Source organism: Streptomyces sp. NPDC107521 (genome assembly GCF_055598485.1).
In genome coordinates this window covers 240,065-296,428 of record NZ_JBVKAT010000003.1, presented here as the reverse complement: position 1 = coordinate 296,428, position 56,364 = coordinate 240,065, and the positions used below count along the sequence as shown (strand labels likewise).

The window sequence follows — 56,364 nt, the reverse complement described above, 5'->3', positions numbered from 1 at the left end:
GTCCTCTACGAGGCGCTGCCCACGGCCCGTTGGGGCGCCACGCCGGGCAAGCGGCTGCTGGGGCTGCGGGTGCGGGACATCGAGGAGCACGAGCCGCCGGGCTTCGGCGCGGCCCTGCGCCGCTGGCTGGTGTACAGCGTCTCCGGCCTGCTGGCCGTCGGACTGGTCGGCGTCGTGTGGTGCCTGTTCGACCGGCCGTGGCGCCAGTGCTGGCACGACAAGGCGGCCCACACGTTCGTCGCGGGCTGACCGGGGTACTCCGGACGGCGGTTCGCCGGATGCGCCGCGGGGTGGTTCGCGGTCGACTCGGGCCATGAGCCATGAACCGCCCCCCGGCTCCGGCGGGCAGCCGCCGGAAGACGACCCGTTGTGGAAGCGACCCCCGTCCCCCGGGCCGGAACCCGGCGCGGGCGGCACCGGCTCGCCGTACGGCGAGCGGCCCCCGCCCCCCACGGGAGCCGGTGGCCCCCCACCCTCCGGTGGCGACCCCTACGGACCGGGCGGCGCGACCGGGGGCGGCTCGGGCAACCCCTACGGGCCCGGCGGCGGTGGCGCGCCGGGCGGCGGCAACCCCTACGGGCCGGGCGGCGGCGCGTCCGGCGGCGGTGGCGGCCCCCACGGGCCCGGCGGGGGCGACGACCCCTTCGGCGGGCGCGGACGCGATCCCTTCGGGGGCGGCACCCGTCCGCCCGACCCATTGGCCGGGATGCCCCCGCTGGCCGACAGCGGGCGGCGCACCCTCGCCCGGATCCTCGACATGATCCTCGTGGGCATCGTGGTCTGGCTGCTGAGCTGGGCGTTCGACGTCCAGGAGTACCAGGTCAACGGCGACGACATGTCGGTCGGCAAGTCGTTCGGGCAGTCGCTGATCGCCGCCGTGCTCTACATCGGCTACGACACCTACATGATCGCGCGCAACGGCCAGACGCTGGGCAAGAGATGGCTGGGCCTACGGGTGGCCAACCTGGACAACGGCTCCACCCCCGTCACGCAGACCTCGCTGATCCGCGCCCTGGTGCTGTGGATCCCGTTCGCCTTCTGCTGCGCCTGCGTCTGGACGATCATCGCGGGCGGCTGGAGCTTCTTCGACCGGCCGTACAAGCAGGGGCTGCACGACAAGGCGGCCAAGACCGTGGTGGTCAGCACCCGTTGACGGCCGGAGAGGGCGTCAGGCGGCCCGGCCCCGCACGGTGTCGCCCGCGGCGGTGGAGACCCGGGGGGCCGCCGGCTCCTGGCCCGTCCGCCGCGTCGGCAGCGGCTCGCCGGCACCGGCCGGGGCGAGCGGCGCGGCCGGACGGCCCGCGGCACCGCGCCCGGCGGGCAGCGGGACCTTCAGGGCGACCAGCAGGCCCAGGGCGAGCGAGGCGAGGGCGACGAGCGCGATACCCGGTCCCGAACTCGTCCGCGACAGCAGCAGCATGACGAGGGCGGAGACGATCACGGTGCACGAACCGTAGGCGAACTGTGCGGCGGCCGGACGAGGCATGGCAATCGTGTCCTCGGAAGACAGTCTGTGGGGTGGGGCGGGAGGTCGGCCTGACTTTCCGCCGGTTTTCCGGGCGTTCCGCCAACCGACTCTAACGGGCTGTGTGCCCGGGCGGAACGGGGGGTAAGCACCCCCGTGCCCGGGGCGCCGATGCACGGGGGGCGCACGGATTCATGGAGTCCGGGGAGCGGACGGAACCGCGCGCCCGTCCGGCGGCGTCCGCGCGCGGTGCCCCCGGGGTGTCCGGTAAGCGAACCCGCAATCCGCATAGTGCAGTTGTCCTGCTCAAGTCAAGGTCTGTCTTTTTGAGCGAAGCTCTAGTCGAATGTCGTCACTTGACTAACACGCGTTGATCACGTGTGCGCGGACCTTCGCCATGTCCATGGCCCTCCATCCGCGCGCGTGAGCGCGGGGGAGGAACTCAAGTGGCCAGTAGATCTCTGAAGTTCAGAACGGCGGCGATCGCGGTCGCCGTCGCGACGGCGGGCGCCATGCTCTCCGCCGCCGGGGTGGCGCAGGCGGGCCCGTCGGCCCGCCCCGCCCTGGAGGGGAACGATCCCCACCCGGCCACGGGTGTCGAGGGGCACAACCTCGACGGTCCGCTCAGCAAGACGCAGGAGGCGCAGCGCCAGGAGGCCCTGCAGCAGGTCATCTCCGGCCAGTCCTCGGTCCAGAAGCGCAACGGCTCCAACGTCGTCGAGCTCAAGAGCCACGGCAAGGGCAAGGACAAGAGCCGGAAGAGCGACCGCAAGTACGTCGAGCTGGGCCGCGAGAAGACCGACAAGATCTTCACGATCCTCGTCGAGTTCGGCGACCAGGTCGACAGCCGCTACGGTGGCACGCCCGGTCCGCTGCACAACAAGATCGCCAAGCCGGACCGCCGCAAGGACAACTCGACGGCCTGGAAGGCCGATTACAACAAGAAGCACTTCCAGGACCTGTACTTCGGCACCGGCAAGAAGACCGAGTCGGTCAAGAAGTACTACGAGACGCAGTCCTCGGGCCGCTACTCGGTCGACGGCGAGGTCTCCGACTGGGTCAAGGTGCCCTACAACGAGGCGCGCTACGGCTCCAACTACTGCGGCGCCAGCACCTGTTCCAGCGTCTGGAACGTCGTCCGCGACGGTCTGAACGCCTGGGTCGCGGACCAGAAGGCCAAGGGCCGCACCGACGCCCAGATCAAGGCCGACGTCGCCAAGTACGACCAGTGGGACCGCTACGACTTCGACGGCGACGGCGACTTCAACGAGCCCGACGGGTACATCGACCACTTCCAGATCGTGCACGCCGGTGAGGACGAGTCCGCCGGCGGCGGCGCCCAGGGCACCGACGCGATCTGGGCCCACCGCTGGTACGCGTTCGGCTCCGACGCCGGAGCCACCGGCCCGGCCGACAACAAGCTCGGCGGCACCCCGGTCGGCGACACCGGCATCTGGGTCGGCGACTACACCATCCAGCCCGAGAACGGCGGACTGGGCGTCTTCGCCCACGAGTACGCCCACGACCTCGGTCTGCCGGACCTCTACGACACCGCCGGCGGCGACAACTCCACCGGCTTCTGGACGCTGATGTCGTCCGGTTCGTGGCTGGGCACCGGCCGCGAGTCGATCGGCGACCTGCCCGGCGACATGAACGCCTGGGACAAGCTCCAGCTCGGCTGGCTGAACTACGACACCGCCAAGGCCGGGGTCAACTCCTGGCACAAGCTGGGCGTCGCGGAGTACAACACCAAGCACAAGCAGGGCCTGGTCGTCGAGCTCCCGAAGAAGGCCGTCACCACCGAGGTCGTCGTGCCCTCCGAGGGCAGCACCCAGTGGTGGAGCGGCAGCGGCGACAACCTCAAGAACACGCTGACCCGCAGCGTCGACCTGACCGGCAGGTCGTCCGCCTCCCTCTCCCTCGACGCCTGGTACGAGATCGAGGCCGAGTACGACTTCCTCTACGCCGAGGCGTCCACCGACGGCGGCGCCAACTGGACCGCCCTGGACGGCACGTTCGACGGCCAGCCGATCTCCCGTGACGGCAGCGGCAAGCCGGTCGTGTCCGGCACCTCCGGCGCCTACGGCAAGCTCGTCTACGGCCTCGACGCCTACGCCGGCAAGAAGTTCGACCTGCGCTTCCGCTACCAGACGGACGGCGGCGTCGCCCTGAAGGGCTTCGCGGCCGACCGGATCGTCCTGACGGCCGACGGCGCCACGGTGTTCTCCGACAACGCCGAGACCGCGGACCCGGCGTGGACCGCCGCGGGCTTCTCCCGCCTGGGCGCCTCCTTCTCGAAGGACTACGCGCAGTACTACCTCGCGGAGAACCGCCAGTACCTGTCCTACGACAAGACCCTCGAGGTCGGCCCGTACAACTTCGGCTTCGCGTCCCGTCCGGGCTGGGTCGAGCACTACCCCTACCAGACCGGTCTGCTGATCTGGAAGTGGGACACCTCCCAGGCCGACAACAACACCAGCCAGCACCCGGGCACCGGCCTGGTCCTGCCGGTCGACTCGCACCCGACGGCGCTGAAGTGGAAGGACGGCACCCTGCTGCGCAACCGCATGCAGGCGTACGACTCGCCGTTCAGCCTCTACCGCACCGACGGCATCACGCTGCACAAGGCCGACGTCAAGACCAAGTTCAAGTCGTCGCCCGGCGTGTCGGTCTTCAACGACCACACCAGCAGTTACTACGACCCGGCCAACCCGACCGGTGGTGTGAAGGTCACTGACACCAACACCAAGATCAAGATCAACAAGCAGGCCCGCGACGGCTCGTCCATCGAGCTGGAGGTCCAGCGCGCGGTGAGGTAGACCGCATAGCAGCAGGTCAGAGCGTGATCGGCGGTGGCCCCCTGGCGGGTCGCCGCCGATCCGTGTTTAGGTGCGTCCTGTGACTCTCTTATTGACACCGGTACCGGCACCGACGCACAGGGAGGTGTGAGCGCATGGCCGCGGGAGGCTTCTGCAAGCTGCCGAACGGCACGGTCGTGGTGGCACTCAACCTGCCCAGCCCCGCCGCCGCGGGCGGCAGCGTCCGGGTCCTCGTCCACGCCCGCAACCGGGCGCGCGCCCTGACCAGGCTGCGCAATCTGGGGCTCCGGGCGGTCTATCTGCGGGGCAACGCCGCGCCGCCCGACCCGGACGAGATCACGGCGGTCCTGCACCACCCCGACGGGCTCATATGGCGCACCGCGCCGGTGGCCGGGGCGCAGGGCGGGCCGGACCTCGTCCAGGAGCTCTGGCACCCGATCCGTGCGCTGCTGCGGCCCCGGACGGCCCCGACGGGGCCCTGAGCCGGTCCGGGCGCCGGCCGAGTCGGTCCGGGCGCCGGCCGAGTCGGTCCGGGCGCCGGCCGAGTCGGTCCGCGAGCCGGTCCGGCCCGCGCGGGCGGCCCGGGAGACGGCGGGTCCGCCGCGCGGTGACGGCGGCGGGCCGCGCGAGGAGCGCGGGCCCGGCGGGTGGCCGGGCGGCGTCCGGCAGCCGGGCGGTCACGCCGCTCCCGTGCACGGGGGAGGGTGTACGGGCCGGCGGTGCCGACGACGGGCGGGCCACGGCCGTCACACCGCTCCGTCGGGCGGAGCGACGGCGCGCGGACGGACGGTGCGCGGGTCGATGGTGCGCGGGTCGGCGGCCACGCCGCTCCGGCCCGGACCGGCGACGGCGACGGCGCGGGCCCGGCCGGTGACCGGGCGGACTCCGCCGGGCGGTGTCCGGCGGGCCGGGGCGCACCGCTCCGGCGCGGGCACCGCCGTCGGGCGGCCCCCGCGGGAGGCCCGCCCCCGTGACCGCCTCGGGCGGACTACTGCACGACCGGCTTCCCGGTCAGCGCCACGCCCGCCTCCCGCAGCTCCTCCAGCGCCCGCTCCGTCGTCTCCGGGGCCACCCCGGCGGTCAGGTCGAGCAGCACATGGGTGCGGAAGCCCTCCCGCGCCGCGTCCAGGGCGGTGGCCCGGACGCAGTGGTCGGTGGCGATGCCCACGACGTCCACCTCGTCGATCCGGCGCTCGCGCAGCCAGTCCGCGAGCCCGGTGCCGTTCTCGTCGGCGCCCTCGAAGCCGCTGTAGGCCGCCGAGTACGCCCCCTTGTCGAAGACGGCGTCTATCGCGCCGGAGGCGACGGCCGGGGCGAAGTTCGGGTGGAAGCCGACGCCCTCGGTCCCGGCCACGCAGTGCGCGGGCCAGGAGCGGACGTAGTCGGGGTTGTCGGCGAAGTGGCCGCCCGGCGCGATGTGGTGGTCTCGGGTGGCCACGACGTGGCGGTAGCCGGCGGGCGCCTGCCCGATCAGCTCGGTGACGGCGGCGGCCACGTCGGCACCACCGGCCACGGCGAGGCTGCCCCCCTCGCAGAAGTCGTTCTGCACGTCTACGACGATCAAGGCGCGGCGCATGGTCGGTGTCCTTCGGCTGCTCGACTACGGGGTTTCTCGACGGGGACGGTGACGGGGGACGGGATCGCGGGGACGGCGGGACGGGCGGGGCCCGGGGTGCGTCCGGGGCGCGGCGCGCGCCGCGCACCAGTTCTAGCTACCCGGGCCCCCGTGCGCGTACTCCGTCGGAAGGACGGGTTCCCCGCGGGAGAGCTGCGTAGCGGACAGCGGCAGATTGGCGCGGGCCGCCGCGTGCCGGTCCCGGGCCACGTCCAGCGACTCGCGGGCCGTGACCCGTCCGCCCCGGACCAGCTCGACCAGCAGCTCCCGGCCGGCCAGCTCCCCGGGCAGCGGCCCGGTGCCGACCACCTCCGCCTCGGCGACCCCGTCCCGGTCCAGCCGCCGGGCGGCCCACTTGCGCCCGCCGACGGAGGTCTTGCCGCCGGTGGACCGCTTGGCCACCGGCACCAGCGGGGCCCCGGCGTCGCCGCTGGTGGCGCGGGCGACCAGCTTGTAGACCATCGAGGCCGTCGGGTGGCCCGACCCGGTCACCAGCTGGGTCCCGACGCCGTACGCGTCCACCGGCGCCGCCGCCAGCGAGGCGATGGCGTACTCGTCCAGGTCGGAGGTGACCACGATCCTCGTCCGGGTGGCGCCCAACTCGTCGAGCTGCTGCCGCACCCGGTGGGCGACCAGCAGCAGGTCCCCGGAGTCGATGCGCACCGCGCCCAGCTCCGGCCCGGCGACCTCCACGGCCGTGCGCACCGCCTCGGCGACGTCGTAGGTGTCGACCAGCAGGGTGGTGCCCCGGCCCAGCGACTCCACCTGCGCCCGGAAGGCGTCCCGCTCGCTGTCGTGCACGAGGGTGAAGGCGTGGGCGGAGGTGCCGACGGTGGGGATGTTGTAGCGGAACCCGGCGGCCAGGTCGGAGGTGGTGGCGAAGCCGCCGACGTAGGCGGCGCGCGCGGCGGCCACCGCGGCCAGCTCGTGGGTGCGCCGGGCGCCCATCTCGATCAGCGGCCGGTCCCCGGCGGCCGAGGACATCCGGGAGGCCGCCGCGGCGATGGCCGAGTCGTGGTTGAGGATGGAGAGGATCACCGTCTCCAGCAGCACGCACTCCCCGAAGGTCCCCTCCACCCGCATCAGGGGCGACCCGGGGAAGTACACCTCGCCCTCGGGGTAGCCCCAGATGTCGCCGGTGAAGCGGTATCCGGCGAGCCACTCCAGGGTCGGCGCGTCGACGATCTCCCGGTCGCGCAGGAAGCGCAGCACGTCCGGGTCGAAGCGGAAGTTCTCCACCGCGTCCAGCACCCGTCCGGTGCCCGCCACCACGCCGTACCGGCGCCCGTCCGGCAGCCGCCGGGTGAAGACCTCGAACACACTGCGCCGCCCGGCCGTACCCGCCCGCAGGGCGGCCTGGAGCATGGTCAGCTCGTACTGGTCCGTGAAGAGCGCCGTCGAGGGGACGTCCACCGGCAGCCCTAGGTCCGCTACGTTCACCGAACTCTCCCAAGCTGTGACATTCGAGGCGCCCCCGGGCAGGCCGGGGACCCGGGGCGGTCCCCCCGGCGGGTGCGGCACGGCCACGATGCTACCCCCATTTCGTCAGTCTGACGATTTAGGGGTGGGGGGCGGCCCCGCCGGGCCCGTTTGTGCGCGGGCCCCCCAGTGGTGGCAGCATGGGCGGTGTGACGGCAGCCGCACCCATGGAGATCGAGAAGACCGAACCGGCGGAGGAGGTCCTCGCCGTACCCGAGCCCGACGTGCCCTGGGTGACGATCGTCCACAACGATCCGGTCAACCTCATGAGCTACGTGACCTACGTCTTCCAGTCGTACTTCGGCTACCCGAAGGACAAGGCCACCAAGCTGATGCTCGACGTGCACCACAAGGGCCGGGCCGTCGTCTCCAGCGGCTCCCGCGAGGAGATGGAGCGGGACGTCCAGGCCATGCACGGCTACGGTCTGTGGGCCACCCTCCAGCAGGACCGGAAATGACCCGTGCCCGCCCGCAGGACGGAAGTAGCTGAATCGCCTTCATGCCCGGACAATTCGAACCGATCCCCGGCGGCGGCGCGGCCGTCGCCCTCGACGACGTCGAGGTCTCCATCATCCGGTCGCTCGCCGTGCAGCTCCTGGAGCTGATCGGCCCCGGCCCCGCCGAGGACGCGCCCGACGACCCGCTGGCGGAGCTGTTCGCCGAGGGCCCCAGCGAGCCGCCCTCCGACCCGGTGCTGCGCCGCCTCTTCCCGGACGCCTACGGGGACCCCCTGGGCACCCCGCAGGCCGCCGAGGCCGAGGAGCAGCGGGCGCACTCCGCCGAGTTCCGCCGCTACACCGAGAACGAGCTGCGGACCGGCAAGCGCGAGAGCGCCCTCGTGGTGGTCCGCACCCTGGACGCGCTGTCCACCGGCGCGGCGGGGGAGGGCGGGGCGGTGCTGAAGCTGTCGCCGGATGAGTCCCGGCAGTGGCTGCGCGCCCTGAACGACCTGCGCCTCGCGATCGGCGCCCGGCTGGAGATCGCCGACGAGGACGACACGGACCTGCTCTACCGGCTGCCCGACGAGGACCCCCGCAAGCCGATGGTGATGGCGTACCTGTGGCTGGGCGGGCTCCAGGAGTCCCTGGTCGCCACGCTGCTGCCCTGAAGGATCCGGCCCCCTGCGCGGGGCCGCACCCCGGGGTGAGGCTGCCCCCGGGGTGAGGCCGCCCCGGCGTGTGGGCCACCCGGCGTGTGGGCCACGCCTGTGCGAGGGGCGGCCCCGCGTGAGGTGCCCGCGCCGCACCCGGCGTCGGCCTTCGGGGTCGGCCGACGGGCGCCCGGGGCGGGCCGCCGGGTGCCCGTGTGCCCGTCCTCATGGCCGGCCGCCGGTCGAGGTCGGCCTTCCGCCCGAGGTCCGCGCGGATGCCCGGTCCCGCTCCGGGGCCGATGTCCTCGTCCCGGCACCGAAGCCGCTGCCGCCGCGCCGAGCCCCCGCGCCCCCGAGTGACGGAGCCCTGCGGACCCGTGAATCCTCTTCCCGCGCCCCCGACCCGCGCCCCCGAGACTCCCCGGGGGTGTACCGAGGTGTCCCCGGGGGCGTCCCGGGGGCGCGCCCCCGGCGCGTGGTCGTCCGGAGCCCCGGGCGGCTCCCCGAGGTGCCGCCCGGGCTCCGGCGCGGGCCGCGACGGCACGCCCCGAACGGCGCCGCGTCCCCGCATGACGCCGCGCATGCCCCGGAGCGCCGCCCCGTATCCGGAAGGTCATCCGCCCGGCGGATCCCCCTCACCCGGGCGGCGGCCGTGCCGGGCCCCGCCACCCCGCCCGCAGTGCCTCCCGGGCGCGCCTCCCGTGCCGCCCCGCCCGCGGCGCCCCGATCGCGCCCCGCGCCCGCCCGCTCGTGCCGCCCCGCGCCCGCAGCCCCTCCCGGGCCGCCCCGCTCCCGGCGCCGCCCGTACCCCGCCCCCGGCGTGTCCCGGTGACCGCCGCCCCGCGGCCCGGTATGACTGTCCGGCGTCCATCGGGGCACCCGCTGTGACCGAGCGGCGCGCCGACCGTGCCGCGACCGCCCGGCGGGCAGCGATCGGACGCCCGGCCGGGTGCGCCACCGGGCCGGTGACCACCGGCCGGCGAGGGCGGGAGGGGGACCCGCCGCACTCCGTCGACCGGGGGGCCGAGGACCGGTCCGGGGCCGACGGGGCCCGGGCCGGCTGGGAGAGAGGCGCACCGCACATGACCGCTGGGCAGGTCGAGAAGGAGAGGGCCCCGGAGGAGGGGTACGAGCGCGGGCTCGGCAGCCGCCAGGTCCAGATGATCGCGATCGGCGGCGCCATCGGCGTCGGGCTCTTCCTGGGGGCCGGGGCGAACATCGCCAAGGCGGGCCCCGGCATCATCCTCATGTACGCCCTCGCGGGCCTGATCATCTTCTTCGTCATGCGGGCCCTCGGCGAACTGCTGCTCTACCGACCGGTCTCGGGCTCCTTCGCGGAGTACTCGCGCGAGTTCCTCGGCCCGTTCTTCGGCTACTTCACCGGGTGGACCTACTGGCTGATGTGGGTGGTCACCGGCATGGCCGAGCTGACCGCCGCCGCCATCTACATCCACTACTGGTTCCCCGGGGTGCCCCAGTGGCTCTCGGCCCTGGTCTTCCTGCTCGTGCTGTTCGCGGCCAACCTGATATCGGTGCGGCTGTTCGGCGAGATCGAGTTCTGGTTCTCGATGGTCAAGGTCACCGCCATCGTCGGCATGATCGTGACCGGCCTCGGGGTGCTCACCCTCGGCTTCAGCCACGCCGGGGACACCGCCGCCGTCTCCAACCTCTGGGCCTTCGGCGGCTTCTTCCCCAAGGGCGTCGGCTCGTCCCTGATGACCCTCCAGGGCGTCATGTTCGCCTACCTCGCCGTCGAGCTGGTCGGCGTCACCGCGGGGGAGTCCGAGAACCCCGCCGAGACCCTCCCCCGGGCCATCAACACCCTGCCCTGGCGCATCGCCCTGTTCTACGTCGGCGCGCTCACCGTCATCCTCGCGGTGGTCCGGTGGACCGAGTTCGGTGAGGGCGTCAGCCCCTTCGTGCGGGCCTTCGCGGTCATCGGCATCCCGGCCGGCGCCGGCATCGTGAACTTCGTGGTCCTCACCGCCGCCCTGTCCTCCTGCAACTCCGGGATGTACTCCACCGGCCGCATGCTGCGCACCCTCGCGGACAACGGCGAGGCGCCCGCCGTCCTGCGGCGGCTGTCCTCCACCCGGACGCCCGCCGTCGGCATCACCGTCTCCACGGTCTGCATGGCCGTCGGCGTGCTGCTCAACTACGTCGTCCCCGAGCGGGCCTTCCTCTACGTCACCTCCGTCGCCACCGCGGCCGGCATCTGGACCTGGCTGATGATCCTGGTCAGCCACGTCCGCTACCGCCGCCGGGTGGCCGCCGGACGGCTGCCCGCCTCCTCCTTCCCCGCGCCCGGCGGCTCGGCCTTCTCCTGGGTCGCCATCGCCTTCCTGCTCTTCGTCACCGGACTCATCGCCTACGATTCCGAGGCCCGCGTCTGCCTGTACGTGATGGCGGGCTGGGCCGCCGCCCTGGGCGCGGGCTGGGCGGTGCTGCGCGTCCGCGCCGCCGGGCGCCGCGGCGAGCCGGAGTTCGAGAGGATCGGCTGACCGGCGCGTTCGCGCGGGTCCGGGGACGTCCGGCCGCCGGGGAGATCCGTGCCGGCCCCGCGGCCGCCGCCCGGGACGTCCGGCATGTGGGCCGCCCCGTACCACTCCTCGGTACGGGATCGGGCCCGCGCCTATGCTGGCCGACATGCTGACCATCACCCAGGCGCTGCACGACCGGATCGTCGACCACGCGCGCGAGGACCACCCCGACGAGGCGTGCGGCGTGATCGCCGGGCCCGTGGGGGAGGGCCGCCCCGAGCGGTTCATCCCGATGCTGAACGCCGCCCGCTCGCCCACCTTCTACGAGTTCGACTCGCAGGACCTGCTCAAGCTCTACCGCGAGATGGACGACCGCGACGAGGAGCCGGTGGTCATCTACCACTCCCACACGGCGACCGAGGCCTTCCCCTCCCGCACCGACATCACCTACGCCAACGAGCCCGGCGCCCACTACGTCCTGGTCTCCACCGCGGACACCGACGGGGCCGGGGAGTTCCAGTTCCGGTCCTTCCGGATCGTGGACGGCGAGGTGACCGAGGAGGAGGTCCGGATCGTGGGGGCGTACTGAACCGGCCACCACCGAGCCCCCGCGCCGCCCCGCCCACAGCGCCGACCGCGCCCACAGCGCCGGGCCGCCCCGCACCGCCCGCGCACCGCGTCCCGGCCACGGGCTTCCCGCAGTGCGGACGGATTACGTCCGAAGGATGAGATCACACTCCGGAATCCGGACCGGGAATCGATACGATGAGCCCATGGTTCTTCTCGACGTGAGTGAAAAGGCGCGGGGCATCCGGCTCGTGGCGCGACTGCACGTCGACCTGTGCAGGCTGAACAGCGCCATCTGTTGATCCTCCGCTGCCGCCGTACGGCCCGTGAGCCGCGGCGCGCCGCCGCGCCGCCGCGCGCCCTCCGAACCTACGACACCTTCCGACAGGAGCCCTGAGCCATGGCCATCGAGGTCCGCATCCCCACCATCCTCCGCACGTACACCGACGGCCAGAAGGCGGTGGAGGGCAAGGGAGACACCCTCGCCGAGCTGTTCGCCGACCTTGAGACCCGCCACACGGGCATCGAGGCCCGCATCGTCGACGACGGCAAGCTGCGCCGCTTCGTCAACGTGTACCTCAACGACGAGGACGTCCGCTTCCTGGACGGCCTCGGCACCCGGCTGGGCGACGGCGACAGCATCACGATCCTGCCGGCGGTCGCCGGCGGCATGGCCTGATAGCCCCATGCGCTACGACTCCCCGCTGGCCGCGGTGGGCAACACCCCTCTGGTGCGCCTGCCGCGGCTCTCGCCGTCCGACGACGTCCGCATCTGGGCCAAGCTGGAGGACCGCAACCCCACCGGCTCCGTCAAGGACCGGCCCGCGCTGCACATGATCGAGCAGGCGGAGAAGGACGGCCGCCTCACCCCGGGCTGCACGATCCTGGAGCCCACCTCCGGCAACACCGGCATCTCGCTCGCCATGGCGGCCCGGCTCAAGGGCTACCGCATCGTCTGCGTGATGCCCGAGAACACCTCCCGGGAGCGCCGGGACCTGCTCGCCATGTGGGGCGCGGAGATCATCTCCTCCCCGGCCGCCGGCGGCTCCAACACCGCCGTGCGGGTCGCCAAGGAGCTGTCCGCCGAGCACCCGGACTGGGTGATGCTCTACCAGTACGGCAACCCGGACAACGCGGGCGCCCACTACGCGACCACCGGCCCGGAGATCCTGGCCGACCTGCCCTCGATCACCCACTTCGTCGCCGGACTCGGCACCACCGGCACCCTGATGGGCGTCGGCCGCTATCTGCGCGAGAACAAGCCCGACGTGCAGATCGTCGCCGCCGAGCCGCGCTACGACGACCTCGTCTACGGGCTGCGCAACCTCGACGAGGGCTTCGTCCCCGAGCTGTACGACCCCTCCGTGCTCACCACCCGCTTCTCGGTGGGCTCGGCCGACGCGGTCACCCGCACCCGCGAACTCCTCCAGCAGGAGGGCATCTTCGCGGGCATCTCCACCGGCGCGGCCCTGCACGCCGCGATCGGCGTCGGCAGGAAGGCGGTGAAGGCCGGCGAGAGCGCCGACATCGCCTTCGTCGTCGCCGACGGCGGCTGGAAGTACCTCTCGACGGGCGTCTACACGGCGGCCACCACCGAGGAGGCCATCGCCACCGTCCAGGGCCAGCTCTGGGCCTGACCGCGGCCGCCGCCGCTACCGGGCGAGGTGCCTGACCCGGTCCCACAGGGCCGGGTCCACCTCGCCCACCCGGCGCCGGAAGTCCCCCACCGGGACCCGGCGCAGCTCCTCCGTCTCCAGGAAGCCCACCCGGCCGCGCGCGTCCCCGACCGCGCCGGGCGGCAGCGCGATCACCCCGGGCCGGCCCTCCCGGTCCCGGCTGGTGATCTTCGCGACCAGGGCCCGCCGCCCGCGCACCGCGAGCACCAGGCAGGGCCGGTCCTTCGCCCCGGGCCCGTCCTCGAAGGGCACCCGCGCCCACCAGATCTCCGCCGGCCGCGGCCGGGGCGCCCGCTCCCGCGGCCCCCGGGGACCCCGGGGCGGGCGCCGGGTACCGGCCGGCCGTCGCCCCCGGCCCCAGCCGTCGACCACCGAGGCCACGAGGGCCAGCAGCACCACCGCCGCCAGAGCGAGCCACCATGACGTGTCCATAGCCACGACCGTATCGGCGCGCGGAGCCCTCGCACGCCCCCTCCGCGGCCCCGTGCGCCCCGCGTCCAGCCGAACCGGTGACACCACAGGTGAGTTCGCCCACAACCGCCCCTGGCGGAGGAGCGACCCGAGGATTCCCGCCTTACGCTCGACGGACCGTACGCCCCCCGCCACTCCCCCCACCCGCCAGCGGAGGTTTCTGCAGCATGAAGCTCACCGTCGTCGGCTGCTCGGGGTCGTTCCCGTCCGCGGAATCGGCCTGTTCGAGCTACCTCGTCGAGGCCGACGGCTTCCGGCTGCTCCTCGACCTGGGCAACGGCGCCCTCGGCGAGCTGCAGCGCCACTGCGGTCTCTACGACCTCGACGCGATCTTCCTCAGCCATCTGCACGCGGACCACTGCATCGACATGTGCGGCTACTTCGTGGCGCGCTACTACCGGCACGACGGCGGGCGCTGCGCCCCTCTGCCGGTCTACGGTCCCGAGGGCACCGAGCACCGGCTGACCACCGCGTACGCCGACACCCCGTCCGCGTCGTCGATGAGCGAGGTCTTCGACTTCCACACGGTCAAGCCGTCCAGCTTCGAGATCGGCCCCTTCACCGTGCACACCGAGCGCGTCGCCCACCCCGTGGAGGCCTACGCCATCCGCGTCGAGCACGGCGGGCGCTCGCTGACCTACTCCGGGGACACCGGGGTCACCCCGGTGCTGGACGAACTGGCCCGGGACACCGACCTGTTCCTGTGCGAGGCCGCGTTCACGTACGGCAAGGAGGACATCCCGGACCTCCACCTCAACGGCCGCGAGGCGGGGGAGACCGCGGCGCGGGCCGGGGTCCGCCGCCTGGTCCTCACCCACATCCCGCCGTGGACGGACCCCCGGGTCAACCTGGCCGACGCCCGCCGGGCCTACCGCGGACCGGCCTCGGTGGCCGAGGCCGGCGCGGTGTACGAGATCTGACGCCGCCGGGGGCCTTCGTCCCCGGAACCCCCTTTCCGCGCAGCGGCCCGCCGTCCCCTTCTCTCCTCAGAGGGACCCGCCGCCCCCTTCTCTCCGTGCGGCGGCCCGTCGTCCCTCTCCTCCCGAGGCCACCCGGCCCCGCCCGCGGCACCTCGCCCCGGGCAGCGGCCCGCCCCGCCCGCGGCACCTCGCGCCCGGACGCACCGCACCCCCGGGCGGCGGTCGCCCGGGGGTGCGGTGGGGGTGGCGCGGTGGCGCGGGACTCCTCCGGAGTCCTACTTGGCCTCGGCCTTCTGCAGTTCGGCCAGCTCCTCGTCGGACTCGCGGCCCGGCGTCGGCAGGTTGAACCTGCTGATGGCGAAGCGGAAGACGAAGTAGTAGACCACCGCGAAGCAGAGGCCCACCAGTGCCAGGCCCCAGGGGTTGTTGGCGATGCCGAGGTTCAGGAAGAAGTCGACCGCGCCGGCCGAGAAGCCGAAGCCGTCCTTCATGCCCAGCGCCCAGGTCAGCGCCATCGAGACACCGGTGAGCACCGCGTGGATCGCGTACAGCACCGGGGCGATGAACATGAACGTGAACTCGATGGGCTCGGTGACACCGGTCACGAACGAGGTGAGCGCGAGCGAGAACATCATGCCGCCGACGACCTTGCGGCGCTCGGGGCGGGCGCAGTGCACGATCGCGAGACAGGCCGCGGGCAGCGCGAACATCATGATCGGGAAGAAGCCGGTCATGAACTGTCCGGCGGTCGGGTCGCCGGCGAGGAAGCGGGCGATGTCACCGCTCTTGCCCTCGTAGTCGCCCGCCTGGAACCACGGGAAGGAGTTCAGCAGGTGGTGCATGCCGATCGGGATGAGCGCGCGGTTGGCGACGCCGAAGATACCGGCGCCCGCGGCACCCGAACCGACCAGCCACTCACCGAAGTTGTGCAGACCCGTGCCGAGCACCGGCCAGACGTAGCCGAAGACGATGCCGAGCAGCAGGCCCGCGAAGGCGGAGAGGATCGGCACCAGGCGGCGACCGCCGAAGAAGCCCGCCCAGTCGGGCAGCTTGGTCCGGTAGAAGCGCTGGTAGAGCAGCGCCACCACGAGGCCCATCACCACACCGCCGAGGACCTTGGCGTCCACCGGCGCGTCCGTCATGACCACCTTGCCGTCGACGGCCTTGGCGATCTGCGGGAGGTTCTTGTCGGTGAACGTGGCCAGCACGTTCTTGAAGACGAGGTAGCCGACGACCGCAGCGAGCGCGGTCGAGCCGTCCGACTTCTTGGCGAAGCCGATGGCGATGCCCACGGCGAACAGCAGCGCCATGTTGTCCAGGATCGCGTTGCCGCCGGCCGCCATGAACCCGGCTATCTTCGTCAGGAAGGCCGGGAACTCCGGCCGGCCCAGCATGTCGTCGTTGCCGAGACGCACCAGGAGCGCGGCGGCGGGCAGCACGGCCACCGGCAGCATGAGGCTGCGGCCGATGCGCTGCAGAACAGACATCACACCGGCACCCTTCTTCTTGTCGGCCGCGGGCGCGGCGCTGTCCGTGGACACAACTTCCTCCATTGAGACAGGGGTGCCGGCCCGGACGGGGGAGAGGGGGACGGCGGCAGACAGGTCTACACCACTCAGCAGTGGTTTAGACCTGTTGTACACGATGAAGGCCATGTAAGGAACCCGTGATTCCGCGACGGGACCGCTACGCGGAGTGCCGGGCCGGGACACCCCGGCCGGACGCCCGGGAAGGCCGGCGGAGGGCGGCGCGCGGCCGCCCGGGAACCCGCCGTCCGGGGGCCGGATTCCTTGCCCAGGGTGCCATGCGGCCCTTGCGCGGCCAAGACCCCGGAGCCTCCTCGCCCACCGCCGCCCCGGTCCGGGCGCCATGGGGAGCGGCGGCCCCCGGGCCCCCGGTGGACACGTTGCGTGACGATGCGCTCGCCCGGCGGCGGCCCCGCGCCCGCGCCGACACCGGCCCCCGCGCCCCCTCCCCGGGACCCCCGCACCTCCTCCCCGAAGCCCGCACCCCGTTCCCGAAGCCCGCACCCCGTTCCCGGAGGCCGCGCTCCCTCCCCGCTCCGGCCGTACCTCCCCCCGCGCCCCGAGGTGTTCCCGCCGCCCCGGCCCGGAAGGGGCCCCGTCCGCCCCGGCCCGGAAGAGGGCCCGTCCGCGCCCGTCCGGAAGGGCCCCGCACGCACGGGCGCCCGGCCGGATCGTTCCGGCCGGGCGCCCCCGCGGTGCCGCCCGTCCGGCGGCGCGCGGTCTACTTGGTGACGTCCTCCACCTCGTCCTCCGGCTCCCGGCCCGGAGTCCTCAGGTCGAACTTCATGATCGCGAACCGGAAGACCGCGTAGTACACCGCCGCGAAGCCCAGGCCGATCGGGATGATCAGCCACGGCTTGGTCGCCAGGTTCCAGTTGATGATGTAGTCGATCAGGCCCGCCGAGAAGCTGAACCCGTCCTTCACCCCCAGCGCCCAGGTCAGCGCCATCGACACACCGGTGAGCACCGCGTGGATCGCGTACAGCACCGGCGCGATGAAGAGGAACGAGTACTCCAGCGGCTCCGTGATGCCCGTCACGAACGACGTCAGCGCCACCGACAGCATCAGGCCGCCGACCTCCTTGCGGCGGTGCGGCTTCGCGCAGTGCGTCATCGCCAGCGCCGCGGCCGGCAGCGCGAACATCATGATGGGGAAGAAGCCCGTGGTGAACTGACCCGCGGTCGGGTCGCCCGCCAGGAACATGTTGATGTCACCGTGCACCACCGTGCCGTCCGGCTTGGTGTAGCTGCCGAACTGGAACCACATCGGCACGTTGAGGAACTGGTGCAGCCCGATCACCAGCAGCGCCCGGTTGGCCAGGCCGAACACGCCCGCGCCCCAGGCGCCGATCCCGTTCAGCCAGTCGCTGAAGCTCTCCAGCGCGTCACCGATCGGCGGCCAGATCCACAGGCACACCGCGGCGAAGAGGATCGCCACGAACGCCATGATGATCGGCACCAGCCGGCGGCCGTTGAAGAAGCCCAGCCAGTCCACCAGCTTCGTACGGTGGAAGCGCTGCCAGAAGTACGCCGCCATCAGTCCCATCACGATGCCGCCGAACACCCCGGGGTTCTGGAAGACGAACGACGTCACGTCGCCCGAACCGTCGGTCGCCTGGCAGCCGACCTGCGGCACCACCTTCGACCCCCCGGGGCAGTCCTCCGGGAACTGGCGCAGCACGTTGTAGTAGACGAGGAAGCCCGCCACCGCCGCCAGCGCGGTCGAACCGTCCGACTTCTTGGCCATGCCGATCGCCACGCCCACGCAGAACAGCAGCGGGAGCCCCAGTGAACCGTCCAGCAGCGCACCGCCGGCACCGGTCATCACCTTGGAGACGTTGGTCCAGCCCAGTCCGTCGTCGCCGAAGACGTCCGGCTGCCCCAGGCGGTTGAGAATGCCCGCCGCGGGCAGGACCGCGATGGGCAACTGGAGACTCCGGCCCATCTTCTGCAGTCCCTGGAACAGAGTGTTCCAACGGGCACGAGCGGGGCCAACCGCGGCATCGGCACTCATCCGGTCTCCCTCCGGCCGTCCTGAGGCGGTGGTTTGGCGGCCGTTGGTCGGGTGGTGTAGACCAGTTGACGAACGGTTCCGCTGTCGTGACGCCATCATTCGGTACATGCCGGACGACCGCTCGCGAAGATGGGCCAACTGTGGGTTACTGCCACAAAGCGGTTTCGGATCAGGGAGAACGAACATGGCCAGCAAGGCTGAGAAGATCGTCGCCGGCCTCGGCGGCATCGACAACATCGACGAGATCGAGGGGTGCATCACGCGCCTGCGCACCGAGGTCAACGACCCCGCCCTGGTCGACGACGCCGCGCTGAAGGCCGCCGGCGCCCACGGCGTGGTCAAGATGGGGACCGCCATCCAGGTCGTCATCGGCACCGACGCCGACCCGATCGCCGCGGAGATCGAAGACATGATGTGAACCACCGGTTCACCGCCCGAGGGGCCCCTCCGTCACGGAGCGGGCCCCTCCGGCATGCCCCCTCCTTGCGGGGGAGGGACCCCTCCGGACGGGCCCGCTAGGCTCACCCGCATGTCACGCATCGACGGCCGCACCCCCGAACAGCTCCGCCCCGTCACCATCGAACGCGGCTGGAGCAAGCACGCCGAGGGCTCCGTCCTCGTCTCCTTCGGCGACACCAAGGTGCTCTGCACCGCCTCCGTCACCGAGGGCGTCCCCCGCTGGCGCAAGGGCAGCGGCGAGGGCTGGGTCACCGCCGAGTACGCCATGCTGCCCCGCGCCACCAACACCCGCGGCGACCGCGAGTCCGTCAAGGGCCGCATCGGCGGCCGCACCCACGAGATCAGCCGCCTCATCGGACGCTCCCTGCGCGCGGTCGTCGACTACAAGGCCCTCGGCGAGAACACCGTCGTCCTGGACTGCGACGTCCTCCAGGCCGACGGCGGCACCCGCACCGCCGCCATCACCGGCGCCTACGTCGCCCTCGCCGACGCCGTCACCTGGGCCCAGGGCCGCAAGATCGTCAAGGCCGGGCGCAAGCCCCTCGTCGGCACCGTCTCCGCCGTCTCCGTCGGCATCGTCGGCGGCACCCCGCTCCTCGACCTGCGCTACGAGGAGGACGTGCGCGCCGACACCGACATGAACGTCGTCTGCACCGGCGACGGCCGCTTCGTCGAGGTCCAGGGCACCGCCGAGGCCGAACCCTTCGCCCGCGACGAACTGAACGCCCTCCTCGACCTCGCCGCCGCCGGCTGCGCCGAGCTGACCCGCGCCCAGCGCGCGGCCCTCGAAGCGGTCTCCGGCCAGTAGGTCCGGCCCGGCTCCCCCGGAGACACCCGCGGGGCCCCGCGCATCCCCGGAAGCCCCCGGAGGACAGGGGGAGGGGCTCACCGGGGGCGCGGAAGGGCGGCCGGCCGCGCAACTCGGCCGCCCCCGGAGGCGTCCACACCAGTACAGCAGCACGGGCGTACGGCAGCACCGCCGTACGCCCGGCGCCGTACCGAACCCGGGCCGCCCGGCCCGGTCACCAGGGGAGGACCGAAAACCATGGCCGCGACCCGACGCAGCCGCCGTACCGCCACAGCCGCCGCGGTCCTGGCGGCCGTCGCCCTCACCGCCGGACTGACCACCGGCTGCGACGCCGTCGGCAAGGCGCTCGACTGTGTCACGACCGCCGACGCCATCGCGGACAGCGTCACCGACCTCCAGCAGACCGTGGAGAGCGCGCCCGACGACCCCGCCCGGCTCAAGGAGTCCCTCGACGCCATCGAGAAGAACATCGACGACATCAAGGAGGAGACCGACGACGCCGACGTCGGCAGGGCCGTCGAACGGCTGGGCGCGGCCGTCGGCGGCATCCGCACCGCCGTGGACGACGGCGACACCACCCCCGACCTCAGCCCCCTCACCGACGCGGCGGGCGAACTGACCAAGGTCTGCACCCCGTAGGGGCCGTCCCGTGCGCCGCGGTGGATCAGCACGGCCGCCGGGGAGCACGGGACCCCGGCCGGACGGCGGGTGACGGCGGCGCGGGGGCGGCCGGGATACTGGACCCCATGAGCCGCCTGATCCTCGCCACCCGCAACGCCGGAAAGATCATCGAACTGAGGGCCATCCTCGCCGACGCCGGACTGCCGCACGACCTCGTCGGCGCGGACGCCTACCCCGACGTCCCCGACGTCAGGGAGACCGGCGTCACCTTCGCCGAGAACGCCCTCCTCAAGGCCCACGCCCTGGCCCGCGCCACCGGCCTGCCCGCCGTGGCCGACGACTCCGGGCTCTGCGTCGACGTGATGAACGGGGCCCCCGGCATCTTCTCCGCCCGCTGGGCCGGCCGCCACGGCGACGACCGGGCCAACCTCGACCTGCTCCTCGCCCAGCTCGCGGACATCGCCGACGAGCACCGCGGCGCCCACTTCGCCTGTGCCGCCGCCCTCGCCCTGCCCGACGGCACCGAGCGCGTCGTCGAGGGCCGGCTGACCGGCACCCTGCGCCACGAGCCCGCCGGAACGGGCGGCTTCGGCTACGACCCGGTCCTCCAGCCCGAGGGCGGGACCCGCACCTGCGCCGAACTGACGGCCGCCGAGAAGAACGCCGTCAGCCACCGCGGCAAGGCCTTCCGCGCCCTGGTCCCGGTGGTCCGGGAACTGCTGGGCTGAGCGCGCGAAGGCCCCCGCACCGTGAAGGAGCGGGGGCCGGAACACAGTGCGCCCGGTCGGATTCGAACCGACAAACACAACCACCTAAAGATTGCCGCTCGGCCATTGGCGTACGGGCGCCCGACCCGCCCCATGCTACTGGGGAACGCCGGGGCGCCGCTGCCCGCCTCCGCGCCAGGTCCCGGTCGCCGCGTGGCAGTTCGGACACGGCGGCCGGGGATTCGCCCGCCGGCCGTCGCTCCGGTCGCCGTCGATGCGACCGCCCTCCAGCGGTGGCGGCCGGCCGCGCCGGACCGTCCGCACGTCGCGGAGGGCGCACCGCTCCGGAGGCTGACGTGCGGGTGGTGCCCGCCGACGGCGTCCGGTCCCGGACGCGGCGGCACCCGCGCGGTCGCGGTCCCGTACGGAGTGACGGTCCGGATGCCGGACGGTCGCGCGTGGAACGCGGAAGGGCCCGTACCGGGTCCTCGGTGCCGGTACGGGCCCTGCGGGGGATCCCTCAGATGCCCAGGTCCTTGATGATCTTGGCTACGTGGCCGGTCGCGCGGACGTTGTAGAGGGCGCGCTCGACCCTGCCCTCCTCGTCCACGACGATCGTGGAGCGGATGACGCCCAGATAGGTGCGGCCGTAGTTCTTCTTCTCGCCGTAGGCGCCGTAGGCCTCCAGGACCTTCTTGTCGGGGTCGGCGAGGAGGGTGACCTTCAGGGACTCCGCCTCGCGGAACTTCGCCAGCTTCGCGGGCTGGTCGGGGGAGACGCCGATCACGTCGTACCCGGCGCCGGCCAGCAGCTCCAGGTTGTCGGTGAAGTCGCACGCCTGCTTGGTGCAGCCGGGGGTGAGGGCCGCGGGGTAGAAGTAGACGATGACCTTGCGGCCCTTGTGGTCGGACAGGGACACCTCGGTGCCGTCGGCGTCCGGGAGGGTGAAGGCCGGGGCCCCGTCGCCGGGCTGGAGTCGCTCGCTCATCGATCCAGCGTAACCGGGGGTGCCGACCGTGCGGGGCGGCGTGGAGCTGACAGACTGTCCGGGACAGCGTCAGCAGACTTCGGAGGCCCCACGGTGGCGGACACGTCGGACACCAGAACCCCGGCGCAGATCGAGGCGGACATCAGGCGCCGCCGCGAGACCCTGGCCGAGACGCTCGACGAGATCGGGGTGCGGGTGCACCCCAGCACGATCGTCGGCGACGCCCGCGCCCGGGTCGCGTCGAGTGTCGACCACACACTCGGGCGGGCGTACGTCGGGGTGAACCGCGCGCTCAGCGGGGTGCGGGCGCGGTTCGTGGACGAGGAGGGCGCTCCGCGGCCGGAGCGGATCGTGCCCGCGGTGCTCCTCGCCGCCGGTGTGGTGGGGCTGGTCGTCCTGGGCACCCGGCGGCGCGGGGACTGAGGCGGGGCAGGTAGGTTCTGGTCCGTGAGCGCCAACAGAAACGAGCCCGGCAGCCCGGACGACAAGCTGCCCATCCGCATGCTCCACGACCGCGTCCTCGTGCGTCAGGACGCCAGAGAGGGCGAGCGCCGTTCCGGGGGCGGCATCCTCATCCCCGCCACGGCGGCGGTCGGCAAGCGGCTGGCCTGGGCCGCGGTGGTCGCGGTGGGGCAGAACGTGCGCACCGTGGAGCCGGGTGACCGGGTGCTGTACGACCCGGAGGACCGGGCCGAGGTCGAGGTGCGGGGCACCGCGTACGTGCTGATGCGCGAGCGGGACCTGCACGCCGTGGCCGCCGACCGGTTCGAGGGGTCGGAGGACTCCACGGGGCTGTACCTCTGACACCGCGGGGCCGGTGCCGCCGCCGGCGCCGGGCCCCCGCCGGGACATCTCCCGGCCCGTACCCGCCCGTTCGTGCCCGAGGGGCCGGTGACCGAGGTCACCGGCCCCTTCGCGTGCCCTTTGCTACGGTGGGGGCATCCCGACGAGACGCGCCGTACCGGGTCAAAGGAAAAGACGACGCACCCCCGTTCCCCTTTTTCTTCGCGGAGGTGCCGTCATGGCGTGGGTTCTGCTGGTCATCGCCGGTCTGCTGGAGGTCGGCTGGTCGATCGGGATGAAGTACACCGACGGGTTCACCCGGCTGGTGCCCAGTCTGTTCACCGGTGCCGGGATCGTCGTCAGCATGGTGCTGCTCTCCTACGCGGCCCGGACGCTGCCCATCGGCACCGCCTACGGCGTGTGGGTCGGCATCGGCGCGGCCGGCGCGGCGGTGCTCGGCATGCTGGTGCTCGGTGAGCCGGTCACCGCCGCCCGGATCTTCTTCATCTCGCTGCTGCTGGTCGCCGTGGTGGGGCTGAAGGCGACCTCGGGTCACTGACGCCGGGGCGGGGCCGGCGGGCTGCCGCTCGGCTGCCCGGTGCCCGGTGTGGCGCCGCCCCCGCCGGCCCCGGCCGGGTCGCCGGTGCCCTCGGGGGTGCCCTCGCCGTCCCCGGTGCCCTCACCCATCCCCTCGCCGTCCTGGGCGGTGCCGGGTCCGGTGCCGGGGGCGCCCGCGGTGGGGCCGGTGCTGGCTCCGGCGGTGCCGCTGTTGCCGTTGCTGCCGCCGGGCTCGGTGCCGGTGTCCGGGCCGGGGGTGCCGGTGGTGGTCTCCTCGTCGTCGCCCGGGGTCTCGGCGGTGTCGCCGCCGGGGCTCTCGCCGGTGCCGGGGGAGGCGGAGGCGTCGTCCTCGGGGGGCTCGGTGGCGTCCGCGCCCGGCTGGAGCCGGAGCTGGAAGTCGGTGACCGGCTGGCCCTCCAGGGCGTCGCGGGTGTACTGGGCCCAGATCTCGGCGGGCGCCCCGCCGCCGTTGATCCGGTCCAGGCCCATCACGCCGTACAGCGGCATGTGCTTGGCGTTCACCGGGTCCTGGCCCATCACGGCGACGACGGTGACCAGGTCGGGGGTGTAGCCCGCGAACCAGGCGGCCGTGTCCTGCTCGGCGGTGCCGGTCTTGCCCGCGGCGGGGCGCCCCGCGGCCAGGGCGGCGGTGGCGGTGCCCTGCTGGACGACGCCGCGCAGCACGGCGGTGGTGGTGTCGGCGGCCTCGCGGCTCACCGCCTGGCGCTCGCGCCGCTCGGGCAGCTCGACCTCGTGGGTGCCGTCCCGGACGACCTTCTCGACCAGCGTGTACGTGCCGTGCCGGCCGTGGTTGGCGAGCGTGGCGTAGGCCTGGGCCATGTCCAGGGGGCTGGCGGTGGCGGTGCCGAGCGCGAGGGCCGGTCCCTCGGGCATCTCGGGGGTGTCGGGGGACAGACCGAGGTCGATCGCGGTCTGCCGGACCTTGGCACCGCCGACGTCCACGGCCATCTGGGCGTACACGGCGTTCACCGACTTGTCGGTGGCCTCGCGGACGGTGATGTGGCCGTAGTCGTGGTGGTCCTCGTTCTCGGGGGCGTAGCGTCCGCCGGGCCAGCCCTCGACGGGGCGTTCGCTGGTGCCGTCGTAGCGGGTGTTGGGCTTGATCACGCGGCCGTCCTGGGTCTCGGCGTGGTTCTCGACGGCCGAGGCGAAGACGAACGGCTTGAAGGTGGAGCCGACCTGGAAGTCGCGGCGGGTGGCGTTGGGCGTGTACTGCTTCACGTAGTCGATGCCGTTGTACATCGCGACGACCTTGCCGGTCCTCGGGTCGATGGAGGCGCCGCCCGCGCGGACGTAGGTGTCGGCCTTGCGCTCCTTGTCGAGGCGGGCGACCAGCTTCTCGTCGACGGCCCGGACGAACGCGTCCTGCTTGTTCTTGCGCAGGGTGGTGGTGATGCGGTAGCCGCCGCGCTCGAGCTCGGCCTCGTCGACGATCCCGTTCTGGATCAGGTGGTTCTTGACGATGCCGACGACGTAGCCGCGCTGGCCGGACATGCCGGTGGAGGCGGTGGACGCCTTGGGCTCGGGGAAGGTCAGCCCGCCCCGTTCGGTGGCGGTGAGCCACCGCTGCTTGACCATGCCGTCCAGCACGTAGTTCCAGCGGGCCCGGGCGGCCGCGGTGTTCTCCGGGTGGGCCACGACGTCGTACTGGCTGGGGGCGTTCAGCAGGGAGGCCAGGTAGGCGCCCTGGGCGGCGGTGACGTCCTTCGCGTCGATGCCGTAGTAGGCCTGCGCGGCGGCCTGGATGCCGTAGGCGCCCCGGCCGAAGAAGCTGGTGTTGAGGTAGCCCTCCAGGATCTCGTTCTTGCTCTTCTCCCGGTCGAGCTTGACCGAGATGAAGAACTCCTTCACCTTGCGGGTGACGGTCTGCTCCTGGGCCAGGTAGTAGTTCTTGACGTACTGCTGGGTGATGGTGGAGCCGGACTGCTTGCCCTTGCCGGTGGCGGTGTTCCAGCCGGCCCGGATCATCGCCTGGGGGTCGACGGCGGACTCGGTGTAGAAGTCGCGGTCCTCGGCGGCCAGGACGGCGTGCTGGGCGTCCTCGGAGATCCGTTCCAGGGCGACGTTCTCCCGGTTGACCTCGCCGTCGCGGGCGAGGACGGTGCCGTCGGCGTAGAGGTAGACGTTGCTCTGCTTGGTGGCGAGGGCGTTGGCCGAGGGGATCTGCACCAGTGAGTAGCCGAGGAAGAAGCCGCCGACCACCAGCAGGGCGGCGAGGACGAAGGTGCCCAGCACCATGCGCCAGGTGGGGATCAGCCGCCCCCATCCGGTCCGCTTCGGCCGCTTGGACTTCTTCTTCCCGGCGGCTCCCGGACCCCCGGGCTCCGGGGCGCCCGCGGTCTGCGGCTCCCTCGGTTCCCAGCCCTGGTGCGGCTGCTGGGGCTGCGGCTCGTCGCTCATGTCGTGCACGGACTCCTGTTTCGCGTCGTACGGTCCCGTACGGCCTTGTGCGCTTCTGCGCCCTCTTGACGCCTCTGGTGAAGACTCTCGCACCGGGTGTTCCGTTCCCGCCCGACGGCACACGTGCCGGAAAAAACCCGTGGCCGGACCCGCCGCCCTCGCACTAGGCTCCTGCGCTTCGGTGCCGGGCGGAGGAGGGGACGGTGGGTGTGGGTTCGGGACGGTTGTACGCGGCCGTGGCGGCGGGGGGATTCCGACGTTACGCGACATACCGGACGGCCACCGCCGCGGGAGTCTTCACCAACACGGTCTTCGGGCTGGTCCTGGTGTACACCTATCTCGCCCTGTGGGACGAGAAACCGCAGCTCGGCGGCTACGACCAGGCCCAGGCGGTGACCTACGTATGGCTCGGGCAGGCGCTGCTGTCCACGCTGGCGATCGCGGGCGGGGGCGTCGAGGACGAACTGATGGAGCGCATCCGTACGGGTGATGTCGCCGTCGATCTGTACCGGCCGGCCGATCTCCAGCTCTGGTGGCTGGCGGCGGACGTCGGCCGGTCGCTGTTCCAGTTGCTGGGGCGCGGAGTGGTGCCGTTCGTGTTCGGATCGGTCTTCTTCCCGATGGCGCTGCCGGGTGACGTGGCGACCTGGGCGGCGTTCCTGGTGGCGGTGGGGCTGGCGATGGTGGTCGGCTTCGCGCTGCGGTTCCTGGTGGCGCTGTCGGCGTTCTGGCTGATGGACGGCGTGGGGACGACGCAGCTCGCGATGATCGCGGGGATGTTCTGCTCGGGCATGCTGCTGCCGCTGAACGTGTTCCCGGGCACGCTGGGCGAGGTGGTGCGGGTCCTGCCGTGGTCGTCGCTGCTCCAGGCGCCGGCGGACGTGCTGCTGGGGGAGGCCGACCCGTGGGGGACGTTCGCCTTCCAGGGGGCGTGGGCTGTGGTGCTGCTGGGGGCGGGGCGGCTGGTGCAGGCGGCGGCGACACGGCGGGTGGTGGTCCAGGGTGGCTGAGACGGGGACGGCGGGGGCGGCGCGGGCGGCGGGTCCGGGGCCGGGCGCGCTCGGGGACGGGGACGGGGACGGGGACCGCCGGGGCGGGCGGGTCGCGGAGGGGGTGCGGGCCTACGGTCTGATCGCCGCCATGTGGATCAGGTCGGCCCTGGCCTACCGGACCTCGTTCGTGCTGATGGCGGTCGCCAACTTCGTGATGAGCGGGCTGGACTTCGTCGCGATCCTGCTGATGTTCTCCCGGGTCGAGGCGCTCGGCGGCTACGGGCTGCCCGAGGTGGCGTTCCTCTACGGGCTGTCCGCGGTCGCCTTCGGCCTGGCCGACCTGGCGATCGGCCCCGCCAACCGGCTCGGCTCGCGGGTGCGCGACGGGACGCTGGACGTCCTGCTGGTGCGTCCGGCGCCGGTGCTGGCCCAGGTGGCGGCGGACCGGTTCGCGCCGCGCCGGGTGGGCCGGGTGCTCCAGGGCTCGCTGGTGCTGGGGTACGCCCTGACGAGGATCGACGTGGAGTGGACGGCGGACCGGCTGCTGCTGATGCCGGTGATGATCGTCAGTGGGGCGGGGATCTTCTGCGCGGTGATGGTGGCGTCGGGCGCCTTCCAGTTCGCCGCGCAGGACGCCTCGGAGGTGGCGAACGCGTTCACCTACGGCGGGACGACGCTGCTCCAGTACCCGCCGACGGTGTTCGCGCGGGAGATGGTGCGCGGGGTGACCTTCGTGGTGCCGCTGGCCTTCGTCAACTGGCTCCCGGCGAGCCATGTGCTGGGGCGGCCGTTCCCGGTGCGGCTGCCGGAGTGGGTGGCGTTCGCGCCGCCGCTGGTGGCGGTGGCCTGCGCGGCGCTGGCGGGGCTGGCCTGGCGGGCGGGGCTGCGGTCGTACCGGAGCACGGGGAGCTGAGGGATGGGACGCGGAGTGGACGGTACGGGCGGGAGGAGCGGGGACGTGACGGAGGCGGGCGGACCGGGGGCGCGGGGGGATGCGGCGGTGCCGGGGGGCCCGGTCGCGCCGGAGGCCGCGCCGTTGCCGGAGGAGGGGGCGGCTCCGGAGCACGGGGCGGCTCCGGAGGCGACGGCGGCTCCGGAGGGGGCGGTGGGCGCGGCGGCCGGGTCCGACGCGGGCTTCATCACGCTGGACGGCGTCGAGAAGGTCTTCGACGTGCGCCGGCGCACCGGTCCGCTGCGGCGCGAGCGGCGGCGGGTCCGGGCGGTGGACGGGCTGTCGTTCACGGTGGCGCGCGGCGAGGTGGTCGGGTTCATCGGCCCGAACGGCGCGGGGAAGTCCACCACGATCAAGATGCTCACCGGCATCCTGACGCCGAGCGGCGGACGGCTGCGGGTGGCGGGCATCGACCCGTCCCGGGACCGCATCCGGCTCGCGCGCCGGATCGGTGTCGTCTTCGGCCAGCGCACGACCCTCTGGTGGGACCTGCCGCTGATCGACTCCTACCGGCTGATGCGCCGCATGTACCGGGTGCCGGAGGCCCGTTACCGGGAGAACCTGGACCGCTGCGTCGAACTCCTCCAGCTGGAGGACCTGTTGGACGTTCCCGTGCGTCAGCTCTCGCTGGGGCAGCGGATGCGCGGCGACATCGCGGCGGCGCTGCTGCACGACCCGGAGGTGCTGTACCTGGACGAGCCGACGATCGGACTGGACGTCGTCTCCAAGGCCCGGGTGCGGGAGTTCCTGCGCGACCTGAACACGGAGCGCGGCACCACGGTCCTGCTCACCACGCACGACCTCCAGGACATCGAGCAGCTCTGCTCCCGGGTGCTGGTCATCGACCACGGGCGGCTGATGTACGACGGCTCCCTCGCCGGGCTGCACGGGACGGGCCGGAGCGAACGGACCCTGGTGGTGGACCTGGAGCGGGAGCTGCCGCCGATCGAGGTGCCGCCCCCGGCCCGGGTGGTGCGGGTGGAGGGCCCCCGGCAGTGGCTGGCGTTCCCGGCGTCGGAACCGGCGGCGGGGCTGGTCGGCGGGATCGCGGCCCGCTACCCGCTGGTCGACCTGTCGGTGCGGGAACCGGACATCGAGGCCGTGATCGCCCGGATGTACGCGGACCGGACGGGCGGGTAGCGCGGGGCGGGAGGATACGGCGCCTGCGACTTCGTCGTAACCCGGGAGGGCGACGGGCGGTTCCTGGAGGTGAACCCCAGTGGGCAGTACGGATCCATCGAACAGGCGACCGGCCTGCCCATCACGGCCGCGATCTGCGACTACCTGGGGGGGGAACCGACCGGTGTCGAACACACCGGGCCCCTGGTCGGCAGGGCGCGGACGCGACTGAACACGATCGGCTTCGACCCGCGCGTCCGGCACGGCGACGGCGCGCGCGGCCTGCCCGCCGGTGCCGTGTACGACAGGATCACCGCGCCCGCGTCCGTCCGCCGCGTCCCACCCGATCGGGTGACCCACCTGCGGACGGGAGGCATCATGGTCGTCCCGGTCAGGAGCACCCTCGCAGGCGGTTCGGTCGTCCGGCTCACCAAGCTCGCCGACGGGGCCGCCGCCGGCCGCTTCCTGCACACGCCCGCCGCGTCCATGCCCCTCAGGAGCGGCGCGGAGGCAGCGGTGCCCATCCCCGCTCTCCCGGACGGCCCCGGTGCGGAAACCCGGCTCTCGGGGCGCGTGCTGGACGATTGGACGTCCTCGTTCTTCGCCCAGCTCCACCTGCCCCCCGGTCTCGTACGCGCCTACGGGCTGAACGACACCAGGCTGCACGTCACCACCCCGTACGATCCCGCCGACGGCTCCGTGGCCCGCGTCGAGGACACCCCGGACGGTCCGACGGTGGTCACCGTCGGGGGACCGCGAGATCCGTGGGGACCGGTGGAAGCCGCCCACGAGCTGTGGCTGCGGCTCAACCGGCCCCGCCGCGAATGGTTCACCGTCGAGGCCACCGCGAGTGAACGGACCGTGGCCTGCGCCGCCCCCGGCGGGCGCGTCCATCGCTGGAGGTTGCAGAGGTGACGCCCGCCGGCCCGGAACCTCCGGCCGCGGTACCGCTCCGTCCTCCGGAAGGGACGGGCGCGTGGTGGGCGGGTGGGGGCAACTCGTAGGCTGCTGTCATGACCGACGACGCCCCGGAGCTCCGCGCATCCGACGCCGACCGTGAAAGAGTCGCCGACATCCTGAGGGACGCCCTGGCCGAAGGGCGCCTGGACATGGCCGAGTTCGAGGAGCGGCTGGACGCCGCCTACCGGGCCCGCACGTACGGGGAGCTGGCACCGATCACCCGCGACCTGCCGACGGGCGCGGCGCCGGTGGTGTCGATGTCCAAGGAGCCCGCGCCCGGGGACGGCTGGGCGGACCGGGTCACCGGCGGCGAGGGCTCGTCGTCCTGGGCGGTCGCCGTGCTCTCCGGCTTCCAGCGCAAGGGCCGTTGGACGGCGCCGAGGAAGTTCACCTGCTTCACCCTCTTCGGCGGCGGCGAGGTCGACCTGCGCGAGGCCAACTTCGTGGACCGCGAGATCGTCATCAACTGCGTCGCGGTCATGGGCGGGGTGAACGTGATCGTGCCGCACGGCGTCGAGGTGGTGGTGCGCGGCATCGGCATCATGGGCGGCTTCGACCACCGCGAGGAGGGCGTCCCGCCCGATCCGGGCGCCCCGCGCGTGATCGTGACGGGCTTCGCCCTCTGGGGCGGGGTCGGCGTCGAGCGGAAGCTGACCCGGGCCGAGAAGCAGCGGCTCAAGGAGGAGCGCCGCCAGGACAGGCTGGACCGCAAGGCGGCCCGCAGGGACCTGCACGACGCCCTCCGCGACGAGGTGGAGGGCTCCCACCGCCGGATGATCGACGGCCACCGCGAACGGGCCCGGGAGCACCGCGACGAGATCCGCGCGGAGCGCCGGGAGCGGCGGGACCGCCGCCACGACGAGTACTGACGCCCCGTCGGACGCGGCGCGGGCCGGATGACGGGACCGGGACGCCCGGTGCGGTGCCCGGGGCGTGTCCCCGGGACGCGGTGCCGTGCGGCGCGGGTGCGCGGCGGGTGCCGGGCCCCGGGTGACCCCGGGTGACCCCGGTGGTACGGCCCGGGGTCGCCGTCCCTGAGCCGTGGTTCCTGGGTGCCGTGCCGTGCCGTGACGTCCGGTGCGGTGAATCGCCGGTGCGGTGCGGTGCGGTGCGGTGAGGGCGGGGGCCGGGTGCCGGAGGTGTGACGGCCAGGCGCCGCTTCCCTCGTGCCGCTTCCCTCGTGCAGCTTCTCGCGCGCCGCTTCCCTCGTGCCGCTTCCCTCGTGCAGCTTCCCTCGCGCCGCTTCCCGGGCGGTGAGCCCCGGGGCTGTGCTCCCGCGAGGCGCGTCCGGACCCGAGCGACCCGATCGCGCGGCCGGGGGTCGCGGCCCGGCCCGGGTCACAGCTGGGCCCGGGGGGCCTCTTTCAGCAGTGCGCGCGGGTCGAGGGTCTCGGCCATCCGGGCGTATCCCCGGTCGCCCGGGTGCAGATGGTCCCCGGAGTCGTACTCCGCGCGCAGCCGGCTCGGGTCGGCGGGGTCGCGCAGGGCCCGGTCGAAGTCGACGACCGCGTCGAACACCCGGCCCGAGCGGATCTCCGCGTTGATCTCCTGGCGCAGGGCCTCGCGGGCCCCGGTGTAGCCGCTGTAGCCGCCGAACGGCGTCACCGTCGCGCCGACGACCCGCAGCCCCCGGGAGCGGGCCTCGTCGGCCATGGTGCGCAGCCCGGCGAGCAGGCTGTCCCGGTCGGCCAGTTCGGGGCTGTGCAGGATGTCGTTGACGCCGAGCGCGATGACGACGGCCCTCACGTTGGTGCGGCCCAGCACGTCCCGGGAGAACCGGCTGAGCCCGCTGGGGTTGTCCGCCGGGCGGCCCGACTTGCTGGTCAGCACCCGGTTCCCGCTGATGCCCCCGTTGACGACGCTGTAACGGGGCACGTCCCGTTGCCCGTCCTCGTTCTTGTGGCTCGCGGCGGCGCGCAGCCGGGCGCCGAAGACGTCCGGCCAGCGGCGGTTGGCGTCCGGGGTGGAGCCGTAGCCGTCGGTGATCGAGTCGCCGAAGGCCACCACGGTGCCGTCCGCCTCGTGGGTGAGCACGTCCAGCGCGGTCAGGTAGCGCCAGTACGGCGTCCGCTCGGTGTACGCGGCGCCCGCCGTGTCCTCGGTGCGGTCGCCCTCGGCGAGGAAGCTCGTCTGCAGGGCGCGCGGGTGGTAGGTGACCGGCCCCGAGGGGGTGGGGGAGTACGTGGTGACCAGGACGTCGCCGCCGTACGGCACGGGGATCCGGGCGGCGTCGCTCATCACCTGGCCGCCGGGCGGGATCACGACGGCCGCGCTCCCGGCGAAGGTGAGCCGGCGCATGCTGGTGGCGACCGCGGTCGGGGCGCCGCCCCCGGCGGCCAGGGCGACCGAGGCGTGGCTGATGGTCAGCGGGGACTGGCCGTAGAGGTTGGACAGGGTGACCCTGGCCCCCGTGCCGCCGACGCCGGAGTGCACGACGTTGCGCACGGAACGGCCCGCGACGCCGGTCTCCTCCGTACCCGGCTCGGCGGCGGCCGGGGCGGCGGCCCAGGCACCCACCCAGACGCCGGTGGAGGCGGGCGCGACGCCGCCCTCGCCGCGGGGGTGGCCGGCGGCCACGCGGGCGGGGCCCCGGGCCGTGCCGTCGTCGGACGCCGTCGCGGCGTATATGGCGCTGGACAGGGCCAGGATCAGGACGACGATCGCGGCGATCAGGGCACGGTGCTTTGCGGGGGACGCCTGGGCGTTCCCGTCACGACCCCGGGTCATGCTGTGGTGTCTCCTCGGGCGAGGGGAGCCCTCGACGCTGCTCGGGCTCCGGTTCCGCTGAGCCCATGATGGGCCATGGGCCGGGGAAGTGCCGCCGGAACCCCGGGCGTTCCCCCTCGGGTGCAGACGCCGGGAACTCCCGCGTCGTTCCCGGAGTCCCCAGGAAGAGACAATGGCCACGCGACAAGACGGAGAACGGACGAACGGCATGAACGGCGACCAGCCACACCCCTCGCCCGGCCACGGCCCCCGGCCCGGGGACGGGGACCGGCGTCCCGGCCGGGGCACGGCGGAGGACGGGGCTCCCGGCGGGGACGCGGGCACCGGGGCGGGTGCCGCGCGGGGCACGGGGGAGGCCGGGGCCGCCGGGCCCGGCGAGGCCGCCGGAGCCGCCGATCGAGCGGAGGGCCGGGGGACCGGCGGGGACCCGCAAGGCGCCCGGCCCTCACGGGGCGCGGAGGGTCTCGGGGCCGGTGACGGGCAAGGGGACACCGGCGCCGGTGAGGGACCGGGGCCCGGGCCGGGCGGTGCAGCCGGGGACGGTTCGGGTTCCACCGGGCGGGGCTCGGGATCCACCGCGGGCGGGAGCGCCTCGCGGGGCGCCGCGGCCGGGGAAGGTCCTGACTCGGCCGGTGGGCCGGGAGCCGCCGAGGGGTCCGGAGCGGCCGGGCGGTCCGGCGCCGCCGAAGAGGCCGAGGGCACCGGCGCCGCCGAGGGGTCCGGGGGATCCGAGGGGCCCGGGAGGCCGGGAGCCCCGGACGGTGACGGCTCCGCCGAGCGCACCGCCTCCGCCGGGCCCTCCGAGTCCGGCGCCCCCTCCGCCGGGGCCGGTGACTCGGCCACCGCCACCACCGACTCCACCGCCACCTCCCGCACCCCCCGGGGCGACCGCGCGGCGCGGGCCGCCGGGGCCACCCGTACCGCCCCGGGCCCCCACGCCCCCGGCCCCGCCGCCCCCCGCGCAGGGGCGGCCCGGGGCTTCCGTACCACCAGGGCCTCCCGGCCCGCCGCCCCCGGCGTCGGTGTCCGCGCCATGGCCGCCTTCAGCGCCGCCGACGAGGAGAAGCAGCGCGGCGTACGGCGGATGAAGACGATCGCGCTCGGGCTGCTGCTGTTCGTCGCCGTCGTCTACGGCCTGGCCGAGTGGGCCGCCCACCAGGGCGCCGGCGCCTGGGCCGGGTACGTGTCGGCCGCCGCCGAGGCCGGCATGGTCGGCGCGCTCGCCGACTGGTTCGCGGTCACCGCCCTGTTCCGCCGCCCGCTCGGCCTGCCCATCCCGCACACCGCGATCATCCCCACCAAGAAGGACCAGCTCGGCGTCTCCCTGGGCGAGTTCGTCGGGGAGAACTTCCTCTCCGAGGACGTCGTGCGGGGACGGCTGCGCGCCGTCGGCATCGGCGGCCGCCTCGGCGCCTGGCTCGCCGTACCCGACCACGCCGACCGGGTCACCGCCGAACTCGCCGCCGCCCTGCGCGGCGCGCTCACCGTGCTGCGCGACTCCGACGTCCAGGCCGTGGTGGGCGAGGCCATCACCCGGCGGGCCGGGGCCCAGGAGATCGCCCCCGGCATCGGCCGGATGCTGGACCGGGTCGTCGCCGACGGCGGGCACAAGCGCGTCGTCGACCTCGTCGTCACCCGCGCCCACGACTGGCTGGTGCTGCACGGCGACTCCGTGATGGGCGCCGTGCAGGGCGGCGCCCCCGGATGGACGCCCCGCTTCGTCGACCGCAAGGTGGGCGAGCGCGTCTACAAGGAGCTGCTGCGCTTCGTCACCGAGATGCGCGACATGCCCGCCCACCCCGCGCGCGGCGCCCTGGACCGCTTCCTCACCGACTTCGCCGCCGACCTCCAGTCCGACACCGAGACCCGCGCCCGCGTGGAGCGGCTCAAGACCGAGGTGCTCGGCCGGGGCGAGGTCCAGGACCTCATCGCCTCCGCCTGGACGGCCGTGCGGTCCATGATCGTCTCCGCGGCGGAGGACGAGCGCAGCGAACTGCGCCTGCGGGTCCGGGCCTCGCTGCTGTCGCTGGGCGCCCGGACGGCCCGGGACGCCCGCCTCCGGGACAAGGTCGACGGCTGGGTGGAGGGCGCGGCGGTCTACGTCGTCACCACCTACCGCAAGGAGATCACCTCCCTGATCACGGACACCGTGGCGAGCTGGGACGCCGAGCACACCACCCGGAAGATCGAGGCGAACATCGGCCGGGACCTCCAGTTCATCCGGATCAACGGCACGGTCGTCGGCTCCCTCGCCGGACTGCTGATCCACACCGTCTCCCGCATGCTGGGGGCGTAGCGGCGCGACCGCGGTGCGTGAGCCGCCCGGTCGCGGGCACCCGCTCCGGGCCGCCCGGTGTTCCCGGGGGCGCCCGCGGGCCACCGCCGGAGCAGTCCTCACCCCGAGAGGGAGCCATGACAGCGGACGCGTCGTCGCCGGGCTCCGTGCCCGGAGCCACCGGAACCATCACCACCGCGGTCCCGGCCCGGCTGGACCGCCTGCCCTGGTCCCGCTGGCACTGGATGATCGTGATCGGCCTCGGCACCGTCTGGATCCTGGACGGCCTGGAGGTCACGATCGTCGGCAACGTGGCCGGCCGGATCGCCGAGGACGGCAGCGGACTGGACATCACGTCCGCCCAGATCACCGGCCTGGCCGCGGCCCTCTACGTGGCCGGCGCCTGCTCCGGCGCCCTGTTCTTCGGCTGGCTGACCGACCGGCACGGGCGCAAGAAGCTGTTCATGGTCACCCTGGTGGTCTATCTGACGGCGACCGCGCTGACCGCCGTCTCCTTCGAGTCCTGGTGGTTCTTCCTCTTCCGGTTCCTGACCGGCTTCGGCATCGGCGGCGAGTACGCGGCCATCAACTCCGCCATCGACGAGCTGATCCCCTCCCACTACCGGGGCCGGGTCGACCTCATCATCAACGGCAGCTACTGGCTCGGCGCCATCGGCGGCTCCCTGCTGTCCATCGTGATGCTGGACACCGCCGTCTTCCCGAAGGACCTCGGCTGGCGGCTCAGCTTCGGCCTCGGCGTCGTCCTCGGGCTGGTCATCCTCCTGGTGCGGCGGCACGTCCCGGAGAGCCCGCGATGGCAGTTCATCCACGGCCACGGCGACGCGGCCGACCGGCTCGTCACCTCAGTCGAGCGGGAGATCGAGCGGGAGAAGGGGATCCGGCTGCCGGAGCCCGCCGGTGAGATCACCGTCCACCAGCGCAAGAGCATCGGCTTCGGCCTGATCGCCCGGACCGTCTTCCGCCGCTACCCGCGCCGCGCGGTCCTCGGCCTGTCGCTCTTCATCGGCCAGGCGTTCCTGTACAACGCCATCACCTTCGGCTTCGGCACCATCCTGATCACCTTCTTCGACGTGCCGACCGGCCGCACCGGCTACTACTTCGCCGTGATCGCCGCCGGGAACTTCATGGGACCGCTGCTGCTCGGCAGGCTCTTCGACACCGTCGGGCGCCGGATCATGATCTCCGGCACCTATCTGCTCTCCGGCCTGCTGCTGTTCGGCACGGCCTGGCTGTTCGACCGCGGCTCCCTGTCGGCGACGACGATGACGGCCTGCTGGTGCGTGGTGCTGTTCTTCGCCTCGGCGGGCGCCTCCAGCGCCTACCTCACGGTCTCCGAGATCTTCCCGATGGAGACCCGCGCCATGGCCATCGCCTTCTTCTACGCCCTCGGCACCGCCGCCGGAGGCATCAGCGGCCCGCTGCTCTTCGCCGATCTCACGGAGTCCGGGGTGGTCGGCGACACGGCGCTGGCGTTCCGGATCGGCGCCGGGCTGATGTGCGCGGCGGGGCTGGTGGCGGCGTTCCTCGCGGTGAACGCGGAGCGCCGGTCGCTGGAGGACATCGCGGAGCCGCTGTCGGCGGCGGGGGCGGGGGAGGGGCCGGACGCGGGGCCGGGGTCAGGCGCGGGGGCGGGCGCGGGACCGGGGCCCGGACCGGGCGGGAAGGGCTGACCCGGGCGGGTCCTCCCGGCCCGGCCCCGGGCGGACGTACGGTGCGGGGACCGGTACGACGGACCGCCACGAGGGAGCGCGACGACGATGACCATCCGCAGGATCGTCCCCAACATCGAGGTCGGCGACGGGGAGGGGATGCGCGCGAACGGCGACTTCTACGGCCTGCTGGGCTTCGAGGAGGTCATGGACATGGGCTGGGTGCGCACCCTGGCCTCCCCCTCCGAACCCACCGCGCAGATCAGCTTCCTCACCCGGGAGCGCACCGGGCCCGTCGTCCCCGACCTGAGCGTGGAGGTGGAGGACGTGGACGCGGTGTACGCCCGGATGCGGGCCGCCGGCGCCGAGATCGTCCTCGAACCGCAGGACGAGGAGTGGGGCGTGCGCCGCTTCTTCGTCCGCGACCCGAACGGCCGCGTGGTGAACGTCCTCACGCACCGGGGGTGACGCGGGACGGTCCGCCGGGCGGCCGGGCGCGGAGCCGGGGCGCCGGGGGCGGAGCCACGCGTCCCGACCCGGGGCGGTGCCTCGGCGGAAGGGTGCGTCGGCGGCGCGGCGGGGCGTCGCACGGCGGCGGGGCGTCGCGCGGCCGGGAGGCCCGGCCCCGTAGCGGTGCGGCCCCGGGGTGACGGTCACCCGTCGCCGGGCGGTCCCGCGAGCGCGGGGGCGCCGGGGGCGCGGGGGGCGCCGCCGTCGGCCGGCGGCTCAGGCGCGGCGGTCGGCGACGGCCCAGGAGGCCAGGGCGACGGCCCCGGCGACCCCGAACACGGCGGGCCAGGCGCCGACCTTCTTGGCCAGCGGATGCGATCCGGCGAAGGCGGCGACGTAGGCGGCGGACAGCGCGCCGGCGGCCGGGCCCCCGGCCCGCTCCCGCCACTGCCGCGCGGCGGCGGCCCCGGCGGCGGCCAGGACGACCCCGCCGAGCTGCCGTTTCCCGGTCCAGCGGGCCACGCCGTACCCGCCGACGAGACCACCCGCGGCGACCACCGCGCTGGGAACCCTGGCCATGCCTGCCTCCTGCCCTGCTGACGCCGTACGTCCGTCACCGCGAGGGTAGTCCGCCCGGGCGGGACCGCTCACGCCGGGCGGGCCCCGGCGGGGTCCGGCGCGCACCACCGGCCGGCCCCCGTGGCTCCGGCGGGAGTGAGACGCAGGTCACCATACGAACAGCGCGCGTACCCGTCACATCGGCGGCCCCGCGTCCGTCGTAGCTGTGTGGACCGGGGGCGAGCCCCCCACCCAGCGATTCGACCTGAACGACGGAGGCACCACCATGGAAGCGCGTCTCAACATGTTCGGCAGCCCGCTCGCGGGCAAGTTCCTGCGCCACATCAACTCGGCCGGCAAGATCCTCGGCGACTCGTCCCTGCCGGAGGCGACGCAGGAGCTGGTGAAGATCCGCGCCAGCCAGATCAACGGCTGCGGCTTCTGCCTCGACATGCACACCAAGGACGCCGCGAAGGCGGGCGAGACCTCGCTCCGCCTCAACCTGATCGCGGCCTGGCGGGAGGCCAAGGTCTTCACCGACGCCGAACGCGCCGCCCTCGAACTGACCGAGCAGGGCACCCGCCTCCCCGACGGCGGCCACGTCACGGACGAGGTCTGGGCGAACGCGGCCCGCCACTACGACGAGGAGCAACTCACCGCGCTGGTCGGGCTGATCGCCCTGATCAACACGTACAACCGCCTGAACGTCATCGTCCAGCAGCCGGCCGGCGACTACGAACCGGGCATGTTCGGCTGATCCGATTCCCGCTGTCCCCGGGCCCGCGCGGCAGAGCGCCCCCGGCACGGCGTGCGCCTGGGGCAGGGAGGGCGGCGCACCCCTCCCTGCCCGGGCGGTGGGATCAACTGGCCTGGATGGCCGCCGAGTAGGCCCACACATCGGCGGGCAACTCGTGATGGAGATGCCATTTGATGGCCATCGGCTTGCTGCCCGTGTGGTCGACGTAGCTTGCCGGGCCAAGGAGCATCCAGGGCTGGGCCTTCTTTATGTCCGTGTTCTTGTACCGGCGCATGAAGAGAAGGACGTGGCTGCCGCGCTTGGCGTGCTGCTGGTAGCGCAGTCCAGTCGAAGACCCGGCCGCAGTCGCGTTCTGTGACTCCCAATGGAAAAGGGAGGGGTTCAGCGCGTAGTCCTTGTAGCGGACCGTCGGCGAGAATTCTCTCTCGTTCTTCTCCGAGGTGATGAGAAGGACATCCGTCTGGAACTCCTCGGCCCATCCGACACCCTGGGCGAAGCTCTTGGGCATCCTGCCCCCGAGGCGGGCGACCCCGAGGGCGGCCAGGATCTCCGACCGGTTGTACGAGCTGTGGACCTTCATCGGGATGCCGCTGAGGCTGCCGGACAAGGGGATCGGAACGTGGTCGGCTTGCTGCATGACATGAGCCAGCACTTGGCGAAGCTCGTCCCGAACTGCACGGAGCGGGCGTAGTGACGCGAGGCCCTCGTCATAGCTGGTGAACCCGCCCGCGTCATCCCAGAGGGTGAAGAACAGCATGCGGGCGTAAGCCTGGTCACGAGGGCTCAGGACATCGTACGGGGAAGCCTGATCATCCAGGATGCGGTCATATGCCTGAGCTCGTTCGGGGTCATCGACATGGAGGAAGGAGTGGACCCGCTTCAGTAGCGCTGACTCGGCGTCCGAGGCGCTTCCGGTGAGTAGGGAAGCCCGGCGGAGGATCGCCGTCCATGAGTGGTTGCTCCGGTAGAGCTCGCTGATGTCGCGACGGCTTTCTCGAAGATAGTCCGCCAGTCGAGGAGTGCTGTATGCCTTCACCTCCTTCACGAGGGTGTTCACCGTCGCGCCCAGTTGGGTGCGGATGTTGTCGAGGACGAGATCCTTCGCTTTGCCTTCCAGGATGATCTGGCACCCGGACGGCAGCTGTGGAAAATCCCGCTCCATGTGTTCGACGAGTCGATTGCGTGAAAGGTTGGTCAGGGCGCGGAATTGTTCTTCGAAGCGGAATTCTGCCCGGTGCTGTCCGATGAAGTCCAGTACGGTCAGCACTGGCTTCGTCTCGGTACGCCTGAGCCCCCGCCCGAGTTGCTGGAGGAAGACCGTCGCGCTGCTGGTGGGGCGCAGCAGGAGCAGGGTGTCCACGTCAGGGATGTCGAGTCCCTCGTTGAAAAGGTCCACCGAGAAGATCACTTGCAGCTTGCCGTCACGGAGATCGGCGAGAGCGGAGGCACGTACATCGGGCGAGGAGTCGCTATCGAGCGCCACTGCTTGGAAGTTCGCCCTGCGGAAGAAGTCCGCCATGTAGTGGGCATGCGCCTTGGTCACGCAGAACCCGAGGGCCCGCATGGCACCGGGATGAGAGATCTTGTCCTGGATCTGCTTGACCACGATGCGGGCACGGGCATCCGTGCCGGTGAACAGGTTGCCGAGTTCCTGATCAAGGTAGGCGCCCTTCCGCCAGCTCAGCCTGGTCAGATCCATGCCGTCGGGGATGCCGAAGTAGTGGAACGGACTGAGTAGTTCGTTCTCCAGGGCTTCCCACAATCGCATTTCGGCGGCGATCCGGCCCTCGAAGTATTCGTCCTGCACGTTGCGGCCGTCCATCCGCTCCGGCGTCGCGGTGAGACCGAGCAGTTCCTCCGGGGCGAAGTGATCGATGATCCTCCGGTAGGTGCTGGCCGTGGAGTGGTGGAACTCGTCGATGACGATGATGTCGAAGTGGTCGGGAGCCAATTGCTCCAGCCGTTGGGCATGGAGGGACTGGACACTGGCGAAGACGTGGTTCCACTCACGGGGGTCCGCGCCGCTGTGCAGCAGTTCACCGAAGGAGGCGTCGTCCAGAACCTCGCGATAGGTGCGGAGGGACTGCTTGAGGATCTCCTTGCGGTGTGCCACGAAGAGCAGCCGCGGACGGCCTCCAGTCGCGTTCGTGCACAGGCTTCGGTAGTCGAGGGCAGCCATCACGGTCTTGCCCGTCCCCGTGGCTGCCACGAGCAGATTGCGGTGCCGGTCGTGGACCTCGCGCTCCACGTTCAATCGCTCCAGCATGTCCCGCTGGTGGGGGAACGGGCGCACGGCCAGGCCGGACAGACTGATCTTCAGGTCGCCGGGTGCGGTGGAACCGCCTGCCTGAGCCAATGCGCCGTCGAGGCGCTCGGCATGCAGGTCGGGGTCGTACGTCTCGAACGCGCCGTCGTTCCAATAGGCGTCAAAGGTTGCCTCGAACTTGTCCAACACGGCTGGAGTGGCCACCGAGGAGAGGCGCACATTCCATTCCAGGCCGTCGAGGAGCGCTGCCCGAGACAGGTTCGAGCTGCCGACGTACGCGGTGTCGAAACCCGACTTCCGCCGGAAGAGCCAGGCTTTGGCGTGCAAGCGGGTCGAGCGGATCTCGTAGTTGACCTTCACCGTGGCGCCGAAGTCGCGTACGAGACGGTCGAGGGCGTGGCGATCGGTAGCGCCCATGTACGTGGTGGTGATGACACGAATCGGTACGCCGCGTTCTTTGGCGGCGCGCAGTACGTCCTCTAGGACGCGGAGGCCGTACCACTTCACGAAGGCGCACAGCAGATCGATGCGGTCCGCGGTGGCGAGCTCCGCCCTCAGCTCTGTGCCCAGACTGAGGTCCTCGGGCGCGTTGGTGAGCAGCGAGGTCTCAGAGAGCGGGGTCAACGGGCGGATCGCGTAGGCTCCGGGAGCCTCCTGCTCGGCCAGCGCCAGCAGTTGACGCGGGCCCTCGATGATCGACTCGGTTGTCTCTCGCCCGGAGGCGGTGTCGTGCAGGGAACGCAGTATGCGGTTGGCGTAGGGCACCTGCTGGTCGAGCGGGAGGCGAAGAAGCCGCTCCGCGATCACCTCGGCGATGTGCCGTGCCAGTACATGAGGCGATGACTCCGCGCTGACCTGCGCGTCGACCGCTTTCCATCCCGCGGCTTCGAGACGGTCCAGATCACCGCGCACACCGTCGGTGATCAGCTTCTCGTAGACGCCCGCAATCGGCTGCGCTGTACTTGCCGCCTCGTCCACCTGGCCCCCTTGCCCTACTCCATTGATGTGACTCAGTTCTAACAGGAGTCACCGACGCAAGGGGAAGCTCATCCCCCTAGGGTGCGGGCGGGCCGACCTGGGAGCGCGACACCACCCCGCATGGCCCCTGTCCTCCGCGGATGTGCGCCGGGTGCGGGGGGTGCAACGGGGCGGCATGAGGACGTGAGGCGGGTGGTGAAGTCCGGACGGTCCCCTGGAGCCCTGAGCAGCGAAGGATGGGGAGTGTCATGTACGGAGGCGACATCTTCCTGCTGGTGGAGATGCAGAAGTAGGAGGTCGACGTGCCCGGCGCGCGGTTGGTGTGCAGCACCAACATGTTCTCCCTCTCGGATTCCTCCTCAGCAACAGGGGTGGCCGATGCACCCTCACCGCCGAGTGCCGGCAGAACGCTACGGAACGGGACATCTCCGGTCGACTACTACCCGGAACTCGCCGGTGCCGAGGTAGCGGAAGGCATCACGCCCCTGGCCCGATTAGATGACCGGGTCCTCTCGGTGCTCGGTGCTCAGTAGTCCCTTCCAACGCGTTGTGCGGTCCCTGGCCTCCGGGACGCCGAGACCGCAGCTCGCCTGGCCGTGAAGACCAACTCGACGATTCTCAGGCTCCCTTGCGTGGGTGCTCCCTCGTGCCGAGGTCCGGCCGCGCGAGGATCTGTACCCGGCCGCCGGCGACCGCCGTCAACCGGACCGCGAGCGGGGCGGGTTCACAGGGGCACCCCTCACGGGCGCTACCGGTCCTTCGTGCGACAGCCGTTGAACCCCTCGTCCGGGGAGCTCGGTCGGCTTCCGTTCCCCGTCGTGCGCGGGATCGTGCTCCGTTCCGTCCGCAACGGGCGGGCTTCCGCGGGGAAGTCGCCGCGACGGCTCACGGCTCACGGCTGACCGGGTCGGCCTCGGCTCCGGTGAGCGGTCCCGAGTCCGAGCCGTTCTGCGGCAGCCCCTCCGGCCCCGACGCCTCGGTCGCGATGGAGCACGTGGTCTTCCGCCGCGCCCGGCGCGGCGGACCTGTGCCGCATGGGCTCTCGGCGGCCATCGGGGCGGGCTCGCGCGGCGCGCCGGTCGGGCCGTCCGGGGCGGGAAGGGAGCAGCCTTGCGAGGCTCATCTCCCGTCCGCGATAGCCGTGTTCGGGTACCGTGCGGTTCGGCGGGTGCCCCGCCGTCGGTGCGACCGGGACGCGCTGCGGCGCGGCGTCGGACACATCCCGCGGGAGGCGCACCCGCGCAACCGCACGGCCCTGGAGAACCCGCCCCCGGGACAGGACCTGCCGCTGGAGCAGGTGCGGAAGCGCCGCGCGGGGTGGGCGTCCTCGGCTTCCCCGACGAACTGCCCATGGGCCCGCACATCCGGGCCGGCCGCGGAAAGGAACGGTGATGGAGTACTCCGTCCTGCTGCCCATCGGCCCCACCCGGCCCGAGCAGGCCGTCCCCTTCGCCAACCTGGTGCGGTGGACGGCCGCCGAGCGGCTGTGGCTGGGGCAGGGCATGGTGCTGGAGTCGCAGCACCTGGTGAGCTGGCTCTCCGGGCTCGGCATCCGGGTGCCCACCGGCTTCGGCGTCTCGCTGATGCCGTTCCGGTCGCCCTACCACGCCGCGGTCGAGGCGCGTTCCGTCGCGATCACCACCGGCCGTCCGGTGGTCGCCGGGTTCGGCCCCGGCGCGGTCGCGCTCCAGCGGGGCCTGCTCGGACGGCCCTACAGGAGCCAGATCGGCGCCGCCAAGGAGTACGTCCGGATCGTGCGGGACCTGCTGGCGGGCCGTACCGCGGAGGCGGAGGGCGGGCACTTCACCGTCTCGGCGACTCTCCTGCCGGCCCCGGCACCGCCGGTATCGGTCGGCCTCGGGGTGCTGCGCGAGCGGATGGCGGTCGCGGCGGGGGAGGTCGCCGACGCGGCCGTCACCTGGATGGCGGGTGCGCGGTACCTCGCGGACACGCTGGTCCCGGCGATGCGGGGCGCCGACCGCGGCCCCGGCGCCCCGCTGCGGGTGAGCGCCATCGTGCCCTTCGCCCTGGCGGCACCCGGCCGCGACCCGGTCGCCCTCGCGTCGGCGGCGTGCGGTTCGCACATCCGACTGCCGCACTACCGGGACACGTTGCGCCGGGCCGGCGTCGTCGTGCGGGGCGAGGCGGGCGAGGACGCGCGGGCGCTGGTCGACGCCGGGGTGTTCCTGTACGGGGACGCCGACGGGATCCACGGCGCGCTCGGGGAGTTCGCGGCGGCCGGGGTGGACGAGGTGGTGCTGAACGCCACGGGCGTGACCCTGACGCACGGCCCCGAGGCGGCGGCCGACGACCTGCTGGAGATGCTGCGGGGCGTCACCCCCGAAGCGGAGCCGGGTGAGCCGGACCGGGATTGACCGGCGGAGCGGGGTGACCGGCATACCGGGATGGCGGGCACACCGAGGTGACGGGCACACCGAGGTGACGGGCGTACCGAGGTGACGGGCGTACCGGGATGACGGCATCAGGTCCCCGGCGGGCGCGGGCGCCCAAGCACCGGCGCCCGCGGAGAGCCCGGAGACGCCCGGGGCGCCAGCGGACGTGTGCTCGCGGGATGCGCGGCGCAAGATCCGCAGGGTGCCGTCCCGGCCGCCTCCGGCTCGGCCGCCGCCGCGTGCGCGCCTCGCCCCGCGGCGGCAGCCCTCGGCCGCGCAGCGCGTGCCCGGTGCCGCGCGCGCCCGGTATCGCGCGTGCCCAAGGGAGACGGCCCGGCCCACCTCGCCCCCTCGGCGCGCCGCGCGCAGCCTCCGGCCGCGCCGCGGAAGGTGCGCGGCCGGTCGCCGAGGTCCGTGACCGCGCGGTCCCCGGGACCGCGCGGTCGAGGCCGAGGCGGAGCCCGGTCGGACGGCCACGGGTGCCGGCGGCGTCCGAACCGGGGCTCCGGCCCAGGAGGCGGGAGCGTCACGAAATGCTGCGACGCCCTCGCCCGGGAAGGGCGCCGGGGCCGTTCAGCCCGCTTCGGTCGCCCGGACGCCGGTCCCGTGGCACCCCGCGTAGGGGCGTCCCGAACCGCACCAGCACTCCGCCCCCCGCTCCGGCGGCCACGCGGTCGCCCGGCCCCGGGCCGCCAGGGTGGTGGCGTACTGGGGGAGCAGGGACACGTCGGACGGGGAGGCGGCCTCGGAGGCGGCGAAGGCCTCGTAGGAGGGGACCGTGCCGTGGACGACGCCCAGGTTCGCGGTGCCGGAGGCGGCGAGTTCGCGCAGCGCGTCCTCCACGGTGGCGGCGTGCCCCGCGGGCGAGGGGTACTCGTCGGCCAACGCCGGGTAGGAGTCCAGCAGTTCGGCCAGCTCGTCCTCCGGCCAGTGCAGCACGGCGACGGGGAAGGGGCGCGAGAGCGCCTCGCGGTAGGCGCCCAGTTCGGCGCGGAGCCGGGAGATCTCCGCCTCCAGGTCGGCCGGGTCGTCGGATCCCAGCGACCACACCCGGCCGGGGTCGTGCAGCTCGTCCAGGGTGACCGGCATCGAGTGCAGGGTGTCCGCCAGACGGTCCCAGTCGTCGTGCGGCGCGCCCAGCATCCGCCGCACCCGGTGCCGTCCGTAGAGCAACGGGTGCGTGGCGTACGGGGGTTCGGTGACGCCGGTCAGCAGCAGACGGGCGCCCTCGGTGAACGTCTCCTGCGCCGCCTCCAGTTCGTCGTGCGCCTCCAGGGCCTCGGCGGCGATCACCCACGGCGCCGGATCGCGGGGGGCCGCCGTGCGCACGCCGTCGATGATCGCGCGGGCCTCCGCCTCGTGGCCGTACTCCCACAGGTTGGACGCCTTGAGCGCGCGGACCAGGGCCGGGCCGTCGAGGCCGGCGGGGGAGGAGAGCAGGCGGTCGTAGAGCCCGGTCGCGGCGGCCCGGTCGCCGGACAGCTCCAGATGGGCCGCGGCGCGCAGCAGCAGCGCCTCGGCGTCCTCCGGGTAGAGCCCGGCGGTCCGTTCCAGGCGGGCCGCCTCGGCGGAGTGGTCGACGTTCTCGGCAGGCGTGTCGGGGCGCATGGGTGACACGGTACTGCGGCCGGATGACGGGAGCGGGGCGCCGGCCGCCGCGACGGGTGAACCGGACGGGACGGTCCCGGGACCCCGCCCGCCCCCTGCCCTGCCCCGCCCTCGGTCCCGCCGGTGCGGGTTGCGCTCCCGGTCCCTCGACGGGTTCCTCCCCCGGCCGCGCCGGTCGCGCTTTCGGGGCGCCGGGCCGGGGGAGGGACGGGGGCTGCGCCTCCCGGGGCCGTGGGCTCCCGCCCGTCCCCGAGCACGCCGGATCGGGGCGCCCGCGGGTCCGGGCGCCCTGGGGCAGCGCGGGCCCGCCGGGGTATAAAGGGCGGACGCGTCCCTGAGCGAGGCGAGCGGAGGGAGGGGTGCCGATGGGTTCCGGGAGAACCGGCCGGGCCGTCCCGCGCCCCCTGCTCGTCCTGCTGCTCGTGCTGCTCCCCGCCGCCCTCGTCGAGGCCGGCGGCCTCACCGCCGGGCTCGCGCTCGCCGTGACCGCCACCGCCGCGGCCGGGGCGGCGCTCGCCGTCTGCGCGGTCATCACCGCCCGTTGCGCGCCCGCCGTGCCGCCCACCCGGGTCCGCACCGCGATCCGCGACCGCGACCTGCGCACCGCCTTCCTGCCGCAGCGCGACCCCGACGCACCCGGCCGCCGCAGGCCCAGGGCACCGGGCGCGGCCCTCCCGGCGACCGCCGCGTAGGGCACCCCCGGAGCGTCTCCGAGGCCCCCGCGCGGGCCGCGTCGTCATGCCGCCGTTCCCACCGCCCGGCACGACGAGACCCCCGGAGGGCTCCGTACCCATGTCCCCGTCCGCACCCCTGGCCGCCTTCGCCGCCCTGGTCGAGCGCCTCGCCGACCTGCTCCAGCCCCTGTTCGGCGCGTCCGCCGCGGCCGCCGCCGTCGTCCTGTTCACCGCGCTCGTACGGCTCCTCGTCCACCCCCTGTCCCGGGCCGCCGCGCGCGGCCAGAAGGCGCGCGCCGCGCTCCGGCCGAGGATCGCGGAGCTGCGCCGGCGGCACGGCCGCGACCCCGAGCGGTTCCAGCGGGCCCTGCTGGAGCTGCACGCCGAGGAGAAGGTGTCGCCGCTCTCCGGCTGCCTGCCCGGCCTGTGCCAACTGCCCGCCTTCTTCCTCCTCTACCAGGTGTTCTCCCGCTCCTCGATCGGCGGGGAGGCCAACGCCCTGCTCTCCCACCGGCTGTTCGCGGCGCCGCTCGGCGGCCGGTGGGCCGACGCCCTCGCCGACGGCGGACCCGCGGGCGGCGCCGGACTCGTCCACGCCGGACTCCTGGCCGTGGTCGCGGTCGTCGCGCTGGCGGGCTACCGGCTGACCCGGCGGACGATGGACCGGCAGCCGCCGGTGCCCGCCGCGGCCGTGGAGGGGGAGGGAATGCCGGGACTGGCCGCCGTCGGCCGGATCATGCCCTTCATGTCCTTCTTCACACTGGTCACCGTGGCCGTCGTGCCCCTGGCCGCCGGGCTCTACCTCGCCACCAGCGCGGCCTGGAGCACCGTCGAACGGGCCGTGCTGTACGGCTGACGGCCCGCCGCCCGCCCGCCCCGGGTGGTCCGGAGGATGAACGGCTGTTGCGGACCGGGCCCCGCGGCTGGACGATCACACCGTCCTCCCGGGGCCCCGGCCGTGTCCGGCCGCCCGCCGCCGGGCGGGCGCACGCGAGCGAGGGAGTGGTGGACATGAGGCTGCTGCGAGTCGGCGCGGCGGGGTCGGAACGGCCGGCCCTGCTCGACGCGGAGGGAACCCTGCGGGACCTGTCGCACCTGGTGCCGGACATCGACGGCGCGCTGCTCGCCGACGAGGAGGCCCTCGCCCGGGTCCGGGCCGCCGGGGAGGACGGCGCGCTGCCCGTCCTGGACCCGGCCGGGCTGCGCGTCGGGCCGCCCCTCGGCTCCATCGGCAAGATCGTGTGCATCGGCCTGAACTACCACGACCACGCCCTGGAGACCGGTGCGGAGCCGCCCGCCGAGCCGGTCGTCTTCCTGAAGACCCCGGACACCGTGGTCGGGCCCGAGGACACCGTGCTGGTGCCGCGCGGCTCCACCCACACCGACTGGGAGGTGGAGCTGGCCGTGGTCATCGGGCGCACGGCCCGCTATCTGGAGACCGCCGAGGAGGGGCTCGCCCACGTCGCCGGGTACGCCGTCGCGCACGACGTCTCCGAGCGGGAGTACCAGCTGGAGCGCGGCGGTACCTGGGACAAGGGCAAGAACTGCGAGACCTTCAACCCGCTGGGCCCCTGGCTGGTCACCGCCGACGAGGTCCCCGACCCGCAGGCGCTGTCACTGCGGCTGTGGGTCAACGGGGAGCTGATGCAGGACGGCACGACGGCCGCGCAGATCTTCCCGGTGGGCGAGGTCGTGCGGTACCTGAGCCACTTCATGGTGCTGCGCCCCGGCGACGTCATCAACACCGGGACCCCGGCGGGGGTGGCCAAGGGGCGGCCCGCCCCGCAGCCGTACCTGCGGGCCGGGGACGTGGTGGAGCTGGAGGTCACCGGACTGGGCCGCCAGCGCCAGGAGCTGAAGGACGCCTGACGGGGGCGCGGGGCGCGGGCCGGCCCGGTACGGGGGGAGCGGGCGGCGGCCCGGTACGGGGGTGTGCGGCAGGCGGCGCGCGGCCTGCGGCGGACGGTACGGCGCCCCGGCCAGTCGCCCAGGGCCCGGCGGCGCGGTCGCCCGGGGCCCAGCGTCCGGCCGCGCATCCGCTGCCGGTACCGGTACCGGTACGCCGTAGGGCACCCGGCCGCGCATCCGGTACCGGCACCCCGTTCCGCGCCCGTCACACCGGCACCCGCCCCAGGGCCGCGCCGTCCGCCCCCGGCGCCGCCCCGCGTGGGCGCGTGCGGAGCCCGGTCCGGACGCCGCCCGTCCCGGGCCGTACGGGCAACGCGCGGCGGGCGTGCCGTTCACAGCGCAGCGCGGAGCATACGCAGCGCCCCGCCCGTTCCCGCGCGGCGCGCACGGTCCGCGCCCCCGGCGGGCCGAACGAGTGCGGGCCGTCCGCGTGACAACCGCCCGGTCCGGGAATGTCGCACCCCTTCCGCACGGCCCGGCGGCCAAGCCTGGGAACCATGCATTCCATCAGAAGACGCGTGGCCGCGCTGCGCCCCAGACTGGGGCGGACCGGACTGGCGTGCGCACTCGTGGCAGGGCTCGCTCCCGCCCTGGTCGTCGGGGTGGGGGTCGCACCGGCCCAGGCCGCCCCGCTGCCGGGCGGGCTCGGGCCCTGTGTCCCGGGGGACTGCCCGGATCCCTTCCCGGGCATCAACAACGGCCCGTTCGCCGGCCGGGACAACGGCATCAACATCTTCGTCGGCGACGACTTCCTCGTGCGGGGCCGGGCCGTCGAGGCCGAGGGCCGGGTCGTCGTCCTCGACGACTTCGACATGGACAAGGACACCGCCGGCGGTGCCATCTACAACATCGGCATCGTCGGCGTCGGCTCGCGCGTGCCCCCGCCCGACGGCGCGGACTTCCTCACCACCGGCGGCGACATCACCGTCGCCGCCGGCCAGCGGCTGATCGCGGAGGGCGGGGTCGTCCGTTACGCCGGAACGCTGACCGGCACGGTCGACGGCGAGCTGGTCCACGACCCGAACGCCGCGCAGCCCTACATCCCGCTGCGCGGACAGCTCACCGCCGCCAGCCAGTGCTACGCCAGGGTCGACGGGGCACCCCGTCCGGCCACCGGCACGGCGGTGAACCAGGGGTTCCAGACGCTGTTCACGGGTGACGGCACCTCCGCCATCCAGGTGTTCAACGTGGACTTCGACCTCACCGGCCCCGGCGGCGGCCAGCAGGGCCTCGCCTTCGAGAACATCCCGGACGGCGCGACGATCCTGGTCAACATCGTCGGCGCCAACCGGGTCATCAACACCTACAGCGGCGGTCTGGACGACGCCACCGACCCGATCAACGCCTACCGCGAGCGTCTGCTGTGGAACTTCCCGGACGCCACCACGGTCGACCTCGTGGGCTCGGGCCAGTTCCAGGGCAGCGTCCTGGTGGGCCAGCCGGAGTCGATGACCACGGTGTCCCTGCCGGGGGTCAACGGCCGCTTCCTCACCAGCGGTTCGCTCACCCACACCAGCGCCCAGACGGGCGTGGAGTTCCACGCGTACCCCTTCGACGGCGATCTGCCGGACTGCGGCGAGCCGCAGCCGGTGACCGGCGAGGTGCGGGTGGAGAAGACCGACGTGGAGACCGGTGACCCGCTGGCGGGCGCGGAGTTCGAGCTGTGGGAGGAGACCAACGACATCCCCGGTCTCCAGACCACCGGCGCGGACCCGGACACCCAGGTCGGTGACACCTGCACCACGGGCGACAACGGCCTGTGCACGCGGACGGTGGAGACCGGTACGTACTACTGGCTGGAGACGGCGGCCCCGGACGGTTACGAGCTGCCGGACCCGAACGTCTTCGGCCCGCTGGTGCTGACCGAGGGCAACGCCCCCGAGGGCGTCCAGGTCACGGCCGAGAACACGCCGTCCGGTCCGTTCACCCGGACCGGCGAGGTGCGGGTGGAGAAGACCGACGCGGACACCGGCGACCCGCTGGCGGGTGCCAAGTTCGAGCTGTGGGAGGAGACCAACGGCGTTCCCGGTCTCCAGACCACCGGCGCCGACCCCGACACCCAGGCCGGGGACGTGTGCACCACCGATGCGGACGGTCTGTGCACGCGGACCGTGGAGTTCGGTACGTACTACTGGCTGGAGACGGCGGCCCCGGACGGCTACGAGCTGCCGGACCCGAACGTCTTCGGCCCGCTGGTGCTGACCGAGGCCAACGCCCCCGACGGCGTCCAGGTCGGGGCGGCCAACACCGCGAGCGGTGAGCCCCAGCCGGTCACCGGCGAGGTACGGGTCGAGAAGGTCGACGCCAACACCGGAAACCCGTTGGAGGGCGCGGAGTTCGAGCTGTGGGAGGAGACCAACGGCGTTCCCGGTCTCCAGACCACTGGTGCCGACCCCGACACCCTGATCAGCGGTTCCTGTGTCACCGGCACCAGCGGCGCGTGCGCCCGGACGGTCGAACCGGGCACGTTCTACTGGCTGGAGACGGCGGCCCCGGACGGTTACGAGCTGCCGGACCCGAATGTCTTCGGTCCGCTGGTGCTGACCGGGGCCAACGCCGAGCAGGGCGTCGAGGTCCAGGCGGAGAACACCCCGGTCACGGTGCCGGTCTCCGGCGAGGTGCGGGTCCACAAGACCGACGCCGACACCGGGAACCCGCTGGAGGGCGCGGAGTTCGAGCTGTGGGAGGAGACCAACGGCGTTCCCGGTCTCCAGACCGGCGGCGACAACCCCGACACCCAGGTCGGCGACACCTGCACCACGGGTGCCAACGGCCTCTGCACGCGCACCGTCAATACCGGTACGTACTACTGGCTGGAGACGGCGGCCCCGGACGGCTACGAGCTGCCGGACCCGAACGTCTTCGGTCCGCTGGTGCTGACCGGGGACAACGCCGACGACGGCGTCCAGGCCGAGGCGGAGAACACCCCGGTCAACGTGCCGGTCACCGGTGAGGTGCGGGTCGAGAAGACCGACGCCGACACCGGGAACCCCCTGGCGGGTGCCAAGTTCGAGCTGTGGGAGGAGACCAACGGCGTTCCCGGTCTCCAGACCACCGGCACCAACCCCGACACCCAGGTCGGCGACGTCTGCACCACGACCGCCAACGGCCTCTGCGTGCGGACGGTCGACCCCGGTACGTACTACTGGCTGGAGACGGCGGCCCCGGACGGCTACGAGCTGCCGGACCCGAATGTCTTCGGCCCGCTGGTGCTGACCGGGGACAACGCGTCGGACGGCGTCCAGGTCCAGGCCGAGAACACCCCGAGCGGCGAGCCCCAGCCGGTCACCGGTGAGGTGCGGGTCGACAAGACCGACGCCACGACCGGTGCTCCGCTGGCCGGCGCGGTCTTCGAGCTGTGGGAGGAGACCAACGGCGTTCCCGGTCTCCAGACCGGCGGTGCCGACCCCGACACCCGGGTCGGCGGCACCTGTGTCACCGGCGCCGCGGGCGTGTGCGCGCGGACGGTGGACACCGGCACCTACTACTGGCGCGAGACGGCCGCTCCCGACGGCTACGACCTGCCCGACCCGAACGTCTTCGGCCCGCTGGTGCTGACCGAGGACAACGCCGAGCAGGGCGTCACCGTCGAGGCCGAGAACACGCCGAGCGAGCAGCCCGGCGAGGAGGGGTCCATCACGGTGGAGAAGACCGACGCCAAGAACGGCGAGCCGCTGGCCGGCGCGGTCTTCGAGCTGTGGGAGGAGACCAACGGCGTCCCCGGTCTCCAGACCACCGGTTCCGACCCGGACACCCGGATCGGGCGGTCCTGCACCACCGACGAGCGGGGCACCTGCGCCTTCGACGACCTCGCGCTCGGTGAGTACTACGTGCTGGAGACCGCCGTGCCCGAGGGCTACCGGCCCCCGGCCGACCCGGTCACCGGCCCGCTGGAACTGACCGCGGACAACGCCGAGCAGGGCATCACCGTCCGGCTCAGCAACAAGCGCGGTGAGCACGGCGAGGGCGGCTACGGCGACTCCGGCAAGGACGGCTACGGCGACTCGGGCAAGGACGGCTACGGCCAGTCCGGCAAGGGTGGCTACGGCCAGTCCGAGCAGGGTGGCTACGGCGAGTCCGAGAAGGACGGCCACGGCCGGCCCGGGAAGGGCTACGGGGCCGAGTAACGGCAGTACGGCACCGTCACCCGGCACCGCCGGGGAGCGCCGGCCGCGGGGCACCCGCCCCGCGGCCGGCGTTCGCGTTCCGGGTGCGCGGGGCCGGGCGCGCACCGCGCCGGGGGAGCACCGGCTCCGGGACGCGGCGACGGCGGAACACGCACCGTGCCTGACCTCCGACCCCCCACGTGGCGCCCCACGTACGGCGGCCCCACGTACGGTGTCCCCGGGGCCCGGGGCCCGGAGCCCGGAGCCGTCTCAGCCGAGGAGCGCGGCGGCCAGCCTCCGCCAGCCCTCCCGGGGCAGTCCCGTCGCCCCGTCCTCCTCCACCAGTTGCACGGCGACATGGTTCGCGCCCGCCGCGTGGAAGACGGCCACCCGCTCGCGGACCGCCCGTTCGTCCCCCCAGGCGAAGACCGCGTCGACCAGACGGTCGCTGCCGCCCCCGCTCAGGTCGTCCTCGGTGAAGCCCAGCCGCAGGAAGCTGCGCGTGTAGTTGGGGAGTTCCAGGTACCGGGCGAGGAAGGCGCGGGCGGTGGCCCGGGCCCGGCCCGGGTCGGTCTCCAGCACGACCTTCAGCTCCGGCGCCAGCAGCGGGCCCGCGCCCAGGATCCCCCGGGCCTCGGCGGTGTGCTGCGGCGTCACCAGATACGGGATCGCGCCCGCCGCCCGGTCCCGGGCCAGCTCCAGCATCCTCGGCCCCAGCGCGGCCAGCACCCGGCGCTCCGCCGGGACACCCTCGCGGTCCAGCGCGTCGAGATGGTCGGTCATCGTGGCGTACGGGCGGCCGTAGCCCGCCACCCGGGGACCGTGGCTCACCCCGAGGCCCAGCAGGAAGCGGCCGGGATGGGTGGCCTCCAGCCCGGCGAAGTCGGCCGCCGCCGCGGGCGCCGGGTGCTCCCAGACGCTCTGGATGCTGGTGGCGACGGTGATCCTGCCGGTCGCCGCCAGCAGCGGGGCGGCGTGCCCGGCCGAGCTGTTGCCGCCGAGCCAGAGCGCGCCGAAGCCCAGTTCCTCCAACTCGGCGGCGGCCTCGGCCCGTTCCCCGGCGGAGGCGGGGCCGTCGGGGCGGAGCAGCGTGGTCCACACGCCGTGCCGCCCGATCGCGCTCTTCGTGGCTGCCGTCGCGTCGTTCATCGTCGCCGTCCCTCCGGTGGGTGCCGTGCCCGTCAGCGGGTGGCAACCGACGGGAGCGGACGGTGATTCCCGCCCCCGCCCGAACGGGTCACCGCCCGGGGAGGGGCGGTTCGGGTGACTCCAACACCGGTCGGGAGCAGGCCGGTTGTGGGTCGTCGACCCGGCGTCCGCCGCGGTGGGCCGGGGAACGAGCCGCCGCGCGAAGGCTGGTGGGGGCCTCGATGCGGTGCCCCCTGCCCCGGCACCGGGTGCCCGTCCGGTACGCCGCCGACCCGTCCGGACCCGTCCCGCTCCGCCGCGTGGCGCCTGCGGGCGAACCGGGCGCCGTTGCCCGGGGGCGGACCGAACAGGGCCGTGTACGGGGGCCGTTGGGGTGCGGCGGACATCGGCGGCCGACGGCGCGGGTCCCGCTCCCGGTCCGCCCCGGTCGGCGGGAGCCCGGGCACCATGCCGTGGGCGAAGGAGCGGAGAGCCGGGCGTCGCTCCCCTGCCTCCCGGCCCCGGCACCGCCGGGGGAGGCCGGGGCACCGGGGCGGCCGGGAGGGCGGGGCCGACGGCGGTGTCCCGGAGGCTGGTGGCATGGGTGGCGTGGGCGGTGCGGTCCGGGCGGGTCCCGGGGCCGTCGCTCACAGGCGTACCGTCACGCCCTCCCGGGCCGAGCGCCGCGCGGCCTCCAGCACCTCCAGGACGGCCGCCGCCTCGCGGGCGCCCACCGGGTTCGGGGCACCGTCGCGCAGGGCCGCGGCCACGGCGGCGTAGTAGTCCGGGTAGGCGCCCGGGACGCCGGGCTCCACCCGTCCGCCGCCGGTCGTCGGGGACTCGCCCGCGCCGACCCGGCCCCACAGCGACGCGTCCTCCTCGCCCCACCCCGGACCCGGCCGCAGCCCCTCGCGCAGCGCCGCCTCCTGGGGGTCGAGGCCGTACTTGACGTAGCCCGCGCGCGACCCGAGCACCCGGAAGCGCGGGCCCAGTTGGGCCGCGGTGGCGGAGACGTACAGATGGGAGCGGACCCCGCCCGCGTGGGTGAGCGCGAAGAAGGTGTCGTCGTCCGCCTCGGCGCCCTCGCGGCGCACCAGGGACTCCGCGTACACCCCGGTGACCGGGCCGAACAGCGCGAGCGCCTGGTCGACGACATGGCTGCCGAGGTCGTAGAGGAGACCGCCGATCTGGGCCGGGTCGCCGGACTCGCGCCAGCCGCCCTTGGGCTTCGGCCGCCAGCGCTCGAAACGGGACTCGAAGCGCCAGACGTCCCCCAGCCCGCCCCGGTCGAGCAGTCCCCGCAGGGTGAGGAAGTCGCCGTCCCAGCGGCGGTTCTGGAAGACCGAGAGCAGCAGGCCCCGGGCCTCGGCCAGCGCCGCCAGTTCGCGGGCCTCGGCCGCCGTGCCCGCGAGCGGCTTGTCCACGACCACCGGCAGCCCGGCGCCCAGGGCCCGCTCCGCCAGGGCGACATGGGTCCGGTTCGGGGTGGCGACGACGACCAGGTCCAGCTCGTCCGCCCGGTCGAACAGCTCGTCGGCGGTGGCGGCGGTGCGTGTCCCCGGGTACTCGGTGCGGACGCGCCGCTGCCGCGCGGGGTCCGAGGTGACCACCGTGTCCAGGGCCAGTCCCCCGGTCGCGGCGATCAGCGGGGCGTGGAAGACGGAGCCCGCGAGGCCGTAGCCGACGAGACCGACGCGCAGGGGGTCACGGGGGGAGGAAGCGCTCATGTCCTCCACTTTCGCAACGTGGTTGCCTTAGTGCAAGCGGCGGGGACAATGGACGCCGTGAGCCCGCCCCGCACCGCCCCGTCCGCCGCCCCCGCCCCCGCCCCCGGCCTCCGCGCCCCGCGCAGCCGCAGCACCGCCCGGGTCCTGGACCTGCTGCGCGCCGCGGGACCCGGGGGTGTCAGCCGGCTGGAACTGGCCGGGCGCACCGGGCTCACCCCGCAGGCGGTCAGCAGGATCACCGCCCGGCTGCGGGCGGACGGCCTCGCCGCGGAAGCCGGGCGCCGCGCCTCCACGGGGGGCAAGCCGCCCACCGTGCTGCGCCTGGTGCCGGAGGCGGGGCACGCGGTCGGCGTCCACCTGGACCGGGACGAGCTGCGGGCCGTGCTGGTCGACCTGGCGGGCACGGTGATCACCGAGCGCCGGCTGCCGCTGGACCTCGGGGCCGGGGCGGCCACGGTGGTGGAGACGGTGGCCCGCACCGCACGGGCCCTGGTCGCGGACGCGCTGCGGCCCCCGGGCGGGGACCCCACCGCTGCCCCGACCCTCCTCGGCGCGGGCGTCGCGCTCCCCGGCCCGCTCGACCACGCGCGGGGGGTGCTCCACCGGGTGACCGGCTTCCCCGCGTGGGAGGGCCACCCGCTGCGGTCCACCCTGGCCCGCCGCCTCGGCGTCCCCGTCGCCGTGGACAAGGACACCAACGCGGCGGCCCTCGGCCTGGCGGTGGGGGGCGACGCGGCGACGGGGACGGCCTCCGGCGCGGTACGGGACGGTGCTTCGGCCCCGGCGCCGGGCGGTACGGCCGCCGGGGGCCACGGCGACGGACCGGGGGACGGCGCGCGGGCCGCCGACGGGACGCCTGGGGAGGGGGCGGGCGGGGCGTACGGGGACGGGGCGGCGGGGCCCGGTGGACGGGGCGGTTCAGCCGGACCGGACGGGGCGTACGGCGCCGGGCCGCGCACCGGTTCCAGGACCGGGGCCGGGGCCGGCGCGGGCGGCGGCACCGGCGCGGCCCGCGCGGCCGGTGGGGAGGGCGGGACCGGGCGCGGCGGTTCGTTCGCCTATCTGCACCTCGGGACCGGGCTCGGGGCCGGACTGGTGATCGGGGGAGAGGTGCACCGGGGGGCGCGGACCGGCGCGGGGGAGTTCGGGCACCAGGTCGTCCACCTGGACGGGCCGCCCTGCACCTGCGGAGACCGGGGCTGCCTGGAGGCGCTGTGCCTGGCCGCCGTCGCGCGCGGCGACCTCACCGGCGCCGCCCGGGTCCTCGGCACCGGTGCCGCCAACCTCGTCGCCCTGCTCGACATCGACCTCGTCCTGCTCGGCGGCCGTACCGTCGCCGCCGCGCCCGAGACCTTCCTCACCGGCGTCCGCGCGGTCCTGGACGCCCGGGCCCGGCGGTCGGGCGGCGGGGAGGGCGCCGTACCGGTGCGGCGGGCCCCCGGCGGGCCGCGCGCGGTCGCGGAGGGCGCGGCCCACCTGCTGCTGGCACCGCTGTTCGGCCGCGACGAGGCACCCCCGAGCCCCTGAGCCTCCCCGGCCCCGGCCTGTCGCCTCCGGCTGTCGCCTGCCGTACCGGCCTGTCGCCTGCTGCCTGCTGCCTGCTGCCCGGCCTGCCGCCTCCGGCTGTCGCCTGCTGCCCGGCCTGTTGT

At 73.8% G+C, this 56,364-nt stretch carries 48 protein-coding genes, 1 tRNA gene and 1 riboswitch (1 of these 50 running past the window's edge); of the genes, 34 read left to right on the top strand and 15 right to left on the bottom strand.

Features of this window, described 5'->3' with window-relative positions; translation table 11 throughout:
* Together ACZ7LB_RS07310 and ACZ7LB_RS07305 are read left to right on the top strand one after the other, a co-directional pair.
* Positions 1–249 carry the 3' end of an RDD family protein gene (locus tag ACZ7LB_RS07310; protein WP_471465919.1) on the top strand. 1,392 nt of this gene lie to the left of the window's left edge, so only the last 249 of its 1,641 coding nucleotides appear in the window; its start codon lies beyond the left edge, outside the window; it ends in the stop codon at positions 247–249.
* A 64-nt stretch (positions 250–313) separates the two neighbouring features.
* Positions 314–1,153 carry an RDD family protein gene (locus ACZ7LB_RS07305; protein ID WP_471465917.1) on the top strand — a complete coding sequence of 280 codons (840 nt, stop codon included), beginning with the start codon at positions 314–316 and terminating at the stop codon, positions 1,151–1,153.
* A 15-nt stretch (positions 1,154–1,168) separates the two neighbouring features.
* On the opposite strand, the gene ACZ7LB_RS07300 is transcribed toward ACZ7LB_RS07305, so the two are convergent.
* Positions 1,169–1,486, bottom strand: a complete 318-nt coding sequence (locus tag ACZ7LB_RS07300) for a hypothetical protein (protein WP_471465915.1) — start codon at positions 1,484–1,486, stop codon at positions 1,169–1,171.
* 425 nt (positions 1,487–1,911) lie between these two features.
* Here ACZ7LB_RS07300 and ACZ7LB_RS07295 point away from each other — a divergent pair, with 425 nt between their 5' ends.
* Positions 1,912–4,284 carry an immune inhibitor A domain-containing protein gene (locus ACZ7LB_RS07295; RefSeq protein WP_471465913.1) on the top strand — a complete coding sequence of 791 codons (2,373 nt, stop codon included), beginning with the start codon at positions 1,912–1,914 and terminating at the stop codon, positions 4,282–4,284.
* Positions 4,285–4,418: 134 nt separating this feature from the next.
* The gene (locus tag ACZ7LB_RS07290; protein ID WP_161225754.1) at positions 4,419–4,766 is read left to right on the top strand and encodes a hypothetical protein; all 348 of its coding nucleotides are present in this window, start codon (positions 4,419–4,421) and stop codon (positions 4,764–4,766) included.
* 506 nt (positions 4,767–5,272) lie between these two features.
* Here the strand turns inward: ACZ7LB_RS07290 and ACZ7LB_RS07285 are convergent.
* Both ACZ7LB_RS07285 and ACZ7LB_RS07280 read right to left on the bottom strand, forming a co-directional pair.
* Positions 5,273–5,860: a nicotinamidase gene (locus ACZ7LB_RS07285; protein WP_471465911.1), complete on the bottom strand. Its 588-nt coding sequence runs from the start codon at positions 5,858–5,860 to the stop codon at positions 5,273–5,275.
* A 132-nt stretch (positions 5,861–5,992) separates the two neighbouring features.
* Positions 5,993–7,339 (bottom strand): nicotinate phosphoribosyltransferase, encoded by a 1,347-nt coding sequence (locus tag ACZ7LB_RS07280; protein ID WP_471465909.1) that lies wholly within the window; start codon positions 7,337–7,339, stop codon positions 5,993–5,995.
* 179 nt (positions 7,340–7,518) lie between these two features.
* Between ACZ7LB_RS07280 and clpS the strand changes: the two genes are divergently transcribed.
* The 7 genes from clpS to ACZ7LB_RS07245 all read left to right on the top strand — a co-directional run bounded on the left by clpS (position 7,519) and on the right by ACZ7LB_RS07245 (position 13,152).
* The gene (gene clpS / locus ACZ7LB_RS07275; RefSeq protein WP_161225757.1) at positions 7,519–7,836 is read left to right on the top strand and encodes an ATP-dependent Clp protease adapter ClpS; all 318 of its coding nucleotides are present in this window, start codon (positions 7,519–7,521) and stop codon (positions 7,834–7,836) included.
* Between the two features lie 41 nt (positions 7,837–7,877).
* The gene (locus ACZ7LB_RS07270; RefSeq protein WP_471465908.1) at positions 7,878–8,486 is read left to right on the top strand and encodes a DUF2017 domain-containing protein; all 609 of its coding nucleotides are present in this window, start codon (positions 7,878–7,880) and stop codon (positions 8,484–8,486) included.
* A gap of 1,064 nt (positions 8,487–9,550) precedes the next feature.
* Complete coding sequence (locus ACZ7LB_RS07265; RefSeq protein WP_471465906.1) at positions 9,551–10,969, top strand: amino acid permease; 1,419 nt, start codon at positions 9,551–9,553, stop codon at positions 10,967–10,969.
* 145 nt (positions 10,970–11,114) lie between these two features.
* Positions 11,115–11,537: a M67 family metallopeptidase gene (locus tag ACZ7LB_RS07260; protein ID WP_471465904.1), complete on the top strand. Its 423-nt coding sequence runs from the start codon at positions 11,115–11,117 to the stop codon at positions 11,535–11,537.
* A 184-nt stretch (positions 11,538–11,721) separates the two neighbouring features.
* Positions 11,722–11,817: a putative leader peptide gene (locus ACZ7LB_RS07255; RefSeq protein ID WP_321162673.1), complete on the top strand. Its 96-nt coding sequence runs from the start codon at positions 11,722–11,724 to the stop codon at positions 11,815–11,817.
* Positions 11,818–11,915: 98 nt separating this feature from the next.
* Positions 11,916–12,194 carry a MoaD/ThiS family protein gene (locus ACZ7LB_RS07250; protein WP_161225761.1) on the top strand — a complete coding sequence of 93 codons (279 nt, stop codon included), beginning with the start codon at positions 11,916–11,918 and terminating at the stop codon, positions 12,192–12,194.
* Positions 12,195–12,201: 7 nt separating this feature from the next.
* A complete protein-coding gene (locus ACZ7LB_RS07245; RefSeq protein ID WP_471465902.1) occupies positions 12,202–13,152 on the top strand; it encodes a PLP-dependent cysteine synthase family protein in 951 nt (316 codons plus the stop codon).
* A 15-nt stretch (positions 13,153–13,167) separates the two neighbouring features.
* Here ACZ7LB_RS07245 and ACZ7LB_RS07240 read toward each other — a convergent pair whose 3' ends face one another.
* Positions 13,168–13,623 carry a type II toxin-antitoxin system PemK/MazF family toxin gene (locus tag ACZ7LB_RS07240; RefSeq protein ID WP_471465901.1) on the bottom strand — a complete coding sequence of 152 codons (456 nt, stop codon included), beginning with the start codon at positions 13,621–13,623 and terminating at the stop codon, positions 13,168–13,170.
* Positions 13,624–13,829: 206 nt separating this feature from the next.
* On the opposite strand from ACZ7LB_RS07240, the gene ACZ7LB_RS07235 reads away from it, so the two are divergent.
* A complete protein-coding gene (locus tag ACZ7LB_RS07235) occupies positions 13,830–14,582 on the top strand; it encodes an MBL fold metallo-hydrolase (protein WP_161225764.1) in 753 nt (250 codons plus the stop codon).
* 275 nt (positions 14,583–14,857) lie between these two features.
* Here ACZ7LB_RS07235 and ACZ7LB_RS07230 read toward each other — a convergent pair whose 3' ends face one another.
* Entirely contained in the window at positions 14,858–16,135 is a 1,278-nt protein-coding gene (locus ACZ7LB_RS07230) for a PTS transporter subunit EIIC (RefSeq protein WP_471465899.1), read from the bottom strand.
* Between the two features lie 694 nt (positions 16,136–16,829).
* Positions 16,830–18,122, bottom strand: coding sequence for a PTS transporter subunit EIIC (locus ACZ7LB_RS07225; protein WP_471465897.1), 1,293 nt, complete (start codon positions 18,120–18,122; stop codon positions 16,830–16,832).
* A gap of 184 nt (positions 18,123–18,306) precedes the next feature.
* Between ACZ7LB_RS07225 and ACZ7LB_RS07220 the strand changes: the two genes are divergently transcribed.
* The 4 genes from ACZ7LB_RS07220 (at position 18,307) to rdgB (ending at position 20,738) form a co-directional block, all read left to right on the top strand.
* Positions 18,307–18,540, top strand: a complete 234-nt coding sequence (locus tag ACZ7LB_RS07220) for a PTS sugar transporter subunit IIB (protein WP_356196196.1) — start codon at positions 18,307–18,309, stop codon at positions 18,538–18,540.
* 111 nt (positions 18,541–18,651) lie between these two features.
* Positions 18,652–19,389 (top strand): ribonuclease PH, encoded by a 738-nt coding sequence (rph, locus tag ACZ7LB_RS07215; RefSeq protein ID WP_471465895.1) that lies wholly within the window; start codon positions 18,652–18,654, stop codon positions 19,387–19,389.
* A gap of 237 nt (positions 19,390–19,626) precedes the next feature.
* Entirely contained in the window at positions 19,627–20,028 is a 402-nt protein-coding gene (locus ACZ7LB_RS07210; protein WP_471465893.1) for a hypothetical protein, read from the top strand.
* 107 nt (positions 20,029–20,135) lie between these two features.
* On the top strand, positions 20,136–20,738 hold the full coding sequence (gene rdgB / locus ACZ7LB_RS07205) for an RdgB/HAM1 family non-canonical purine NTP pyrophosphatase (protein ID WP_471465891.1): 603 nt from the start codon (positions 20,136–20,138) through the stop codon (positions 20,736–20,738).
* Positions 20,739–20,785: 47 nt separating this feature from the next.
* Here rdgB and ACZ7LB_RS07200 read toward each other — a convergent pair.
* Together ACZ7LB_RS07200 and bcp are read right to left on the bottom strand one after the other, a co-directional pair.
* A tRNA-Leu gene (locus ACZ7LB_RS07200) sits at positions 20,786–20,858 on the bottom strand.
* 379 nt (positions 20,859–21,237) lie between these two features.
* The gene (bcp, locus tag ACZ7LB_RS07195) at positions 21,238–21,705 is read right to left on the bottom strand and encodes a thioredoxin-dependent thiol peroxidase (protein ID WP_471465889.1); all 468 of its coding nucleotides are present in this window, start codon (positions 21,703–21,705) and stop codon (positions 21,238–21,240) included.
* 93 nt (positions 21,706–21,798) lie between these two features.
* Here bcp and ACZ7LB_RS07190 point away from each other — a divergent pair, with 93 nt between their 5' ends.
* From ACZ7LB_RS07190 to ACZ7LB_RS07180, 3 genes are all read left to right on the top strand, one after another.
* Entirely contained in the window at positions 21,799–22,128 is a 330-nt protein-coding gene (locus tag ACZ7LB_RS07190; RefSeq protein ID WP_471465888.1) for a DUF3618 domain-containing protein, read from the top strand.
* 78 nt (positions 22,129–22,206) lie between these two features.
* Positions 22,207–22,509, top strand: a complete 303-nt coding sequence (locus tag ACZ7LB_RS07185) for a GroES family chaperonin (RefSeq protein WP_471466066.1) — start codon at positions 22,207–22,209, stop codon at positions 22,507–22,509.
* A 110-nt stretch (positions 22,510–22,619) separates the two neighbouring features.
* Positions 22,620–22,693, top strand: a riboswitch (guanidine-III (ykkC-III) riboswitch).
* A gap of 33 nt (positions 22,694–22,726) precedes the next feature.
* On the top strand, positions 22,727–23,047 hold the full coding sequence (locus ACZ7LB_RS07180; protein WP_161225774.1) for a DMT family transporter: 321 nt from the start codon (positions 22,727–22,729) through the stop codon (positions 23,045–23,047).
* Here ACZ7LB_RS07180 and ACZ7LB_RS07175 read toward each other — a convergent pair.
* The gene (locus ACZ7LB_RS07175; RefSeq protein WP_471465886.1) at positions 23,041–25,467 is read right to left on the bottom strand and encodes a transglycosylase domain-containing protein; all 2,427 of its coding nucleotides are present in this window, start codon (positions 25,465–25,467) and stop codon (positions 23,041–23,043) included. The two genes, ACZ7LB_RS07180 and ACZ7LB_RS07175, sit on opposite strands and share 7 nt — an antisense overlap.
* A gap of 209 nt (positions 25,468–25,676) precedes the next feature.
* Between ACZ7LB_RS07175 and ACZ7LB_RS07170 the strand changes: the two genes are divergently transcribed.
* The 5 genes from ACZ7LB_RS07170 to ACZ7LB_RS07150 all read left to right on the top strand — a co-directional run bounded on the left by ACZ7LB_RS07170 (position 25,677) and on the right by ACZ7LB_RS07150 (position 30,359).
* On the top strand, positions 25,677–26,477 hold the full coding sequence (locus ACZ7LB_RS07170; protein WP_471466065.1) for an ABC transporter permease: 801 nt from the start codon (positions 25,677–25,679) through the stop codon (positions 26,475–26,477).
* The gene (locus tag ACZ7LB_RS07165) at positions 26,470–27,372 is read left to right on the top strand and encodes an ABC transporter permease (RefSeq protein ID WP_471465884.1); all 903 of its coding nucleotides are present in this window, start codon (positions 26,470–26,472) and stop codon (positions 27,370–27,372) included. Before ACZ7LB_RS07170 ends, ACZ7LB_RS07165 begins: the two co-directional genes overlap by 8 nt.
* Before the next feature lie 192 nt (positions 27,373–27,564).
* Positions 27,565–28,551 carry an ABC transporter ATP-binding protein gene (locus ACZ7LB_RS07160; RefSeq protein WP_471465882.1) on the top strand — a complete coding sequence of 329 codons (987 nt, stop codon included), beginning with the start codon at positions 27,565–27,567 and terminating at the stop codon, positions 28,549–28,551.
* Between the two features lie 69 nt (positions 28,552–28,620).
* Complete coding sequence (locus ACZ7LB_RS07155) at positions 28,621–29,445, top strand: protein-L-isoaspartate O-methyltransferase family protein (RefSeq protein WP_471465880.1); 825 nt, start codon at positions 28,621–28,623, stop codon at positions 29,443–29,445.
* Between the two features lie 98 nt (positions 29,446–29,543).
* Positions 29,544–30,359 carry a DUF1707 SHOCT-like domain-containing protein gene (locus ACZ7LB_RS07150; RefSeq protein WP_471465878.1) on the top strand — a complete coding sequence of 272 codons (816 nt, stop codon included), beginning with the start codon at positions 29,544–29,546 and terminating at the stop codon, positions 30,357–30,359.
* A 469-nt stretch (positions 30,360–30,828) separates the two neighbouring features.
* Here the strand turns inward: ACZ7LB_RS07150 and ACZ7LB_RS07145 are convergent, their stop codons facing one another.
* Complete coding sequence (locus ACZ7LB_RS07145; protein WP_471465877.1) at positions 30,829–32,217, bottom strand: SGNH/GDSL hydrolase family protein; 1,389 nt, start codon at positions 32,215–32,217, stop codon at positions 30,829–30,831.
* A 1,033-nt stretch (positions 32,218–33,250) separates the two neighbouring features.
* On the opposite strand from ACZ7LB_RS07145, the gene ACZ7LB_RS07140 reads away from it, so the two are divergent.
* The 3 genes from ACZ7LB_RS07140 to ACZ7LB_RS07130 all read left to right on the top strand — a co-directional run bounded on the left by ACZ7LB_RS07140 (position 33,251) and on the right by ACZ7LB_RS07130 (position 36,630).
* Entirely contained in the window at positions 33,251–34,513 is a 1,263-nt protein-coding gene (locus ACZ7LB_RS07140; protein ID WP_471465876.1) for a DUF445 domain-containing protein, read from the top strand.
* A gap of 116 nt (positions 34,514–34,629) precedes the next feature.
* Positions 34,630–36,183 carry an MFS transporter gene (locus ACZ7LB_RS07135; RefSeq protein ID WP_471465875.1) on the top strand — a complete coding sequence of 518 codons (1,554 nt, stop codon included), beginning with the start codon at positions 34,630–34,632 and terminating at the stop codon, positions 36,181–36,183.
* A gap of 87 nt (positions 36,184–36,270) precedes the next feature.
* A complete protein-coding gene (locus ACZ7LB_RS07130) occupies positions 36,271–36,630 on the top strand; it encodes a VOC family protein (RefSeq protein ID WP_471465873.1) in 360 nt (119 codons plus the stop codon).
* Positions 36,631–36,888: 258 nt separating this feature from the next.
* On the opposite strand, the gene ACZ7LB_RS07125 is transcribed toward ACZ7LB_RS07130, so the two are convergent.
* Entirely contained in the window at positions 36,889–37,191 is a 303-nt protein-coding gene (locus tag ACZ7LB_RS07125) for a hypothetical protein (protein WP_471465872.1), read from the bottom strand.
* 265 nt (positions 37,192–37,456) lie between these two features.
* On the opposite strand from ACZ7LB_RS07125, the gene ACZ7LB_RS07120 reads away from it, so the two are divergent.
* The gene (locus tag ACZ7LB_RS07120; RefSeq protein WP_471465870.1) at positions 37,457–37,927 is read left to right on the top strand and encodes a carboxymuconolactone decarboxylase family protein; all 471 of its coding nucleotides are present in this window, start codon (positions 37,457–37,459) and stop codon (positions 37,925–37,927) included.
* Between the two features lie 103 nt (positions 37,928–38,030).
* On the opposite strand, the gene ACZ7LB_RS07115 is transcribed toward ACZ7LB_RS07120, so the two are convergent.
* Entirely contained in the window at positions 38,031–41,171 is a 3,141-nt protein-coding gene (locus tag ACZ7LB_RS07115) for a DEAD/DEAH box helicase (RefSeq protein WP_471465868.1), read from the bottom strand.
* A gap of 1,391 nt (positions 41,172–42,562) precedes the next feature.
* On the opposite strand from ACZ7LB_RS07115, the gene ACZ7LB_RS07110 reads away from it, so the two are divergent.
* A complete protein-coding gene (locus ACZ7LB_RS07110) occupies positions 42,563–43,546 on the top strand; it encodes an LLM class flavin-dependent oxidoreductase (RefSeq protein ID WP_471465866.1) in 984 nt (327 codons plus the stop codon).
* Positions 43,547–44,137: 591 nt separating this feature from the next.
* On the opposite strand, the gene ACZ7LB_RS07105 is transcribed toward ACZ7LB_RS07110, so the two are convergent.
* Positions 44,138–45,172 carry an SEC-C domain-containing protein gene (locus tag ACZ7LB_RS07105; RefSeq protein WP_471465864.1) on the bottom strand — a complete coding sequence of 345 codons (1,035 nt, stop codon included), beginning with the start codon at positions 45,170–45,172 and terminating at the stop codon, positions 44,138–44,140.
* Positions 45,173–45,537: 365 nt separating this feature from the next.
* On the opposite strand from ACZ7LB_RS07105, the gene ACZ7LB_RS07100 reads away from it, so the two are divergent.
* The 4 genes from ACZ7LB_RS07100 (at position 45,538) to ACZ7LB_RS07085 (ending at position 51,881) form a co-directional block, all read left to right on the top strand.
* Positions 45,538–45,864 carry a DUF6412 domain-containing protein gene (locus tag ACZ7LB_RS07100; protein ID WP_471465862.1) on the top strand — a complete coding sequence of 109 codons (327 nt, stop codon included), beginning with the start codon at positions 45,538–45,540 and terminating at the stop codon, positions 45,862–45,864.
* 118 nt (positions 45,865–45,982) lie between these two features.
* A complete protein-coding gene (locus ACZ7LB_RS07095; protein WP_471466063.1) occupies positions 45,983–46,702 on the top strand; it encodes a YidC/Oxa1 family membrane protein insertase in 720 nt (239 codons plus the stop codon).
* 155 nt (positions 46,703–46,857) lie between these two features.
* On the top strand, positions 46,858–47,715 hold the full coding sequence (locus ACZ7LB_RS07090) for a fumarylacetoacetate hydrolase family protein (RefSeq protein ID WP_471465860.1): 858 nt from the start codon (positions 46,858–46,860) through the stop codon (positions 47,713–47,715).
* A gap of 536 nt (positions 47,716–48,251) precedes the next feature.
* Positions 48,252–51,881, top strand: a complete 3,630-nt coding sequence (locus ACZ7LB_RS07085; RefSeq protein WP_471465858.1) for a SpaA isopeptide-forming pilin-related protein — start codon at positions 48,252–48,254, stop codon at positions 51,879–51,881.
* Between the two features lie 249 nt (positions 51,882–52,130).
* On the opposite strand, the gene ACZ7LB_RS07080 is transcribed toward ACZ7LB_RS07085, so the two are convergent.
* Both ACZ7LB_RS07080 and ACZ7LB_RS07075 read right to left on the bottom strand, forming a co-directional pair.
* Complete coding sequence (locus ACZ7LB_RS07080) at positions 52,131–53,009, bottom strand: LLM class F420-dependent oxidoreductase (protein WP_471465856.1); 879 nt, start codon at positions 53,007–53,009, stop codon at positions 52,131–52,133.
* A 626-nt stretch (positions 53,010–53,635) separates the two neighbouring features.
* Positions 53,636–54,715, bottom strand: a complete 1,080-nt coding sequence (locus tag ACZ7LB_RS07075; RefSeq protein ID WP_471465854.1) for a Gfo/Idh/MocA family oxidoreductase — start codon at positions 54,713–54,715, stop codon at positions 53,636–53,638.
* Between the two features lie 57 nt (positions 54,716–54,772).
* Between ACZ7LB_RS07075 and ACZ7LB_RS07070 the strand changes: the two genes are divergently transcribed.
* Entirely contained in the window at positions 54,773–56,242 is a 1,470-nt protein-coding gene (locus ACZ7LB_RS07070) for an ROK family transcriptional regulator (RefSeq protein WP_471465852.1), read from the top strand.
* The last annotated feature ends 122 nt before the right edge of the window (positions 56,243–56,364 follow it).

Coding starts and splice junctions, on each gene's coding strand:
- ACZ7LB_RS07100 (WP_471465862.1), top strand. CDS start 45,538: ATGGGTTCCGGGAGAACCGGCCGGGCCGTCCCGCGCCCCCTGCTCGTC.
- ACZ7LB_RS07150 (WP_471465878.1), top strand. CDS start 29,544: ATGACCGACGACGCCCCGGAGCTCCGCGCATCCGACGCCGACCGTGAA.
- rph (WP_471465895.1), top strand. CDS start 18,652: ATGTCACGCATCGACGGCCGCACCCCCGAACAGCTCCGCCCCGTCACC.
- ACZ7LB_RS07130 (WP_471465873.1), top strand. CDS start 36,271: ATGACCATCCGCAGGATCGTCCCCAACATCGAGGTCGGCGACGGGGAG.
- ACZ7LB_RS07245 (WP_471465902.1), top strand. CDS start 12,202: ATGCGCTACGACTCCCCGCTGGCCGCGGTGGGCAACACCCCTCTGGTG.
- ACZ7LB_RS07240 (WP_471465901.1), bottom strand. CDS start 13,623: ATGGACACGTCATGGTGGCTCGCTCTGGCGGCGGTGGTGCTGCTGGCC.
- ACZ7LB_RS07185 (WP_471466066.1), top strand. CDS start 22,207: ATGCTCCACGACCGCGTCCTCGTGCGTCAGGACGCCAGAGAGGGCGAG.
- ACZ7LB_RS07255 (WP_321162673.1), top strand. CDS start 11,722: ATGGTTCTTCTCGACGTGAGTGAAAAGGCGCGGGGCATCCGGCTCGTG.
- ACZ7LB_RS07090 (WP_471465860.1), top strand. CDS start 46,858: ATGAGGCTGCTGCGAGTCGGCGCGGCGGGGTCGGAACGGCCGGCCCTG.
- ACZ7LB_RS07270 (WP_471465908.1), top strand. CDS start 7,878: ATGCCCGGACAATTCGAACCGATCCCCGGCGGCGGCGCGGCCGTCGCC.
- ACZ7LB_RS07230 (WP_471465899.1), bottom strand. CDS start 16,135: ATGGAGGAAGTTGTGTCCACGGACAGCGCCGCGCCCGCGGCCGACAAG.
- ACZ7LB_RS07265 (WP_471465906.1), top strand. CDS start 9,551: ATGACCGCTGGGCAGGTCGAGAAGGAGAGGGCCCCGGAGGAGGGGTAC.
- ACZ7LB_RS07250 (WP_161225761.1), top strand. CDS start 11,916: ATGGCCATCGAGGTCCGCATCCCCACCATCCTCCGCACGTACACCGAC.
- ACZ7LB_RS07300 (WP_471465915.1), bottom strand. CDS start 1,486: ATGCCTCGTCCGGCCGCCGCACAGTTCGCCTACGGTTCGTGCACCGTG.
- ACZ7LB_RS07285 (WP_471465911.1), bottom strand. CDS start 5,860: ATGCGCCGCGCCTTGATCGTCGTAGACGTGCAGAACGACTTCTGCGAG.
- ACZ7LB_RS07145 (WP_471465877.1), bottom strand. CDS start 32,217: ATGACCCGGGGTCGTGACGGGAACGCCCAGGCGTCCCCCGCAAAGCAC.
- clpS (WP_161225757.1), top strand. CDS start 7,519: ATGGGCGGTGTGACGGCAGCCGCACCCATGGAGATCGAGAAGACCGAA.
- ACZ7LB_RS07210 (WP_471465893.1), top strand. CDS start 19,627: ATGGCCGCGACCCGACGCAGCCGCCGTACCGCCACAGCCGCCGCGGTC.
- ACZ7LB_RS07125 (WP_471465872.1), bottom strand. CDS start 37,191: ATGGCCAGGGTTCCCAGCGCGGTGGTCGCCGCGGGTGGTCTCGTCGGC.
- ACZ7LB_RS07075 (WP_471465854.1), bottom strand. CDS start 54,715: ATGAGCGCTTCCTCCCCCCGTGACCCCCTGCGCGTCGGTCTCGTCGGC.
- ACZ7LB_RS07110 (WP_471465866.1), top strand. CDS start 42,563: ATGGAGTACTCCGTCCTGCTGCCCATCGGCCCCACCCGGCCCGAGCAG.
- ACZ7LB_RS07105 (WP_471465864.1), bottom strand. CDS start 45,172: ATGCGCCCCGACACGCCTGCCGAGAACGTCGACCACTCCGCCGAGGCG.
- ACZ7LB_RS07085 (WP_471465858.1), top strand. CDS start 48,252: ATGCATTCCATCAGAAGACGCGTGGCCGCGCTGCGCCCCAGACTGGGG.
- ACZ7LB_RS07180 (WP_161225774.1), top strand. CDS start 22,727: ATGGCGTGGGTTCTGCTGGTCATCGCCGGTCTGCTGGAGGTCGGCTGG.
- ACZ7LB_RS07175 (WP_471465886.1), bottom strand. CDS start 25,467: ATGAGCGACGAGCCGCAGCCCCAGCAGCCGCACCAGGGCTGGGAACCG.
- ACZ7LB_RS07220 (WP_356196196.1), top strand. CDS start 18,307: ATGGCCAGCAAGGCTGAGAAGATCGTCGCCGGCCTCGGCGGCATCGAC.
- ACZ7LB_RS07260 (WP_471465904.1), top strand. CDS start 11,115: ATGCTGACCATCACCCAGGCGCTGCACGACCGGATCGTCGACCACGCG.
- ACZ7LB_RS07120 (WP_471465870.1), top strand. CDS start 37,457: ATGGAAGCGCGTCTCAACATGTTCGGCAGCCCGCTCGCGGGCAAGTTC.
- ACZ7LB_RS07135 (WP_471465875.1), top strand. CDS start 34,630: ATGACAGCGGACGCGTCGTCGCCGGGCTCCGTGCCCGGAGCCACCGGA.
- ACZ7LB_RS07080 (WP_471465856.1), bottom strand. CDS start 53,009: ATGAACGACGCGACGGCAGCCACGAAGAGCGCGATCGGGCGGCACGGC.
- ACZ7LB_RS07290 (WP_161225754.1), top strand. CDS start 4,419: ATGGCCGCGGGAGGCTTCTGCAAGCTGCCGAACGGCACGGTCGTGGTG.
- ACZ7LB_RS07225 (WP_471465897.1), bottom strand. CDS start 18,122: ATGAGTGCCGATGCCGCGGTTGGCCCCGCTCGTGCCCGTTGGAACACT.
- ACZ7LB_RS07235 (WP_161225764.1), top strand. CDS start 13,830: ATGAAGCTCACCGTCGTCGGCTGCTCGGGGTCGTTCCCGTCCGCGGAA.
- ACZ7LB_RS07305 (WP_471465917.1), top strand. CDS start 314: ATGAGCCATGAACCGCCCCCCGGCTCCGGCGGGCAGCCGCCGGAAGAC.
- ACZ7LB_RS07140 (WP_471465876.1), top strand. CDS start 33,251: ATGGCCGCCTTCAGCGCCGCCGACGAGGAGAAGCAGCGCGGCGTACGG.
- rdgB (WP_471465891.1), top strand. CDS start 20,136: ATGAGCCGCCTGATCCTCGCCACCCGCAACGCCGGAAAGATCATCGAA.
- bcp (WP_471465889.1), bottom strand. CDS start 21,705: ATGAGCGAGCGACTCCAGCCCGGCGACGGGGCCCCGGCCTTCACCCTC.